We start from the raw sequence: 57,020 nt of genomic DNA, 5'->3' as shown, positions 1-57,020 counted from the left end.
GGGTACGCGCTGGACGGGGACCCGGTGCAGCTGTCGCTGCCCGCGTCGCGGCCGGCGGTGCCGGGGGCCGAGGCGCGGGACTGGCTGAAGCTGATCGTGGCCGACCGGGAGCTGAACACCCGGCCGTTCCAGCTCCCCCCGTGGCACGCGGCCACCGGCCGCCGGATCCTGGGCCCGGTCCTGGGGGCGGCGGGCCGCTGGACGACGGTGACGGTGCCGATGCGGACGCTGGTGCCGTAGGTCTTCCCCGTGCGCTGGTGCCGTAGGCCTCCTCGGCCGGGGGTCACCGGCCGAGGTGGGTGAAGCCGGCCCAGGCGCTGAGGTCGTGCGGGTCGATGCGGCGGGCCCGCTCGGCGAGGAAGTCCGGCATGCCGGGCGGGAGTTCGCGGTCGGGGTTGAGCATCCACAGCTGGGCGCGGCGCAGGGCGCGGGCGGGGGGTTCGGCGTGGGCGCGCAGGAAATGGTGGGTGAGGAACATCAGCACCGAGGTGGCCTCGTCCGGGACCGGCCACAGGGAGCCGACGACCGAGCGGGCACCGGCGGCGAGGAAGGCGGTGGCGAGGCTGTAGGCCTCGTTGTGGCCCCGGCCCGAGACATGGCTGCGGCAGGCGGCGAGCAGCACCAGGCCGAGCCGGTCGCCGCCGGCGCCGGTGATCTCCTCGGCCGCCAACGGCCCGTCGTGCAGCGCGAGATAGGCGCTGCGGCGGGCGTTCTCGGCGACGGAGGCGTGGCAGGCGAGATGCAGTACGGCTCCGTCGTACGGCGTCTCGCGCAGCCAGCGCAGCACCTCGGCCGGGGTGCCGGGGCCGTCGGTGGGACCGGTGGTGCGGCGGCCGAGGTAGCGGGCGTCGGGGTAGAAGGCGCGCTGGACTGCGTCGGCCTCCTCGCCGGCGTGACGCAGGTCGCCGGTGGGGTTGCCGACGATCAGGGCGGCTCCGGTGTGCTCGGCCAAGGGGCGGGCGGCGACCTGGCAGAGCAGGCGGGCGGAGGCGGCGTAGGAGAGCTCGGCGGCCTGCAGCGCGTACTGCCGGCCGCGCGGCCCGCCCGGCTGCCATGCGGCATGCCAGGGCACCAGTCCGAGCTTCCCCATCGGCACCAGCACCAGCCTCGGCAATCGCCCCTCCGGCATCTCGAACGCCTCCAGCAGGGGCCGCATCGCCGCGTACCAGGCCCAGCCGCACAGCCGGTCGAGCTGTTCCCGGAGGGAGGGCGGGGCGGTGGGCCGCAGTCCGGGGACGGGGCCGAGGTCGCGGGGGCCGACGGCCGGGGGCTCCGGCGTGGGGTGGGCGGCGGGGGTCTCGCGGGACAGCCCCTCCCCGGGGCCGTACTCGCGCAGGGGGGCCGCTGATTCCGTCAGGGTGGGCAGGGGGATGGCGTGGACCGTGGCCTTGGAGGTGACGACCAGTGCTGTGCCGGGAGTGTCGTCGGTGGCCGGGAGGAGGTAGACAAGGGCGTCCTTGGTGAGGGCGCGCAGGGCGGTGGCGATCTCCTCGGGGCTGGGAGGGTCGAGAAGGCGCGCCTGGTGGGGAGCCTGGGGGCCGGTGAGGGCGGCCAGGACGCGGCGGCGCAGGGCGCTGGGCACGGTGAGGGGCGTGGTGACGGCGGAGAGGGGGTCGGTGGGTTCCTGCGGTCCGGCGGAACGCCACTCGGCGGCGAGGCCGGTGTGCCCGGTGGCGGTGAGCAGGTCGGGGACGGTCGCGGAGGTGAGGGTGGCGTGCAGGACCAGGCCCCGGCAGGCGTCCAGCGCCTGGAGGGCCTCCTCGGGCCGGTCGTCCTTCAGGCACCAGCCGGCCACCTCCAGCGCGGCCCCGGTGGCCTGCGCGGCGGCGACCGTGGCGTGGTCGGTGCCGGACTGCAGCAGGGCGGCCCACGCGTGGCCGCGCAGCGACTTCAGGCCGAGGGCGCGGGCCGTGGCCCGGTCCCGGCGGTGCAGGTCGTCCCGGGTGCGGTGGGCGCGGGCGAGGGCGAGACCGGTGTCGGCGTAGAGGCGGTGCTCGGGGCCGCCTGCCTCCGCGAAGGCGCCCTCCAGCAGGGCGATGCCCTTGGCCAGCCGCTCCCGCCGGTGCACCCGGTCGATCTCCAGCTCGGACAGGGCGCAGTGGGCGATGCCCAGGCCGTTGGCGTACCGCAGCCGGGCGTCGCTGCCCGGCTCGCACAACTCGTGCGCCTCCCGGAGCAGGCCGATGGCGGCCACGATGCCCTGCCCGTCCTGCTGCTCGACGGCGCGCACGAAGCGGGTCATGCCCATGTCGCCGAGCACCCAGGCCCGGTGGTCGCGCGGCAACCTCCGGGCCTGGCGGCGCAGTTCGGCGGCGCTCGGCCGGCCCGCGAGCGGCGGCAGCGAGGGCACGCCGAGGTGGCGGGCGAGGTTGTCGCGGCCGGCGCGGGCGTTCTCCAGCAGGACCAGGATCTCGATGCGGGAGGGATCCTCGTCGCTGAGCGCGGCGTGCCCCTCGGTGAGCGTGGCGATGTGCCGGTCGGCGTCGGCCAGGTCGCCGCGCCGGACGGCGGAGTGCGCGTCGAAGCCGGCCTGCTGGAGGTCCATCATGCGGCGCAGGTGCGCGGGCATTTTCGGGTCGGAGCGCAACCGGCGCCAGGTCGCGGCGCCGGCGTCCATGTCGTCGCCCGCGCCGCCGGTCTGGCCGCGGTGGGTCTGGGCCAGGAACCGGGCGAGGGCGAGGCTGTAGTCGTGCTGCTCGGTGCCGAGGCCGCCGCCGGCCTCCGCCCGGTCGAAGTGGGCGAGCACCTCGTCGAGTCCGGCGCCGGAGCCGGCGCTCACCTCCTCGTGCAGCCGGGCGATGCCGGTGACGGCGTGTGCCTTGCCCCGCCAGGCCGGGTCCCGTTCGGCCCGCTCGAGCACCGCCTCCATCAGTTCCTTGCGGTGCGCGGCGGTGACGAAGGTGCCCTCCGGGTCCACCACCATGAGGTTGCCCAGCATCAGCGAGGCCAGTTCGGCCCGGCCGGGGCTGCCCGGTTCGAGGGCGCGGAGCTGGGCGAGGGCCTGTTCGAAGCCCTGGACGCGGCGGCGCTGTCCGGTCACGTCGCGGCCCATGCCGCGCAGGAACTCCTCCTCGCCGAAGTCGACGAAGGCGCGGCCCTCGTGGAAGTCCTCCAGGAGGGTCGCCATGGACTGCCGGAGCTGCTCGGTGTCGAGCCCTTCGGGGCGGCCGTCCGTCTCGGGCAGCACGCCGTGGTCGGCGAGGGTGAAGCGGGCCCAGCCGTCGAGCATGCGGGCGGACTGGGCGAGGTCGTGGAGGTCGTGGTCGGCGGCGAGGACCAGCTCGGTGGCGCGCAGGACGTCCTGGGCGCGGGCCGGGTCGGGGTCGTCGTAGTGGCGGGCCTGCTGGAAGATCGCGAGGAACATCGCGGTGGCGGTGACGTCGCCGTCGCGGTCGGTGTCCCACTGGTCGAGGGCGCGGCGCAGCAGGGCGATGCCCCGGTCCCGGCCCGCCGCGTCGTCGCGGGCGGCGGCCCGCTCGTACAGCAGGCGTCCGAACATGTCCAGGTACTGCGGCACCAGCCGGTCCTCGGCGCCGGGCCGCTCCAGCAGGCGGCGCGCCTCGACCTCGGCGGCGAGGCTCTGGCCGAGGTCGTGCCAGGTGGCCCAGATCAGGGCGCGTACGAAGATGGCGTGGGCCTCCGCCTCGAACGCCCAGTCGGGTTCGGGGCCGCCCGCGCGGCGGACCTCGGTGAGGGCGGTGTCGAAGGCGTCCCGGGCGGCCTCCAGCCGCTCCCGGTCGGCGCGGGCGCGGCCGTGCACGAGGGTGGCGAGGCCGAGGGTGAAGTGCAGCTCCGGGCGGTCGGCGGGCGCGGCGGTGGCGAGGAGGGCGCGGTAGTGGCGGGCGGACTCCTCGGCGGCATCGGTGTCGTTGTGCCGCAGGGCGAGTTGGAGGTGCAGATAGCCCGCCCCGGCCCGCAGACCGGTCTCCTCGTCGCTGCCGGGCTCGGCGTGTTCGAGGGCGTCCGCGTGCCGGCGCAGGGCCTCCCGGAGCAGTTCGGCGGAGTCCGGTTCGGCCAGGGAGCGCAGCTTGGCGCACAGGGCGAGGACGTGCCGCCCGAACGCCCGCTCCCACGCGAAGTCGGGGTCGTCGCCGGGCAGGCCGCGCTCGCCGTCGGTCAGTAACTCCCAGGAGTGGTCCAACGCTTGCGGGTCGCCGCCGATCTCGTACTGGACGCCCCGCAGATGGCCGAACCGGATCCGCCAGGACGCCCACAGCGGATCGTCCCCGGGCGTGCGGAAGGCGTGCTCGAACGCCTCGGCGGCGAGGGCGAGTTCGTCGTCCCGGCCGGGGTCGTCGCGCAGCAGGTACAGCCGGTGGCTCAGCTCGCCGGCGTACCCGCACAGTGCGGCGGCCTCCGGGTCGTCGGCGGACAGCTGCGCCAACGCGGCGAGGACGGCGTCCCGTTCGGCGGTCAGCTCGCCGAGGAGGTCGGCGGGCTGCGCGGAGAGGCCGGAGTCGGCGGCGGAGTCTGAGGAGGTCACGTACCCATAGTGCCTACGGATCGTCAGGCGCTCAGCCGAGTACGGCGAGTGCGTCGATCTCGATGAGGTGGCCGGGCGGGAGACCGACGTAGACGGTGGTGCGGGCGGCGGGCGGCTGGGTGAGTCGCTGCTCGCCGAAGTACTGGTTGTAGATCTCGTTCATCTCGGCGAAGTGGTCGACGTCGGTCAGGTAGACGCGGATCATCATCACGTCGTCCCAGGTGGCGTCGCCCTCGTCCAGGACGGCCTTGACGTTGGCGAGGGTCTGCAGGGTCTGCTCGCGCAGGGTGGGTCCGGCGAGGGTGCGCGGCTCGCCCTCCTCGGCGGGCAGGAAGCCGACCTGGCCGGCGACCTGGAGGATGTTGCCCTTCCTGACGCCGTGGGAGAACGCGGCGGGCGGGGCGGTGTGGGTGCTGGGGGTGAGGGCGGTCTTGTCGGTCACTGGCTGCTCCTTTGCGGGGTTCTGCCGGAGTATTCGGCACTGATCGCGTCCGCGGTGCGGCGGACCTGCGGGAGGAGGGTGAGGAGTTCCTCGGCGGTGACGACGACGTTCGGGGCGGAGACCGACAGGGCGGCGACGACCCGGCCGTCGGCGCCGCGTACGGGGGCGGCGACGCAGTTGATGGACTCCTCGTGGCCGCCGAGGTCGGTGGCCCAGCCCTGGGCGCGCACCTGCTCCAGCTCCTCGAGGAAGGCGGTGGCGTTCGGGGTGGAGCGGGAGGTGTACGCCGGGTAGTCCAGCTTCTCGGCGAGGGCGCGGCGCTCGGGTTCGGGCAGGTCGGCCAGGAGGAGCTTGGCGACGGCCGCGACGGTGGGGGCGACGGGTCTGCCGATGCGGGAGTACATGCGGACGGGGTAGCGGCTGTCGACCTTGTCGATGTAGAGCACCTCGTCGTCCTCGTGGACGGCGAGGTGGACGGTGTGGCCGCAGGCCTCGTTGAGGCGGACGAGGTGGGGGTGGGCGATCTCGCGGACGTCGAGGTTCTCCATCGCCTCCTGGGCGAGGGCGAAGAGGCGGGCGCCGAGGCGGTAGCGGTGGTCGGACTGGCGGTACACCAGGCCGTGTTCGTGCAGGGTGCGCAGGAGGCGCAGGGCCGTGGACTTGTGCACGCCGAGGCGGTCGGCGACCTGGCCGAGGTCGGCGGGGCCCTCGGCGAGCAGGGGCAGGATGCTCAGGGCGCGGTCGACGGTCTGGCTCATGGGGTGTCCGCCTCCTCGGGGTGCTGCCCGGCCCGGGTCCAGCCGGGGCCGAGTCGAAGTGTCCCCCATGCCGCGTCGTCCAGGGCGGCCAGCCGGTCGGCGTGGCCGCGGCGGGGCGGGGTGCCGAGGTCGCCGGGAGCGGTGAGGGCGGCTGCCGCCATGAGGTGGCCGTGCCGCAGGCGGTCACGGAGGGGGAGGCCACGAAGGGTCCCGGAGAGAAACCCGGCGGCAAAGGCGTCCCCCGCGCCGACACTCGCCACGACGTCGACGCTCGGGGCGGCGACGAAGGTTCCCTGCGCCCCGGCGGCCGGAGGGCCGGTGACGCATGGTGGCGCCGACGGGTTGCCGTCGGCGGCGAGCGGCGCGTGGGGCTCGGCCGAGGCGGTCGGGGCATCGCGGGAGACACGACTGCCCGCGCCGTCGCCCGGCCGGGGCCGAGGACCGTCGTGCGCGCAGTGGGACTCGTCCCCGGGAGGGGTCGGCACCCCGGCGGCCCCGGTGTGTCCGGTCGGGTGGGCGGGCCGCTCCTGTCCGGGCGTCGTCGCCGCCCGTCCCCCGGCGGGGGCGCTCCCCCCGGCCGAGCGTCGCGCGGTCGTCTCGCCGGGGCCGAAAGCCGTTGCGCCCCGGGCGCCCTGCTTCACCACCAGGAGGCACGGCTCCGGCAGGAGGCGGCGGATGGCCGGCGGGTCGGGGGCGGTGCCCCAGGCGTGGGCCGCCTCGTCCTCGCCCACGAAGACGATGTCGGCGGTGCGGGCCAGGGTGAGGAGGAGGTGCGCGTCGGCGGGGGTGGGCCACAGTTCCGGGCGGTGGTTCACGTCGAAGGAGACGAGGGGACGGTCGGGGCCCGGGGCCATGAGGTGGCGGACCAGGCGCAGGCACTCCGGGGAGAGCGCGGCGGTGATGCCGGTGAGGTGCAGGATGCGGGCCGCGCGCACCGCGTCGAGGTCGACGGTGTCCGGGGACATCGCGGAGGCCGCCGACCCCGCCCGGTAGTACGCCACCTCGTGGGCGTCCGTCCCCCGCTCCCCCGCCGTGCGGAAGTACACGCCCGTCGGCCGCACCGGGTCCCGCCGGACGTGGGCGACGTCGACGCCGTACGCCCCGACCGCCTCGAGGAGATGCTCCCCGAACGCGTCCGCCCCCACCCGGCTCACCCACCGTGCGGAGTGGCCGGAGGACGCCAGCACGCAGGCCACGTTGGACTCGGCCCCGCCGATGGCCCGTTCGAAGGAGGGGACGTCGGCGAGGCGGCCGGGCCGGGTGGGCAGGAAGGTGACCATGGACTCGCCGAGCGCGACGACATCGATGATGGTGGTGGCTCCTCGTCCGTCTCGCGGCCGGCTGCTTCATTGACCCGGTGTCGGCGAGATGTTAGACAGCGGTGGCAGTGCTCGCAATGAGCGTTGCAGAGAATGCAACGCCGGGGCATCACGGAGGGTGGCCATGGTCCAGGACAGCGGTGTCGAAGCGCTCGCCCGTCTCGCCGAGGAGCGGGTCGACCACCGCTTCAAGGGGCTGCCGCCGGACGCCCTGGGCCTGACCGTCGCCGAGCTGGCCGGGCAGCGGCGCAACCTCTTCGACGGTGGTTTCACCACCCCCGTCCTCGCCCTCTCCGCCGAGCGGCTGGAGCACAACCTCGCGCTGATGGAGTCGTACACCACCCGCCACGGCCTCGCGTTCGCGCCGCACGGGAAGACCTCCATGGCACCCCAGCTCTTCCACCGCCAGCTCGCACACGGCGCCTGGGGCATCACGCTCGCCGTGCCGCACCAGGTGTGGGTGGCCCGGGCGTTCGGGATCCCGCGGATCTTCCTGGCCAACGAGCTGGTGGACCCGGCCGCCCTGCGCCGCGTCGCCGCCGACCTGGCGGCCGACCCCGACTTCCGCTTCACCGCCTACGTCGACTCCGTGCGCGGCGTCGAGCTGATGGACGCGGCCCTGCGCGGCGCCTCCCGCCCGGTGGACGTGGTCGTGGAGCTGGCCGCGGGCGAGGGGGCGCGCACCGGTGTGCGGACGGAGGCGGAGGCCCTGGCCGTCGCCGACGCGGTGGCGGCTGCGGCGACGCTGCGGCTCGTCGGCGTGGCGGGCTACGAGGCCCAGGTGCCCGGCGCCTCACCGGAGCGGGTGCGGGCGTGGCTGGAGCGGCTGGTGGCGCTCGCCGTGGAGTTCGACGAGGCGGGGCGGTTCGCGGACGCCGAGGAGATCGTGGTGAGCGCCGGCGGCAGCGAGTGGTTCGACGCGGTCGCCGCCGTCTTCGCCGCTCTCCCGCAGTTCTCCCGCCCGGTTCTGCCGCTGCTGCGCTCCGGGGCGTACGTCTCGCACGACGACGTGCACTACAGCAGGCTGACACCGTTCAACCGGGTGCCCGAGGAGGGCGCGCTGGAGCCCGCGTTCCGGCTGTGGGCACAGGTGCTCTCCCGGCCCACCCGGGCGGAGGCGTTCGTGAACGCCGGCAAGCGCGACGCCGCTTACGACCTCGACGTTCCGGTGGCCCACGTGGTACGCCGGAACGGCACCGAGCACCCGGCGGCCGGCATCGAGGTGAGCGCCCTGTCGGACCAGCACCTGTGGCTGCGCACCGGATCGGACGCGGATGTCGAGGTCGGCGACTGGATCGGCTTCGGCCTGTCCCATCCGTGCACGTCCTTCGACAAGTGGCAGCTGATCCCGGTCGCCGAGGCGGACGGCACGGTCGTCGACTACATCCGTACGTTCTTCTAGGGGGCGCCATGGAGGAGCTGGTCATCCGGGACGCCGACGTCGTCGACGGCAGCGGCGCGGACTCCTACCGCGCCGATGTCGTGGTCGACCGCGGGCGGATCGTCTCCATCGTCAAGGAGGCCGCCGCGGCCGGCTGCCAGCGGCCGCGCGCCGTGCGGGAACTGGACGCGGAGGGGCTGGTCCTGTCCCCCGGCTTCATCGACATGCACGCCCACTCCGACCTCGCCCTGCTGCGCGACCCGGACCACAGCGCGAAGCTGGCGCAGGGGGTCACGCTGGAGGTGATCGGCCAGGACGGGTTGTCGTACGCGCCCGTGGACGACCGCACGCTGGAGGAGGTGCGCCGGGCGATCACCGGGTGGAACGGATACGGCGAGGACGTCGACATGGACTGGCGGACGGTCGGCGAGTACCTGGACCGGCTCGACCGCGGGATCGCCGTGAACGCCGCCTATCTCGTCCCGCAGGGCACCGTCCGCGCGCTCGCCGTGGGCTGGGAGGACCGCCCGGCCACGCCCGCGGAGCTGGACCGGATGCGGCACCTGGTCGCGCAGGGCCTGGAGCAGGGCGCGGTCGGCCTGTCGTCCGGTCTCACCTACACGCCGGGCATGTACGCCGACGACGCCGAACTGACCGAGCTGTGCCGGGTGGTGGCCCGGTACGGCGGCTACTACTGCCCGCACCACCGCTCCTACGGCGCCGGCGCCCTGGAGGCCTACGCCGAGATGGTGGCCCTGGCCCGGGAGGCGGACTGCCCGCTGCACCTGGCCCACGCGACGATGAACTTCGGCGTGAACGAGGGTCGCGCACCGGAGCTGCTGGCCCTCCTGGACAAGGCGCTCGACTCCGGCGCGGACATCACGCTGGACACCTACCCCTACACCCCGGGGTGCACCACTTTGGCGGCGCTGCTGCCGAGCTGGGCGAGCGAGGGCGGCCCGGAGGCGGTCCTGGCCCGGCTCGCCGACCCGGCGGCCGCCGAGCGGATCCGGCACGCACTGGAGGTGACGGGCTCGGACGGCTGCCATGGCGTACCGGTGGAGTGGGAGACGGTCGAGGTGTCGGGAGTGAGCGATCCGGCGCTGGCCGACCATGTGGGCCACAGTGTGCGGGAGCTGGCGGATCTGCGCGGGGAGACGCCCTGGGCGACCGCCCGGCGGCTGCTGCTGCAGGACCGCCTCGGTACGACGGTCCTGCAGCACGTCGGCCACGAGGACGGTGTTCGCGCGATCATGCGGCACCGCGCCCACACCGGCGGCTCCGACGGCATCCTGCGGGGCGCGAAGCCGCACCCGCGCGCGTACGGCACGTTCCCCCGCTATCTGGGCACGTACGTCCGGGAGTTGGGCGTGCTGTCGCTGGAGGAGTGCGTCGCCCATCTCACCGGGCGGCCCGCGGCCCGGCTGAGGTTGCCGGACCGCGGGCTGGTGCGCGAGGGACACCGGGCCGATCTGGTGCTCTTCGACCCGGCCACCATCGCGCCCGGCGCCACCTTCGCCGAGCCCCGAACGCTGCCGACCGGGATCCCGTACGTGCTGGTCGACGGCCGCTTCGCCGTCGAGGACGGCCGCCGCACGGACGTCCTGGCGGGCCGGGCGGTGCGCCGCACACCGCTGTGACCGCCCGGGGCCGGGCAGCCACGGCCACGGCTACGGCTTGGGCAGGGTGCAGCCCGCCGCGCTGAGGTTCAGCTTGTTGCCGGTGGTGAAGCAGGCCGGGATGGTGTAGGTCTCCTCGGCGTAGTTGATGCCCTGACGGACGGTCACGTTGCCGTTCTGGTCGACCTCGCAGGGGTTGTTCTCGGTGCAGCGCTCGCCGTCCTCGTTGCCCGTGTTGTTGACGGCGACGACCTTGCCGGTGGCGGTGTCGATCACGGGCGAGCCCGAGGTGCCCCCGATGGTGTTGCAGGAGGAGGTGTAACGGACCGAGTCCTTCCAGGTCCAGTCGCCCTCCTTCAGGCGGTACACGAAGCCGTCGATGTTGCAGCTGTAGATCCGCTTCCAGTACCCGGAGACGACCTTGATGGCGGTGCCGGCGACCGGGTGGGTGTCCTGCACGGTGAGCGGGCTGATGCCGTAGGTGCTCTTGATGGCCGCGTACGTCGTGGTGGTGCGGTAGATCGTGACGTCCGTGTCCGTCATGGTCGAGTAGACGACCTGGTTGGCGCGGAGCGTGCCCACCCGCGAGCCGGAGGAATTGAGCAGGCCGAAGCTGCGGCTGGAGGACTGGCCGGTGATGACCTCGCCGGGCTCCGGGAAGCCGGTCTCCAGGCAGTGGCCGTTGGTCATCACGAGCGCCGGGTCGGTGTCCGCGGAGCTGGGGAAGCGGATGACGGAGCCGGAGCAGTTGCTGAGCGAGACGGTCCCGGCGAAGTTCACGGTCACCGCCTTGGCCGCCGGGGCGGTGTGCGGCGCGGCGACCGCGGGGGCCGCACCCACCCCGGCGATGGCCAGGGAGGAGAGAGCGGCCAGGAGAGGCTTGTTCATGTGGGGGTCCCCTCTTACGACTTGGGCGACCGGAGATCTTCCGGCCGCCGCGCGTCTTTGTCATGAGCATTGTCATGAGAGGGGCGTGCTGGGGCAAGGAGTTGTCTGCAACGGGCGGGGCGCGCAGGGGCATACGTGCCCTTTGCCGGGCGGCGCACACCAACACGCCCCGGAAACCGGCCGCTTGAGCTACCGGGGCCGCTTCGTCGCCCCGTGCCCGTGGCCCCGGCCGACCGGGGTGCCTGCGCCGGTGGCCGTCGGCGTGGCGGACGTGGGCGCGGGGGCGGAGGTGGCGGACACCGCGGACGTCGGGGAGGCGGACGCGGCGGTGGCGGCCCCCGGACCGCCGCTCCCGGCGGCCCCCGGGCGGCTGGTGGCGGGGGCGGGCACGACGGACGACGATCCGGGGACGCCGGTCGCGGTGGTGGGGGCGGCCGTCGTGGGGGCCTGGGAGCCGGCGGAGGCGCTCGCGGCGCCGGGGGCGCGGGCGGGCCCGTCGGTGGCGGGGCCGGACGGCGAGGCGTCCGGCCAGGCCAGGGCCGCGATCACCGCGACCGCTCCGGCCGCGCCGAGCCCTCCGGCGACGACCGCCGTCCGGCGGCGCGCACCGCGCCTGCGCTCCTCGCGCCGCTGCCTGCGGCCCCGGTCCGGCCCTCCCCCGCCGACCGCCCCGGCGGGCTCGTACGGTGCACCGAGCGCGGGCAGCTCGCGGGTCTCGTCGTAGGCGTTCTGCCAGCCGTGGGCGGCGGCGGGATCGGCGTACTCGTCGTACGACGGGGCCGGGGCCTGCTGCGGGTGGTACACGTTCGGGCGAACCCGCGGCTCGCCGCCTCCACCGTGCGCGTCGTACAACCCCGCCCACTCCTTCGCATCGCCGTCCCCGCGCCGCCCCCTGCGCCACCTGGGACATCAGCACACCCGGCGGAGCGGCACCGCGGCGCATTGTAGGTACGCAAGTGACTCGTGAGACAGCTACCGGCGATAACAAGGCAAACCACGTCGTCTCACGTGGCGAATAACACGAGCCAGGAACCGTTACCGGGCCGTAAGCTCACGGACATGCAGGTGATCCAGTCGACGAAGCTCGCCAACGTCTGTTACGAGATCCGCGGTCCGGTTCTCGAGGAGGCGATGCGCCTCGAGGCGGCGGGTCACCGCATCCTGAAGCTCAACACGGGCAACCCCGCCGCCTTCGGCTTCGAGTGCCCCCCGGAGATCCTCGAGGACATCCTCCGCAACGTCTCCACGGCGCACGGCTACGGCGACGCCAAGGGCCTGCTGGCCGCCCGCCGCGCGGTGGTGATGCACAACCAGACCCTCGGCATCGAGACGGACGTCGAGCACGTCTTCATCGGCAACGGCGTCTCCGAGCTGATCGTGATGGCCATGCAGGGGCTGCTGGACGACGGCGACGAGGTGCTCGTCCCGGCGCCGGACTACCCGCTGTGGACGGCGGCCGTCTCCCTGTCGGGCGGTACGGCGGTGCACTACCGCTGCGACGAGCAGTCCGACTGGATGCCCGACCTCGCCGACGTCGAGCGCAAGGTGACCGACCGCACCAAGGCGATCGTCATCATCAACCCGAACAACCCCACGGGCGCCGTCTACGACGAGGCCGTGCTCAAGGGGCTCACCGACATCGCCCGCCGGCACAACCTGCTGGTCTGCTCGGACGAGATCTACGACAAGATCCTCTACGACGGCGCCACGCACACCCCGACCGCGAAGATCGCCCCCGACCTGCTGACCCTCACCTTCAACGGCATGTCCAAGGCGTACCGGGTGGCCGGCTACCGGGTGGGGTGGATGTCGATCTCCGGTCCGCGCGCCCACGCCGACTCCTACATCGAGGGCCTGACGATCCTGGCCAACATGCGCCTGTGCGCCAACATGCCGGGCCAGCACGGTGTGGTGGCCGCGCTCAGCGGGCGCCAGTCGATCAATGACCTGGTGCTGCCGGGCGGGCGGCTGAAGGAACAGGTCGACACGGCGTACGAGCTGCTCACCCAGATCCCGGGGGTGAGCTGCGTCCGGCCCAAGGGCGCGCTGTATCTCTTCCCGCGGCTCGACCCGCAGGTCTTCAAGATCAGGGACGACCGGCAGATGGTGCTGGACCTGCTGCGCCAGGAGAAGATCATGGTCGTCCAGGGCACCGGGTTCAACTGGCCCGAGCCGGACCACTTCCGGGTGGTGACCCTGCCGACGGTCGGTGACCTGCGGGATGCGATCACCCGGATCGGCACCTTCCTCGACGGCTACGGGCAGCCGTAGCCCGCGGTCGCCCGTCGGGGCGTAGCGGACGGAGACCGGCGGACCGCAGTCCGTGACACGACTCAACTTTAGACGAAATCCAAGCTAGGATGGCTTCCTGTCAGAGCACAGGAGGCCGTCCCCCATGTACGAACCGATCCGCACCAAGTCGGTCCACAGCCCGATGGCCGGCGCTTCCTCCGACTTTCCGCACCGGTCGCGCGAGGAGGAGCTGGACATCCAGCTCTCCGGACACCTCGCCGCACTGCTCGCCGTCACCGACGATCTCCGCGCCCTGACCCCGTCCGAGGACCTGGACACGGCCGCGGAGCGGCTCGCCGGGCAGGTGACCCGGCTGCGCGGCGGACGTGCTCCGCTGCGGGCCGCGCCGGTCGCCTCCGGCGCCTCGGAGCCGCTGCACCGCAGGGCGCACGCCCTCGCCGGCCGCGCCCTGGTGGTCGCCGCCTCCCGGGCGGACACCGCGGCGGCGATCCTCGCGGCCGAGCGGATGGACGCCCACGCCGCCGCGCTCGCCGGTCCGAAGGAACTGAGCGGCACGCACTGACCCCTCCTGGAGGGGCCCCACGATCGGCCCCGGTCCGCGTGCACCCGTAGCGTCGCGCGGACCGGGCGCCCTGCCGCTGCCACGGTCTCCTGCGACCGCGATCGCGCTCCGGCTAGATGAAGACGAAGAACAGAATCAGGATCACCGCGGCCAGGACGAGCCACCAGATCCACGCGTGCCGGTGACCGGTGCGGGGCCGGTCCTCGGGGCCGCCGCCACGGGGGCGGTCCTCGGCCAGCTTCGGATTCTCCGGCCGGTCGCCGGAGTAGAAGTCACCGCCGTCTGCCATGAGCTCATCCCTCCTACACCTGGGACGAGCCGGGTACCCGACGAGGCGTGGCCCCAAGCACGACGAGGGCCCCGCACGCCCTTGTGCGGGGCCCTCGACGCGCTCACCGCGGCCGGTCGTGACGATCGCTGGTCAGGGCACGGCGACCGGCCGCGGAGTCATCGGCGGGCTGTCAGCCCAGGCGCTCCACCAGGCCGTGGTACTGGTCCCACAGCTCCTTCGGGGTGTGGTCGCCGAAGGTGTTGAGGTGCTCGGGGACCAGGGCGGCCTCCTCGCGCCAGACCTCCTTGTCGACGGTGAGCAGGAAGTCCAGGTCCGCGTCGGACAGGTCGAGGCCGTTCGTGTCCAGGGCCTCCTTGGTCGGCAGGATGCCGATCGGGGTCTCGACGCCCTCGGCCTTGCCCTCCAGGCGCTCCACGATCCACTTCAGGACGCGGGAGTTCTCGCCGAAGCCCGGCCAGACGAACTTGCCCTCGTCGTTCTTGCGGAACCAGTTGACGTAGTAGATCTTCGGCAGCTTGGCGGCGTCCTTGTCCTTGCCGACCTCGATCCAGTGGCCCATGTAGTCGCCCATGTTGTAGCCGCAGAACGGCAGCATGGCGAAGGGGTCGCGACGCAGCTCGCCGACCTTGCCCTCGGCGGCGGCGGTCTTCTCCGAGGCGACGTTGGCGCCGAGGAAGACGCCGTGGTTCCAGTCGAAGGACTCCGTCACCAGCGGGACCGCGCTGGCCCGGCGGCCGCCGAAGAGGATCGCCGAGATCGGCACGCCCTTGGGGTCCTCCCACTCCGGCGCGATGATCGGGCACTGCGCGGCGGGGGTGGTGAAGCGGGCGTTGGGGTGCGCGGCCGGGGTCTCGGACGCCGGCGTCCAGTCGTTGCCCTTCCAGTCGGTCAGGTGGGCCGGGGTCTCCTCCGTCATGCCCTCCCACCACACGTCGCCGTCGTCGGTGAGGGCGACGTTGGTGAAGACCGAGTTGCCCCACAGCGTCTTCATCGCGTTGGCGTTGGTGTGCTCACCGGTGCCGGGCGCGACGCCGAAGAACCCGGCCTCGGGGTTGATCGCGTACAGCCGGCCGTCCTCGCCGAAGCGCATCCAGGCGATGTCGTCGCCGATGGTCTCCACGGTCCAGCCGGAGATGGTCGGCTCCAGCATGGCGAGGTTGGTCTTGCCGCAGGCGCTCGGGAAGGCGGCGGCGACGTACTTGGACTCACCGGTGGGCGGGGTGAGCTTGAGGATCAGCATGTGCTCGGCCAGCCAGCCCTCGTCGCGGGCCATGACGGAGGCGATGCGCAGGGCGTAGCACTTCTTGCCGAGCAGGGCGTTGCCGCCGTAGCCGGAGCCGTAGGACCAGATCTCGCGGTCCTCGGGGAAGTGGGAGATGTACTTGGTGGAGTTGCACGGCCACGGCACGTCCTCCTGACCCGGCTCCAGCGGGGCGCCGAGGGAGTGGACGGCCTTGACGAAGAAGCCGCTGTCGCCGAGCTCGTCCAGAACCGGCTGTCCCATGCGGGTCATGGTGCGCATGGAGACGGCGACGTAGGCGGAGTCGGTGATCTCCACGCCGATCGCGGACAGCGGGGAGCCGAGCGGGCCCATGCAGAACGGGACCACGTACATCGTGCGGCCCTTCATGGAGCCGCGGAACAGGCCCTTCTCACCGGAGAAGATCTCCCGCATCTCGGCGGGGGCCTTCCAGTGGTTGGTGGGGCCGGCGTCCTCCTCCTTCTCGGAGCAGATGAACGTCCGGTCCTCGACGCGGGCGACGTCGGACGGGTCCGAGGCCGCGTAGTAGGAGTTGGGGCGCTTGATCGGGTCGAGTTTCCGGAAGGTGCCCTTCTGGACGAGCTCTTCGCACAGCCGCTCGTACTCGGCCTCGGATCCGTCGCACCAGACCACGCTGTCCGGCTGGGTCAGTTCGGCGATCTCGTTGACCCACGAGATCAGTTCCTGGTGGTTGGTGGGAGCCGAGATGTCGCGCGCCACGGTTGCTCCTAAATGAGGGATTTTGTCCTTGCCGCCCCGTGGGGGCTGCGACCCGGATGCTTGCTTGTTGCTCATCCGGTGCCGACCGCACTCATTTGATCCTCCGACGAGAGTGCCCATCTGTCCAGGGGACCTCACAGGTGAGCGACGTGACGAAGGCCACGGTTTTCCAGGACGGTTTACGTTCCGTTTGCATGCATCTTGAGTCCGCCTGGCAGACTCTTTGCATCCGGCCCGGGCAGGGCCGTGAGACGATGGCCACTCTCGGGCCGCCCGTCGCTGTACTGACCCGTAACTTACGCTTCCGTAGGTACCATGCGGGTCATGACTGCGTCCGCCCCCGACGCGCGTACGGACACGCCGGCCGCCGGCCGCGGGCCCGTCGCGCTCTCCCTGCCGCATCCGGTCAAACCCCGGCTCCGCGGCTGGCTGCACCTCGGCATGTTCCCCGCCGTCCTCGTCGCCGGCCTGGTGCTCACCGCCCTGGCCGACTCGACCAGAGGCCGCGTGGCCTGCGGCATCTACGTGCTGACGGCCTGCCTGCTGTTCGGAGTGAGCGCGCTCTACCACCGGGGCAACTGGAGCCCGCGGATGGACGGCGTCCTGCGCCGCCTCGACCACGCCAACATCTTCCTGATCATCGCGGGCACCTACACCCCGCTGACCCTGCTGCTCCTGCCCGGCGCCAAGGGCCAGTGGCTGCTGTGGAGCATCTGGGCGGCGGCCGCGGCGGGCATCGTCTTCCGGGTGTTCTGGGTCGGCGCCCCACGCTGGCTGTACACGCCCTGCTACATCGCCATGGGCTGGGCGGCCGTCTTCTTCCTGCCCGACTTCATGCGCACCGGCGGCATCGCCGTCCTGGTCCTGGTCATCGTCGGCGGCCTGCTCTACAGCGCGGGCGGCGTGGTCTACGGCATCAAGCGCCCGAACCCCTCACCGCGCTGGTTCGGCTTCCACGAGGTGTTCCACACCCTGACCCTCGCCGCGTTCGTCGTCCACTACGTCGGCATCTCCCTGGTGGCGTACCAGCACGCGTGAGGACCTGACATTCCCTTTCCGGCCACGGCTCACGAGCCGTGGCCGTTGCCGGTGGCCGATGGCGGACAATGACGCGCATGACGGCCGCACGATCCCCCTACCCGCCCGCCGACCGGCCCCGGCCCGGGCTGCGGGAGCGCAAGAAGATCAAGACCCGTGAGGCGATCCGCTCCGCGACGTACGCGCTGGTCAAGGAGCAGGGATACGACGCCACGACGATCGAGCAGATCGCCGACCGGGCCGAGGTGTCGCCGTCCACCGTCTTCCGGTACTTCCCGGCCAAGGAGGACATCGTCCTCACCGACGAGCACGACCCGCTCCTGCTGGAGGAGCTGCGCGCCCGGCCCGGGGACGAGACGTGGCTGGACTCCGTCCGGTACGTGCTGGGCAAGGCGCTCGAGGTGAGCGAGCGGCAGGACCCCGAGGTGCTCCGGCTGCGGGCGCACCTGTGTGCGCAGGTGCCCGCCGTCCGCTCGCGGATGTTCGAGAGCATGTCGGAGACCGGGCGCCTGCTCCGCCGGGCCCTCGCGGACCGCACCGGCCGCGACCCGGACGGCCTGGACGTGCGGGTCGCCGCCATGGCCCTCGTCGGCGGCCTGATGGAGGTCACCCTGTACTGGGCGGAGAACGACTTCGCGGGCGACCTGAGGGACCTCATGCACCGGGCGCTGGACGTCATGGAGCACGGCCTCCCCCACGAAAACCGCTGAGGCGCGGGGCACCGTCCGTGCCATCCTGACCGGGTGAACGGTCCCGAGATCCTTGTCGAAGTCGCGCCCGGCCTGCAGGTGTTCGTGCCACCCGCCCGGCGTGCCGGAGCGATTGCCCTGCCCACGGACGGCGTCTCCACGCTCGGCCATGTGATCGAGTCCCTCGGGATCCCGCTCACCGAGGTGGGCACGCTGGTCGTCGACGGCCGTACGGTGTCGCCGTCCCACCTCCCGGCGGCGGGCGAGCATGTCGCGGTGCGGGCGGTCGAACGCCCCCAGCAGGTGCCCGGCGCTCCCCTCCGCTTCCTCCTCGACGTCCACCTCGGCACGCTGGCCCGCCGGCTGCGGCTGCTCGGCGTGGACACGGCGTACGAGTCGACCGACATCGGCGACCCGGCGCTCGCCTCGCGCTCGGCGGCCGAGAAGCGGGTGATGCTGAGCCGCGACCGCGGGCTGCTGCGCCGCCGCGAGCTGTGGGCGGGCGCTTTCATCTACAGCACCCGGCCCGACGACCAGCTCCAGGACGTCCTCGACCGCTTCGCCCCCGACCTCCAGCCCTGGACCCGCTGCACGGCCTGCAACGGCCTGCTCCGCCAAGCCACCAAGGAGGAGGTCGCCGACCAGCTCAAACACGGCACCCAGCGCTCGTACGACGTCTTCGCCCAGTGCACGGCCTGCGGCCGCGCCTACTGGAAGGGCGCGCACCACGACCAGCTCGAGGCCATCGTGAAGCGCGCCCTGACCGGGTACTCCGAGCGCGGCTAGCGCCGGCTCACGTCTCCCTTCCCGCAGGCGGTGCCGTCCCGGTTCGGGTCCAGGCCGAGCGGGTCGTCGGCGCCGTTCACCTTCAGGCGGCCGTAGTGGTTCCGCTTCAGCCAGGTGCAGCGGGCGGCCGTCGTCCTCCTGACCTGCTCCGGGAACGCCGTGGGCACGCACACGTTGATCGATCCGTAGTGGCGGTCGCAGCCGGAGATCGTCGGGCTGACCTTCTGCGCGGCCCGCTTCTTGCCGGGCCCGGAGACCTTGCCCTGCAGGGAGTCGGCGAAAGCGTGCACGTGCGGCGAGGCGGCGGAGGCGCTCAGGGCCGCCGGGCCCGTCAGGTGCACCCACTTGGCCACCGACGGCACCCCGCTCGCATCCACCGCGAACAGCATGTACCAGCCGGGCGGCGCGATGTTCGGGTTGTTCGTCACGTTGAGGTCGACGTTGGTGCCGTCGACGGTCAGCGGAAGATCCACGAACCGCTGGTTGGGGTCCGAGGAGTGGGTGACCGCCGCCGGGCGGATCAGCTCGGCCTTGGCGATCGGCCGGTCCACGGTGATCCGCTGCGTGTCGCCGTACTTCCACTCCTGGCTGATCACCGAGGTGATCGCCGGACGCGTGCCCCGGTACAGGTAGGGCGGGGTGTAGATCGACACGTTGTGGTTCCAGGTGCCGTTGCCCGGGTTGTCGCCGGTGGCCATCACCCGCCCGTCGGGCAGCAGGAACGCCGAGGAGTGGTAGCCGCGGGACTGCGGGTCGGCGGCCACGGGGTCGAAGGTGTTGGTGCCGGGGTCGTAGATCGAGGACTCGTACACCGGGTTGGCCCGGTTGTGCAGGGCGCCACCGGTCTCCAGCACCTTGCCGTCGGGCAGCAGGACGGCGGAGACGTACATCTTGCCCTGGTTGCCGGTCTCCGCGACCTTGCCGCCCCCGAGGTCGACCGTGCCCTGCGGGATCGGCGGCCCGGCGACGTACCCCGGGTTCGCCTGCTTCAGGTCGATCAGGTCGGTCAGGCGGTTGGCGTCCGGGTTGGAGTCGATGTTGCCGCCGCCGATCGTCAGCACCCGCTGGTCCTGCGCCGGGGGCAGCAGCACGCTCGCCGACTGGTCCCGCTCGTCCTTGTTCTGCAGGCCGGGGATCTGCGTGATGGTGTTGGCGCCGTAGTCGTAGATCGCCGAGCCGGTGCCGGGGATGTTGTTGCCGAAGACATGGCTGCCCGTGTAGAAGAGCCGGCCGTCCTGCATCAGGATCATCGCCGGGTACAGACCCCAGTAGGACCAGGTCTGGTTGACCTGCGACAGCGGCAGCCACTTGTTCTGCGCGTAACTGAACTTCTCCGCCGTCACCGACCCGGTGGAGTCCTCGCGCAGCCCGCCGAAGGTGATGACGTCACCGTTGCCCAGCTCGGTCGCCGACGGATACCAGTGGCCGTCGTTCAGGTCGTTGGTCTTGCTGTAGGTCTCGGTCTTCGGGTCGAAGATGTACGAGTCCTTGAACCCCTCGTACCCGTGGCCGCCGGCGACCGGGTACGCCTTGTTGCCGCTCATCACCAGCACCCGCCCGTCCTGCAGCTGAACGTGCCCGGCGCAGAACATGTCCTTGGGTGTGGGGATGACCTTGTAGGTGCCCTTCGCCGGGTCGTACACCGCGGAGGTGAAGGTCCCCGCGTTGAACTGCTCCTCGCTGTTGCCGGACCCGGCGATCAGCAGCACCTTGCCGTTCTTCAGCACGACGGAGTGCATGGAGCGGACCGGGTTCTGCGTCGCCATCACCGACCAACTGCCGTTCGCGCACTGGTCGTTCGTGCCGGTGCACTGGGCGGGCGGGACGGTGTCCGGGACCTGCTCCATGGTGTAGTCGTCGGTGGTCGCCGACCCCGTGCCGTACACGGAGACGCCCCAGGTGATGCGGTCGGTGCCCACCGGGACCTCCGGGGTGCGCACGGTCGCCCGTGTCCACGCCGACGCCATGTCCAGCGTCTTGAGGTCGGTCCAGTACTGCCAGCCGGCGGTGGCGTCGTGCCGGAAGAGGGTGACGTTGGCGTCCGGTGTCGTGGTCTTGTACCAGAGCCCGAGGTCGTACTGCTTGCCGACGCTCACCACCGGCGCGCAGTCGGTGGACTCGGTGATCAGCGCCTTGCGGTCGCCCTCGGTGCGCCGGGTCAGCGTGACCTGCATGGCCTTGGTCCCGGAGTGCGCGTCCGGCACGGTGGCGAAGCTGAAGTCGTTGTCGCCCCAGCCGGACTTCTCCCAGCAGTACGGCATGTCACCGGTGCCCGCGGTCTCGAACCCCGGGTTCTTCACCAGGTTGGCGGCCTGGGCCGGCTCGGGGGCGGTCAGAAGCAGACCGGCGGTCAGGGCCCCGACCCCGACCAGCGCGACCCGTCTGCGGCGTATGTTCACACGGCTCTCCTTGAGGTCGTACGGTTCCCGCGGCGGCGGCGCGGGAGATACACCAGCGCTTCGGTTCCGGCGAAGCGGAGGACGAAGGTCAGGACCAGGGCGAGTGCGGTGGCGGGCAGCGCGCCCATGCCGAACCGGTCCACGAAGAGGGCGATCAGCGGAATGCGCAGCACCAGGTCGGCGTTGGCCAGCACCGCGAACCGGCCCAGGCGGTCCCACCAGCGGCGGTGCGCGCGCCGGTCGCGGAACAGCAGCTGCTCGATGAGCAGGAAGTTCCAGGCGACGCCCACCTGGTTGGCGAGGATCTCGGCGGGCACGTAGTGCATCCCGAGGACCGTGAGGACGTAGAGGCCGAGCAGGTTGGGCACGAAGCCGCTCGCCCCGATCAGCCCGAAGCCGACCATGCGCGCGAGCGGGGAGGCGGTGCGCAGCCCGGCCAGGTGGCGCAGGAAGCGGAAGCCCTCCTGCGCGGTCGACTTGGACTCGCCGGCGAACCGGTCCTGGAAGACGAACGGCACCTCGGCGACCTGCCGGGGACGGCTGCGCACCGCCAGCTCCAGCAGGATCTTGTAGCCCAGGGGTTTCAGGACATCGGCGGTGACGGCGCTGCGCCGAATGGCGAAGAAGCCGCTCATCGGGTCGCTGATGCCGTGCAGGCGGCGCGGGAAGAGGGCCTTGGTGAGCCAGGTCGCGCCGCGTGAGACGGCCACCCGGTAGCTGCCGGCGAGACCGGCCCGGCTGCCGCCCTTGATGTACCGGGAGGCGACGACGAGCCCGGCGTTCGCCCGCTCGCCGGTGGCCACCAGCTCCGGCACCAGGGACGGCGGGTGCTGGCAGTCGCCGTCCATGACGACGACCCACTCCGAGGCCGCCGCCCTCAGCCCCTCCACGACCGCCCCGCCGAGCCCGCCCACCGGCTCCTCGCGGTGCAGCACGGCCACCGGGAACGGGCAGTCCTTGGCGGCCTCGCGGATCACCTCGGGGGTGTCGTCGGTGGAGTCGTCCACGAAGAGGACCTCGCAGGGCAGCCGGGCGGGCACCGACTCGGTGATCCGGTGCAGCAACTGCCGGACGTTCGCCGACTCGTTGAACGTCGGGACGACGATGGTGACGGCCCCGGGTTCCGGGACTTCGACGGCCTCGAGGCCGGGGACGGGAGCGGTGTACTCGGTCACCGGGCGCCTCCCGCGGCACGGACCTGCCGGATCTCGATGCGGTCCGGGCCGCTGCCGAAGGCGGCGACCGGGGTGGAGTGCTGGATGGCGGCCTTCACGGTGGGCAGGTCCTTGGCGTCGCGGCGGACGGTCGGCGAGGCGACGACATAGTCGACGTCACGCCAGCCGTGGGGCAAGGTCTTGCTGACGGCCGGGTCGAGATCCGCCTTGTAGAACCAGATGGCTCCGAGCCCGGGACGGTACCCGGCGTGCACGAGGTCCAGCCACAGGGCGTCGTCCACCAGGACCCGGGTGCGCCCGGGGTCCGCGACCTCGCTGCCGAGCCAGGCCGAGGCCTGCCGGTAGGGCCGGTTGGCGTCGGCGGTGACGGCGGTGCGGTCGCCGTCGTACCAGTGCGGTACGACGTAGGCGCCGGCGGCGAGGGCGAGGACGGCCGCGAGCGCGTACCGTCCGGCGGTGACGTACCGGCGCTCGCTCTGCGTGCGCCACCTGTGCAGGACCGCCCGCGTGACGGAGGCGGCGCCGCCGGCCAGGACCAGGGCGAGGAAGGGCAGTGCCCCGATGACGTACATGGCGGGCAGATAGCCGTTCGGTCGCAGGGCCACGGCGGCCAGGATCGCGACGGTCAGGGCCGGTCCGGCGAGCGCGCGGGCGGTGACCGACCAGCGCCAGGTCAGGAGCAGCAGCAGGGCTCCGGCGAGGCCGCCGAGGGGCAGCACCGTGTCGTAGTAGAGCCAGGAGTGCAGGACGCCGTAGGAGCCGGAGGAGGTGTCCAGGACGAAGCCCGAGCCGGGCCGGGACATCTGGTAGGTGATGCCGTCCCACAGCGAGACGTGCCCGGCGCCGGGGAACAACTCGCCCTTCAGCAGGGCGAACAGCGGGTAGGAGAAGCCGATCAGGGCGCAGGCGGTGACGGCTCCGGTGAGGGCGAACTTGCGGGTGTCGCGGTGGCTGTGCCGCCACATGGTGACGAACAGGGCGGGCAGGACGACGAGCATCGTCTCCTTGGTGAGCACGCCCGCCGCCGCCGCGAGGCCCGCGCCGAAGTGGTGCCACAGGTGCCGGCTCGGGGAGGCGGCCAGGCAGAACGCCAGCAGCAGCCACATCACGGCGATGTTGTCGAGGAAGATCTCCCGGCTGAGGACGACCGCCAGCGGCGAGAGCCCGAACAGGGCCATGCCGAGCCCGGCGGCCCAGCGCGGCAGGGAGAGCCGGCGCCCGAGGACGTAGACGAGGACCGCGCTGACGGCGCCGATTCCCAGCATCACGAGCCGCATGGTGCCCACGGTCATCGACCCGGGGCTGACCGCCGAGGGGATCCAGCTCAGCACGGCTATCTGGAGCCAGCCGAACGGCGGATGGTCGTACCAGTAGGTGTAGTGGGCCAGGCCCCGGCCCTGCTGGACGGCCCAGGCCTGGGCGAGGTAGGTGCCCTCGTCGTCGCTGAGCGTCGGGTAGTCGGCGATGTTCCAGCCCTGGACGGCCAGGATCGCCACCAGCAGGACCCCGCACAGCAGCAGGTCGGGGCGGGACGAGCGGAGCCGCTCCGGGGGCCTCGTGGGGCCGGTCGGACCGGCTTGCGGCACAGGCGGGCGTTGCGCGGGGACCTTCGCTGCGGTCGCCGCGGGAAGGGTCGAGGTCACGCGGGAACGTCCTCTCGGATCGGCTCGGCCGCGGCGAGGTGCGCGCCGACGTGCGTGGTCAGCTCCCAGTCGTTGCGGCCGCGTTGCTCGCGCCACACGGCGCGGATCGCGGCCCCGGCGAGGAGGACCTGGTAGAACGGGCCGCCCACGATGAGTTTGGCGTAGTGGACGAAGCGGACCCGCAGCCCGTACTGCTTGCCGAAGTCGTGCAGTCCGACCACCTCGAAGACGAAGGTGACGGCGGCGGTGACCAGCGGCAGGAAGGTGAGGAAGGCGACCCCCACCGGCACGTCCAGGAACAGCGCGACGGCCGCGTTGAGCGGGATGATCACGCCGGAGAAGGCCTGCAGGAACGGGGTCATCAGCGTGTACCGGGCCAGCAGCCGCTGCCGCAGGGCGGGCAGTTGCCGCCAGTCCTTCTTCCGGTAGACCTGCAGGAATCCCTGGTTCCAGCGGGTGCGCTGCTTCAGCAGCGACATCAGCGAGCCCGGGGTCTCCTCCCGGGTGACCATGTCGGAGTCGTAGGCGACGACGACCTTCTTGCCCACGCTGGACAGGCGCACGCCCAGGTCGCAGTCCTCGGCAAGGCAGTTGGGGTCCCAGCCGCCCGCTTCCCTGAGGACGTCGGTCCGTACGAAGACGGTGTTGCCGCCGAGCGGGATGAACCCCTTCTGCGCGTGCAGGTGCAGCCGCGAGCGGAACCAGAAGAAGTACTCCAGGCAGTTGCGCAGGCTGTACCAGCTCGAGTGGAAGTTGATGAGCTGGACCCCGCCCTGCACGACGTCCGCGTCCGTCGTGCGGAACGCGTGGTCGACGTGGGCGAGCAGCTCGGGATGGACCTGGTCCTCGGCGTCGAAGACTCCGACGACGGCGCCGCGGCAGTGCGGCAGCGCGGTGTTCATGGCCTTCGGCTTGTTCTTCTTCTCGTGGGTGTCGACGACGACCCGCACCCGCCGGTCCCGTTCGGCGGCCCGCTCGGCCACCGCCGTGGTCTCCGGGTCGTCGTGCCCGACGATCACGATGATCTCGAAGTCGGTGTGCGTGGACTCCAGCAGCCGCTGGATGGTGTGGTCGAGCACGGCCTGCTCGTGCCGGGCCGGCAACAGCAGTGAGAACGAGACGTGTTCGTCGCCGTCCGGTCTGCTGAACCTGGTGGAGGCCAGCACCTCGGGCGTGCGCCAGGCGTGCATCTGCCACCACAGGGTGAAAGCCGCCATCCAGAACAGGGCCAGTGAAACGGCAGCGATGAAGACAGACGTCAGCAAAAAGATCCCCCCAGATCCCCATTACCCCCTGTGCGCGCGACGGTGTGTCACCGTGGCGCGCCGCTGTGCAGAGACTAGGGGGGATCTGTGAAGTACGAGACCTGTTCTTATAAATAGCTTGTTTCGGAACGGGGTGCGGGTAACGGGATCAAACCGAACAGCTGCTCATATTTGCCCTCTTCGGGACTCCGTTCTCCCGCCTGTTCACGCTGCTCAGCGGGCCTGGACCGCCGCGCCCAGCCGTTCCGGATCCGTCGTCGGCGCGTCACAGGTGAAGTTGCGGCAGACGTACGCCGCCGCATCGCCGCCGACGAGCGGGCGGTCTGCGAGGAGCGGGAACTCGTCACTGTCCGGAGTCCCCACGGCGACGACCGCGCCGGGGGCGGTGCCCAGAAGTGCCGTACGGTGCAGGGCGGTTGTCCGCTCCTCACCGAGGGACGGCCCGACGACCGCGACCTCCTTGGGCCCGTCGAGCAGCGCCTCGGCGACCGCCAGCCCCCAGCCGATGAACCGGGGCACGCGCGGCCCGAGCGCCTTGACCACGCCCAACGCCCGCTCGGCGGCGCTCCGGTGGACCTCGGAGCCGGTGTGCGCGGCGTAGCCCAGCAGCGCGCCGGCCGCCGCCGTCCAGCCGGAGGGGGTGGCGTTGTCGGTGGGGTCCTGGGGGCGCCGGATGAGCTGCTCGGCGTCGGCGGCGGTGTCGTACAGGGCGCCGGTGGCGGGGTCGGTGAAGCGGGTCAGCACGTGGTCGAGCAGCAGCCCGGCGAAGTCCAGCCACACGCCCTCGCCGGTGACGGACGCGAGCGCGAGGAAGCCCTCGGCGACGTCGGCGTAGTCCTCCAGCACGCCCGCGTTGGGCCCGACCCGGCCGTCCCGGCTGGTCCGGGCGAGTCGGGCGTGCTCGTCGAGGTGCACCCGTACGAGCAGGTCGGCGGCGCCGACGGCGGCCTCGACCAGGTCCGGGCGGCCGAAGTAGGCGCCGGTTTCGGCGAGTGCTGCGATCACGAGCCCGTTCCAGGCGGCGACGACCTTGTCGTCCCGCCCGGGCGCGGCCCGCCGCGCCCGCCTCTCGAACAGCCGGGCCTTGACGGACGCGATCCGTTCGGCGTCGAACACCTCGTCCTGCTGGGGCAGTTGCAACACCGACCGGCCGTGCTCGAAGGTGCCCTCCTCGGTCACGCCGAAGTACTGGGCGGCGAGGGCGGCGTCCTGCTCCCCGAGGGTCTCGCGGAGCTGCTCGGGGCTCCACACGTAGTACGCCCCCTCGACGTGCCGGCCCGCCCCGTCGTCACTGTCGGCGTCGAGCGCGGAGGCGAACCCGCCCTCGGCGGTCCGCAGTTCCCGCACCATGAAGTCGGCGGTCTCCAGCGCGACCCGGCGCGCGAGGTCCGACCCGGTGGCCCGCCACAGGTGGGCGTACACCCGGCACAGCAGGGCGTTGTCGTACAGCATCTTCTCGAAGTGCGGCACGACCCAGTCCCGGTCGACGGAGTACCGGGCGAACCCGCCGCCGAGCTGGTCGTAGATGCCGCCCCGGGCCATCCGCTCGCACGTGTCCCGGGCCATCTGCAGGGCGCCCTCGGCGCCGGTGCGGGCGTGGTGGCGCAGCAGGAACTCCAGCGCCATGGACGGCGGGAACTTGGGGGCACCGCCGAATCCGCCGCGCTGCGCGTCGTATTCCCGGGTGAGGCCGAGCAGCGCCTGCGCGAGCTCCTGCTCCCCCGGGCTCTGGGCGCCGTGGTAGCCGATCTCCCGCTGGGCGAGGTCCCGGACGATCTTCCCGGCGACCTCCCCGACCTCGTCCCGCCGGTCCGCCCAGGCGTGCCGGACCCCCTCCAGCACCTGCCGGAAGGAGGGCATGCCGTGCCGGGGACGCGGCGGGAAGTACGTCCCGAAGTAGAAGGGCTCCGCGTCCGGGGTCAGGAACACGGTCATGGGCCAGCCGCCCTGCCCGGTGGCCGCCTGCACGGCCTCCATGTAGACGGCGTCGACGTCGGGGCGCTCCTCGCGGTCGACCTTGATGCTGACGAAGTGCTCGTTGAGGTAGTCGGCGGTGGCCTGGTCCTCGAAGGATTCGGAAGCCATGACGTGGCACCAGTGACAGCTCGAATATCCGACGCTCAGCAGTACGGGCTTGTCCGCCGCGCGGGCCCGGTCGAAGGCCTCGGCCGACCACGGCCACCAGTCGACGGGGTTCTCGGCGTGCTGGAGGAGGTACGGGGACGTCTCATGGGCCAGTCGGTTCACCGTTCCACTCTCCCACGGGCTCCGGCACCGCGTAGAAACGCAGCGACACCGGGCGTGCCCCCTCGGGGGCCTCGTCGCGGGCGTGGCCGTAGCGGTCGAGCAGGGCGTGGTACTCCCGCAGGAAGGCGAGGAGTTCCTCCCTGGTCATCCAGGTTCCGTGGCGCTGGACCTGGGCCCAGCCCTCGGGGCCGCGGTACTCCTGGTGGGCGCGGCGGAAGAGGGCGGTGTCGACCTCGATCTTGAGGTGGGCGAGCCGGGCGGCGGCCGCGTACTCCTCGGGGGACATGCCGGCCGGGTCGGGGGTGGTGTGGCTGAAGGGCAGGGCGCGCCACCAGCGCTCCCGGCCGCCCGACTTCTCGGGGATCTCCTCGATGAGCCGCTGCTCGGCGAGTTTGCGCAGGTGGTAGCTGGTGGTGCCGGAGCTCTCGCCGAGCTCGCGGGCGAGGACGGTGGAGTTCGCCTCGCCGTGCCGGCCGAGGTAGTCGAGGATCCGGCGGCGCAGGGGGTTGCCGAGGGACTTGTAGAGGGCGGTGCGCTCAAGGCTGGTCATCTCGGACATGCCGTCGGTCATGCCGTCACGGTAACCCTGGCGACCCCGAGACGTCCCCGAGGTTCGCCGAATTTTCTTTGCAGACGTTTCTCTGCAGTCTAGGGTGGTAGCCGTACAGCCGATGACCGAACGGGACCGTGGACGGACCGAGGGGGCCTGGGTGATGGAACGCCGGACGCGCTGGAGTCGCTGGACCCGCTGGACGCTCATCGTGCTCGGCACCGCTTCCGTGCTGCTCGTGCCCTGGATGATCGTGCTGGCCCGGACCCTCCCGGGCAGTACGGAGGTGCGGCACTGGTCGCTGGCCTGGATCGGCCTCGACGTCCTCATGGCCACGGGCTGCGCCGCCACCGCCCTACTGGGCCTGCGCGGCGATCCCCGAGCCCGCCTCACGGCGTCGGCGACGGCGTCCGTGGCCGTGCTGGACGCCTGGTTCGACATAACGACCGCGCCGTCCGGCGCCCAACTCGCCGAGGCCGTGGGCTGCGCGGTGGCGGAGGGCGCTCTCGCGGGAGCGTGCGTGTTCCTCGCCCTGTCCCGGCGCATCGCCGCCGGCCGCTGATCGACACCCTCTCGCCAACCCGGCTCCCCCCAAGGACACTCATGGGCAAAGGAGTTGTTGCCGGAGGGGGACGGGACATGCGGGACGGCCATCGGGCGGAGGCCGAGCGGCTGCTGGTGCGGGCCGTGGAGGAGGAGGTACGGCGCTCCGGCGGGCGGACCGACGGACAGGTGCTGCTGACGCGGGCGCGGGACGCGCTGGACACCATGGCGCGCACGGCCGCCGAGGAGTACGAGGCCTACACGCGCGCGCTCGACGAGACCGAGGCCGGCCGCCTCACCTTCGGCCAGCGCTACGCCCGGGAGGGTGCCGGTACGGCGCTCCTGGTGGCCGCGGTCGCCGCGGTGGCCGCCGCCGTGGCCGACCTGTCCCTCGGGACCGGCACCGGCACGGCCGTCGGCGCGGGTGTCGCCGTGGGCGTGGTGGGTGCCGCCGCGACGGTGGTGAAGGTGGCCGGCGCCCATCTGCCCGCCGCCCACCACCGCGCCGGTGCAGCCGGCCAGCCCGGCGGCCCTGAGCAGCTGCGGCTGCAGTGGCTGACCGCGCTGGAGGTGCGCGGCATCCGCCCCTTCCTCGACCAGCAGCGGGTCATCAGCGCCTCCACGGGCCCGAAGAAGGCCGCCGGCCCGGTTCTGCGCGGCGCGGACAAGAGCGCGGCGGCCCGCCGGCGCACGGTGCTGGAGCAGTCCTTCGGCCAGCTCCCCGAGCCGGCCGGCCCGTTCGCGGGGCGCCGCCAGGAGCTGGCGCGGATCAGACAGTGGGCGCAGGCGGCCCGGGCGGCCACGGAGACCCGGCCGACGGTGGTCGTGCTGCACGGCGAGCCCGGCTCGGGCCGCTCGACGCTCGCGGTCCGCGCGGCGCACGACCTGCGGGACCACTTCCGCGGAGCGGTGGTCGTGGATCTGCGCGGCGGCAGCCGGGAGGAGCCGCCGCTGCCCACCCGGGATGCCCTGCTGCACCTGCTCAACCGGCTCGGCGCACCCCGCGAGCAGCTGCTGTTCCGCGAGCGCTCCTCCCCCGACCAACAGGTCAAGCGGCTCGGCGAGCTGTACCACCGGCATCTGACCGGTCTGCCGGTCACGATCGTGCTGGACGACGCCTCGGACCCCGAGCAGGTGCGCGCCCTGGTGCCGGAGCACTCCGACAGCCTGGTCCTGGTCACCGTCCGTACCGCCCTGGAGCTGCCCGCGGACCTCGCGGCCTGGGTGCACCACCTCCCCGTCCGGGCCCTCGACGCGGCGGGCGCCGAGGAGCTGCTGGGCGCGGCCGCGGAGGACGCCGCGGGGCCGTACGACGCCGAGTCCGCCGACCGGGTCCGGGAGCTGTGCGGCGGGCTGCCGCTGGCGCTGCGCGTCGCGGGCTCCGCGCTCGGCCCGCGCTCACCCCGGCAGCTGGCCACGGAGCTCGCCGCCTACGGCCCGGTGGAGCCGGTGGAGCGCGCGCTGTGGCTGCGCTACACCGACCAGCCGGAGACCACCCGCCGGCTGCTGCGCCGGCTCGCGCTGGCCGGCCGGGCGTCGCTGGGCGCGGCGGCGGCCGCCGCCCTGCTGGCCACGGACGAGGCGGAGGCGACACGCCGGCTGACCGCCCTCGCCCGGGCCGGGCTGCTCGACCATGTGCGCGGCAACCGCTACCGGCTGCACGACGTGGTGCGCGCCTTCGCCCAGGCCCGGCTGCTGGACGAGGAGGACCCGGCCGAGCGCACCGCCGCGCAGGAACGGCTGATCGTGAACTACGCGGAGCTGGCCGACTCGGTGCTGCGGCTGGTCGACGGCAACATGTCGACGCGCTCGGACCGGTTCGGCTCGCACGGCTTCACCTCGCTGGACGAGGCGCTGCGCTGGCTGGACGACGAGTCCAGCTTCATCACGGCCGCCCTGCGCCACGCCGAGGGCGTGAACCAGGCGGCCGTGCTGAACCTGCTCGGCGCGCTGTGCGACTACTGCCTGCTGCGCGGCGACCTCTACCGTCTCGGCGAGATCAGCGAGCTGGCCCATTCCGTGGACCAGGGACTGCTGGTGCGCTCGGTGCAGTGGCGCACCGGTATCGCGGCCCGCCAGCTGGGCGAGCTGGACAAGGCGCGCGCCACCCTCGCCTCCGTCGTCGACCTCTACCGGGAGGCCCATCACGACGCCGGTGCCGCCCGCGCCCTGACCTCCCTCGGGATCACCCTGCACCACCAGGGCAACCTCACCGAGGCCGCCGCCCGGCTCCAGGAGTCACTGGACCTGCAGGCCGCCCCGGAGCTGGCCACCGACCGCGCCTGGACCATGCACGCGCTGGCGGCGGTGCAGCGCGACCGGGCCCGCCTGGCGGAGGCGCTGGACCTGCTCACCCGCTCCCTGGTGCTGCACCGCGAGGGCGGCTCGGTGCACGGCGAGGCGTGGGCGCACTTCCACCTCGGCCAGCTTGCGCTGCGCATGGGGGACGTACCGCGCGCGGAGACGGAGCTGCGGGCCGCCCTGGAGCGGTACGGCCGGACGCACGACGCCCGCGGGGAGGCCTGGGCACTGACCCAGCTGGCCCGGGCGCGGCTGGTCGACGGCGACCCCTCGCCGGCGGTGGAGGGCCTGCGCCGGGCGGCGGCCCGGCACCGGGAGAACGAGGACGCGCGCGGCGAGGCGTGGACGCTGTACTACCTCGGGCAGGCGCTGGAGGAGACCGGCGAGCTGGACCGGGCGGTGCGGGAGCTGGAGCGCTCACGGCAGATGTTCTCCCGGATGCGGGACGTCTACGGCCTCGCCTGCGCCCGGCACCACTCGGCGCGGGTCACCCGTGACCAGCGGGCCGCGCAGACCGGGTCGCTGCGCAACTCCGGCTTCGCCCGTCAGCTGCTGGTCGACGCCCGTGCCGACTTCCAGCGCATCGGCGTCGCCCACGGCGAGGCCTGGACCTGCCTGGAGCTGGCGGTCGTGGACGCGGGCAACGCCCGGCTCCCGCAGGCCCTCGCCCTGTGCGACGAGGCGCTCGCCCTGTTCACGTCCTACGGCGACCGCCGCGGCGAGGACTGGGCCCGCTTCCTGCGCTGCACCCTGCTGCCGTACGCGGCGCCGGGCGGCGTCGAGGTCGGCACCGCGGTCGCCCAGGAGGAACTGGCCCAGCTGTCCCGGACCGGCCATCCCCTGCGCGACGAGAAACTGGACGACTGCCTCTCGGCCTACGCCCTGCTCCTGGAACGCGGCATCCAGCTGGAAACGGGCTGGCAGGCCTGGCCTCTGCGCATGACCCCGGACCGCCACGCCCGCGAGGTGATGGGGGTGGCGGTACCGGCGCACGACTAGACGGCCCGCCGGGGGCGCCGGGTCCGGGGGCGGACTGCCCCCGGGGCAGCCCCTGGTTCAGCCCTGCTGGGACTCGACGTGGCCGGAGGTCTTGCCGTTGCCGGATCCCTCGGCGGCGTCCTCCCCGGAGGGCGCCTCCTTGAAGTCGACCTTCTGCATGTGCTTGCTCATCGACTTCATCAGGCCCCACACGGCCAGAGCCATCACCGCGAACACGATGAAGCCGAGGACGCCGGGGGTGACCTTGTTCTCGTCGACCTCCTTGGCGAGGGGGACGAGGTGTGTCACTGCCAGGCTCACGCTTGCGCTCATATCAGGCATTGTCCCGGATGCCCGCGAAGAGGTCGTCCTCGGGGAGGGAGGTGTCGACGAGGGACTTCGCCAGCTCGTACTCCTCCGTCGGCCAGACCTCCTTCTGGAGGTCCATCGGCACCCTGAACCAGCCGCCGTCGGGGTCGATCTGCGTGGCGTGCGCGATCAGCGCCTTGTCCCGGATCTCGAAGAAGTCGGCGCACGGGACATGCGTGGTCAGCGTCCGCTCCTTGCGCTCGAACTCCTTCCACCGCTTGAGCCAGTCGCCGTAGGGCGACTCCAGGCCGCGGGCGAGCATCGCCTGGTGCAGCGCCTCGGTGCGGGGGCGGTTGAAGCCCTGGTTGTAGTACAGCTTCAGCGGCTGGTACGCGGGCCCGAACTCCGCCTCCGGGTACTTCTCGGCGTCCGCCGCGCCGTCGAACGCCACCATCGAGATCTTGTGGGTCATGATGTGGTCGGGGTGCGGGTAGCCGCCGTTCTCGTCGTAGGTGGTGATCACCTGCGGGCGGAACGCGCGGATTTGCCGCACCAGCTCGCCGGCCGCCTTGTCGACGTCCTCCAGGGCGAAGCAGCCCTCGGGCAGCGGGGGCAGCGGGTCGCCCTCGGGCAGGCCGGAGTCGACGAAGCCGAGCCACTCCTGCCGGACGCCGAGGATCTCCCGGGCCTCGTCCATCTCCTTCTTGCGCACCTCGTGGATGTGCTCCTCGATGTACGCGTCGCCCTGGAGCTTGGGGTTGAGGATGGAACCGCGCTCTCCGCCGGTGCAGGTCACCACCAGCACGTCCACCCCTTCGGACACGTACTTCGCCATGGTGGCCGCGCCTTTGCTCGACTCGTCGTCGGGGTGCGCGTGGACGGCCATCAGTCGCAGCTGGTCAGTCAAGACTCAATCCTCGTAAGTCGGCGCCCCGTGTCTTCGGGTGCAATCCAAAGGTGCCGTCCCGCAGGGACGTCGTTGAGGGGCGGTGGTCGGGTGGCGGGCGGGAGGCTTCTATAGTGACGGAATCGGGGGGCGAATAATTCCGCGGAGAGGACGATCATGAGTACGGCGAGCACGCGGCTGCCCGAGGGCCGCTACGGCCGTTCCTCGGACGAGCGTGCCGACCGGAAGCTCAAGATCGCCGGATCGGTGCTGGGCGCGCTGCTGCTCGCGCTGGTCGGCTACTTCGCCTACCACTACGTGGTGCAGAACGAGATCAGCGCCCAGGTGATCACCTTCCAGGCGTCCGACGACGCGGTGAAGGTGCATCTGGAGGTCAACAAGGACGCCGGCGCCTCCGGCTACTGCACGCTGCGCTCGCAGGCGGCGGACGGCACAGAGGTGGGCCGGGCGGACTTCCGCTTCACCGGTCCGGCCTCGAGCATCGACAAGGTCGTCACGCTGCGCACGACGGCCAGGGGCACCACGGCAGAGCTGCTCGGCTGTCACGCCGACTGATCGTTCACCCGCAATCCGTCCGGCGTGACCTGCGTCGATGTGATTCTGGTGGCTTATGTCCTCCCCTTGCGGCCATTGAATTGTTAGGCTCGTGGTTTCGCCCATCCAAGGAGGAACATTCTTCTGGGTAGGGCGATGCTTTTGTATTCCCAGTACCGACGAGGAGCACCCTGTGACCCAGACCAGCGAGAACGTCACCTGGCTGACCCAGGAGGCGTACAACAAGCTCAAGGACGAGCTTGAGTACCTTACTGGTCCTGCGCGCACGGAGATCGCCGCCAAGATCGCGGCCGCGCGCGAGGAGGGCGACCTGCGTGAGAACGGCGGGTACCACGCGGCCAAGGAGGAGCAGGGCAAGCAGGAGCTGCGTGTGCGCCAGCTCACCCAGCTCCTGGAGAACGCCAAGGTGGGCGAGGCCCCGGCCTCCGCAGACGGTGCCGTCGCGCCGGGCATGGTCGTCACGATCGCCTTCGACGGCGACGAGGACGACACCCTGACCTTCCTGCTCGCCTCCCGCGAGTACGCGAGCGCCGACGTCGAGACCTACTCGCCGCAGTCCCCGCTCGGCGCCGGCGTCATCGGCCACAAGGTCGGCGAGGACGCGGAGTACGAGCTGCCGAACGGCAAGAAGGCCTCGGTGCGGATCCTGAAGGCCGAGCCGTACTCGGGCTGATCCCGCCGCCCCGGATCGACCTCGGGCCCCCGGCGTCCGCACCAGCGTGACGCCGGGGGCTTCCTCATGCCCTCACGCGGTCGCCGAGCGGTACTTGCGCACCGCCAGCGTGCGGAACATGACGATGATCAGCAGCGAGTAGAGCAGCGAGGCCAGGGCCGGGTGCTGCATGGGCCAGGCCTGTGAGGTGGACTGGCCCGGGTTGCCGAACAGCACGCGGGCGGCCTGGACGGTGGCGCTGAACGGGTTCCACTCCGCGATGTGGCGCAGCCAGGGCGTCATGTTGCTGGTGTCCACGAACGCGTTGGAGATGAACGTCACCGGGAAGAGCCAGATCAGCCCGCCCGAGGTGGCCGCCTCGGGAGTGCGCACGGAGAGGCCGATCAGGGCGCCGATCCAGGTGAACGCGTACCCGAGCAGGAGCAGCAGGCCGAACGCGGCGAGGACCTTGCCGGCGTTGGTGTCCTCGTAGGTCCCCACCCGCCAGCCGACCAGCAGCGCGACGACGGCGAGGACGAGCAGGGTGAGGGCCGTCTGGACCAGGTCGGCGAGGGTCCGCCCGGTCAGCACCGCGCCGCGCGCCATGGGCAGCGAGCGGAAGCGGTCGATGAGGCCCTTGTGCATGTCGTCGGCGATGCCGGCGCCGGAGCTGGCGGTGGCGAAGGTGACGGTCTGCGCGAAGATGCCGGCCATCAGGAAGTTCTTGTAGTCGACCGCGCTGGTGCTGCCGCCGATCTTCATGGAGCCGCCGAAGACGTAGGTGAACAGCACCACGAACATGATGGGCTGGATGAGCCCGAAGATCACCATCTCGGGGATCCGGGTCATTCTGATCAAGTTGCGTTTGGCGACGATCATCGAGTCCCGGATGGACCGGCCGACGGGGTTGCCGGGCGCCGCGATGCGGGCGGTGTCGGTTGCGGCGCTCATTTCGCGGTCTCCTTGGGGTTCTGCTCGCCGGTCTCCGCCTCGGCCACGTGACCGGTCAGGGACAGGAAGACGTCGTCGAGGGTGGGGCGGCGCAGTCCGATGTCGTCCATCTCGATGCCTCGGGTGTCCAGCTCGCGGATGACCTCGGCGAGCAGCTTGGCGCCACCGGTGACGGGGACGGTGAGCTTGCGGGTGTGCTCCTCGACCGTGGTCTCGCCCTTGCCGAAGCCGCGCAGGACCTCGGCGGCGGTGGCGATGTGCTCGCGCTCGTGCACCACGACCTCGACGCGCTCGCCGCCGGTGCGGGCCTTGAGCTGGTCGGAGGTGCCCTTGGCGATGACGCGGCCGTGGTCGACGACCGCTATGTCGTGGGCGAGGTGGTCGGCCTCCTCCAGATACTGCGTGGTGAGCAGGAGGGTGGTGCCGCCGGAGACGAGCTGCTTGATGACCTCCCACAGCTGCTGGCGGTTGCGGGGGTCGAGGCCGGTGGTCGGTTCGTCCATGAACATCACGGGTGGGGAGACCACGAGGGCGGCGGCGAGGTCGAGGCGGCGGCGCATGCCGCCGGAGTAGGTCTTGGCGGGGCGGTCGGCGGCGTCCGCGAGGTGGAACTGCTCGAGCAGCTCGGTCGCGCGCTGCCGGGCCGCCTTGGCCCTCATCTGGTAGAGCCGGCCGACCATCTGCAGGTTCTCCCGGCCGGTCAGGTATTCGTCGACCGCCGCGAACTGGCCGGACAGGCCGATGGAGCGGCGCACGGTGTCGGGGTGCTTGAGCACGTCGACGCCCGCGACGACCGCCCGGCCGCTGTCGGGCTGGAGCAGGGTGGTCAGGCAGCGGACCGTCGTCGTCTTGCCGGCGCCGTTCGGCCCCAGGAGGCCGAGGACCGTGCCCTCGGGGACATCGAGGTCTACGCCGTCCAATGCCCTTACGTCGCCGAAGGTCTTCACCAGGCCTTCGGCATAGATGGCGCCTGGCATGCGGGTCTCCACGTCGTCGGGAATTCGTCGGAAGGGTAAAGGCTAGGTATGGGCGCCCGGATCCGCCCGCTGTTTTTCGCGTGCGCCTGTCACGTGCGGTTTTCGGCGTACGGGTCGGCGGGCCGGCAGCCACGTGACACACCATAACGCGATGTATCGCGTGTCTCAATGGGTTTCCCCGAAGGAGTGACACGGAGCGTTCCCGGCCGGGGCCGGCCTCAGTCGATGACCGTGTAGCCCGCCTCGCGCAGGGCCTGGCCGACCTCGACGCAGTGCGCCGGGCCCTTCGTCTCGAGGTGCAGCTCCACTTCCGCCTCCGTGAGCCCGAGCCGGGGGTCGGTCCGTACGTGGCTCACGTCGAGGACGTTGGCGTCGACCACGGACAGCACCCCGAGGAGTGTGGCGAGGGCGCCCGGCCGGTCGGTCAGCCGCAGACGCACGGCCAGATAGCGGCCCTGCGCGGCCATGCCGTGCCGCAGCACCCGCTGCAGCAGCACGGGGTCGACGTTGCCGCCGGACAGCACCGCGACGACCGGCCCCGGGAGGGCACCGGGGTCGCCGAGCAGGGCGGCGACCGGACTGGCACCGGCCGGTTCCACCACCAGCTTGGCCCGCTCCAGGCACAGCAGCAGCGCGGCCGAGAGCTGGTCCTCGCTGACCGTGCGCACCTCGTCCACCAGGTCGGCGACGATCTCGAACGGCACCAGGCCCGGCCGCCCCACCTTGATGCCGTCGGCCATGGTCGCCGGGTGCTCCACCGTCACCGGATGCCCGGCCGCGAGCGAGGGCGGATAGGCCGCCGCGCCCGCCGCCTGCACGCCGACGATCCGGACGTCCGGCCGCAGCGCCTTCACCGCCACCGCGATCCCGGCCGCGAGCCCGCCGCCGCCGATGCCGACGACGATCGTGCGCACCTGCGGGCACTGCTCCAGGATCTCCAGGCCGACCGTGCCCTGGCCGGCGATGACGTCCGGGTGGTCGAAGGGGTGGATGAACACCGCTCCGGTCTGGGCCGCGTACTCCTGGGCGGCGGCCAGCGTCTCGTCGACGACCTGGCCGTGCAGGCGCACCTCGGCGCCGTAGTCCCGGGTGGCGCTGATCTTGGGCAGCGGTGCGCCCTTCGGCATGAAGACCGTCGCGTGCACGCCCAGCAGGGAGGAGGCCAGCGCCACGCCCTGGGCGTGGTTGCCGGCGCTCGCGGCCACCACGCCGGCGGCCCGCTCCTCGGGCAGCAGCCCGGCGATCCGGACGTAGGCGCCGCGCAGCTTGAACGAGCCGGTGCGCTGCAGGTTCTCGCACTTGAGGTGGACCGGCGCGCCGACCAGCTGGGACAGGTGCCGGCTACCCTCCATCGCGGTCACGCGGGCCACACCGGAGAGCATCTTCTGGGCTCCGCGCACATCGTCGAGGGTGACGGAGCGCAGGGAACCGGCCGTGCGGTAGCTCATGACGCAAGTCTCGCAGTTCACGGTCGCACACGGCGGGTGTGACCAAGCTCCGGGACGGGTTTGCGCAGCGCCGGTACGGGCCGCCCCCGGGCCGCGTACCCTGTCCCCCAACCCAGCAGCCCTTCATGAAGCGAGCCTCCGGCCATGCCCACAACACCTGAAATGTCGATGGACATGACGACCGTCGGTGACACCGGTCTCCTCGACGTCCTCCAGCACGAGGTGGCGGTGTTCGCCCGCCGTGCCGAACAGACCCGGCTCGGCGGCGTGGGGCAGGTGCGCAACTCCATGGACCGTGCCGCCTACCTGCTGCTGAACCGCCTGGACAAGGAAGGCCCGATGGGCGTCAAGGCGCTCGCCGCGAGCATGGGGATCGACTCCTCCACGGTGACCCGGCAGGTGGCGCCCCTGGTCGACACCGGGCTGGTCAAGCGCACCTCGCACCCGGAGGACGGGCGGGCCGTGGTGCTGCAGCTGTCGCCGCGCGGTGCTTCGCGGCTGGAGGAAGTGCGTTCCTCGCGGCGTCAGTTGATGGCCGAGCTGACCCACGACTGGGCGCCGGAGGAGCGCGAGCAGTTCTGCGCGCTCCTGACGCGCTTCAACACCGCACTGTCGGCGCGGATGTCCGTCCAGGGGGTGCCGGCCGCGGAGCAGCCGCCCGCCTCCTGACCGTCCGCGCCGCACGCGTGGGGTCACGGGTCTTGACCCCGGGCCGCCGCTGGCCTCATATGAGACCGGGTCCTGCGTGGTGCGCGACGCGGCCGTCGCGTACCGGACAGGGCCGCCGCAAGGGGGAGGTGCGGTGCGTGATCGGCAGGCATCCCGAGATGCCCGCCGGGCCCGGGAGTTCGAGGCGTTCGTCGCGGGCGCGGCAGGGCGGCTGCTGCATGCCGCCACACTGCTCACCGCGGAGGCCCCGGACGACAATCCGCGCGCGCGGCGCCTGCTGACACCGGCGCTCGCCCACACGTACGCCCGCTGGGACCGGCTGCACGGCGAGGACCCCTACGACTGCGCCCGCCAGTACCTGGCGATCCGCTTCGCGCGCGGGGCCTGGCACCAGTACGGCGCCTTCGGCCGCGCCCGCCCGCACCCGCGCAGCCCGCTGTGCGCGCTGGCCCCGCAGGAGCGGCTGATCCTGGTGCTGCGGATGTACGAGGGCGTCGCCGAGGAGCAGACGGCGGCCCTGCTCGGGCTGCCCGTGGAGCGGGTGCACAGCATCTGCGACCGGGCGACGGCCACCGTGCTGCATCCGGGCCGGACGCCACTCCCGCGCGCGGCCGGTGCGAAGGTGGCCCCGTCGTGAGGCGGCGGCCGGGCGGGAGGTCCGGGTGAACCGTCCCCAGCGGGAGGCCGCCGTACGGCGGATCCTGGAGCAGGCGCCGGGGCCGGTGCCGCCCGAGCTGTACGGCGAGGCCCTGCGCCGCGGCGAGCGTCTGCTGCGCCGCCGGCGGCTGGTGCGGCGCGTGCTGTGGCTGCTGCTGTTCACGGCCGTCGTGGCGTTCAGCGTGTGGGCGGCCGACGCCCACCCGTGGGTGGAGCCGCCGTCGCAGACGACTCCACCGGTCGTGGGCTGGTGACGGCGGCTACTTGCCGTCCAGGGCCTGCTGCAGGTCCTCCAGCAGGTCGTCCACGTTCTCGATGCCGACGGACAGGCGCACCAGGTCGGCGGGCACCTCCAGGGCGGAGCCGGCCGCGGAGGCGTGCGTCATCCGGCCGGGGTGCTCGATGAGGGACTCGACCCCGCCGAGGGACTCGCCGAGGGTGAACACCCGGGCCCGGTTGCACACCTCGACGGCGGCCTCCTCGCCGCCCTCGACGCGGAAGGACACCATGCCGCCGAACGCCCTCATCTGCTTGGCGGCGACCTCGTGGCCCGGGTGGTCGGGCAGGCCCGGGTAGAGAACGCTGGTCACGCGCGCGTGCCGGCCGAGCATGTCGGCGATCTTCGTGGCGTTCTCGCTGTGCCGGTCCATGCGCACGGCGAGGGTCTTGGTGCCGCGCAGCACCAGCCAGGAGTCGAAGGGGCCGGCGACGGCGCCCATCGCGTTCTGGTGGTAGGCCAGCTCCTCGCCCAGCTCCTGGTCGGAGACGATCAGCGCGCCGCCGACCACGTCGGAGTGGCCGCCCATGTACTTGGTCAGGGAGTGCACGACGACGTCCGCCCCGAGCGAGAGCGGCTGCTGGAGGTAGGGGGTGGCGAAGGTGTTGTCGACGACGAGCCGGGCGCCGGCGTCGTGGGCGACCTGGGCGACGGCGGCGATGTCGGTGATGCCGAGCAGCGGGTTGGAGGGGGTCTCCACCCACACGGCCTTGGTCTTCGGGGTGAGTGCGGCCCGTACGGCGGCCGGGTCGCTGGTGTCGGCGACGGACCACTCCACGCCCCACCGGGTGGCGACCTTGGCGAAGAGACGGAAGGTGCCGCCGTAGGCGTCGTTGGGGATCACCACGTGGTCGCCGGGGGTGAGCAGCGTACGCAGCAGGGTGTCCTCGGCCGCGAGGCCGGACGCGAAGGCGAGGCCGCGGCGGCCGCCCTCCAGCGCGGCGAGGTTCTCCTCCAGGGCGGTCCGGGTCGGGTTGGCGCTGCGGCTGTACTCGTATCCGCCGCGCAGGCCGCCCACGCCGTCCTGCTTGTAGGTCGAGACCTGGTAGATCGGCGGGACGACCGCGCCGGTGAGGGGATCCGCGGTGTTGCCCGCGTGGATCGCGAGGGTCTCGAAGTGCTGACTGATGTGCCTGTCGCTCATGTGCACCGAGCGTAGTGCGCCCGCGGCCCGGGCGGCGCCAGACGGGCTCGGGGACCGCTCCCGGCACGCCGCGGCGGAAGTTCTCCACAGGCCGGGCGGGCGGGGTTGGCCAAGTGTCGGCGGCGTCTGGTTCGCTTGAGGCATGGCGATTCTCTGGCTGCTCATGGCGCTGCTCATGCTGAGCTTGGTGCTGCTTCCGGTCCTGCGGCGCAGGCGGGCGGCGGTCGGGCTGGTCCCGCCGGGGCACCCGGACGCGGCGGACCCGGCGGCGTACGGATTCGTGCGCCAGGAGGAGCTGGACGTGCGCATGCCCGGCCCGGACCAGGACCTGCTGGACGTCCTGGACCTGGTGCAGCGCACCCAGGACTACCGGGCGGCGGCCCAGCTGCTGGCCGGCACCGAGGCGGAGGGCGAGACGCGCTGGCAGCGTGTGCAGGCCTTCGCCGGGGCTGCGGCGCTGGAGCTGCAGCAGCGGCCGGGCGGGGTGCACGAGACGCCGGGCGGGCAGTGGCTGAGGGTGTGGCGGGCCGAGCAGCCCAAGGACGCGGGCGGTGCGGCCGTGCACGCCGAGTTCCTGGTCCAGCAGGCGTGGCGTACGTCGACGCCGGGCACGGACGAGTTCCGGATCATCATGGAGGAGGCCCGGCGGGCCTGCGGCGAGGCGGCGCTGCTGGCCCCCGGCGACCCGGTGCCGTACATCGTGGAGCTGTCGATCGGGCGCGGCCTTGCCTATCCGCAGCCGGAGTTCGAGAAGCTGTGGATGAGCGTGCTGGATCGGGCGCCCCACCACATGGGCGCCCATCTGGCGGCGCTGCACTACTGGTGCGAGAAGTGGCACGGCTCGCGCGAGCAGGCGTACGCCTTCGCGGAGGCCGCCGCGGCCCGCGCCCCCGAGGGGTCGCTGCTCGCCGCGCTGCCGCTGTTCGCGGTGTTCGAGCACCTGCCGGAGGTGAACCTGGTCCGGAGTTTCTACCGGAGCGAGGTCGTCACCCGGGCGATGCACGGCGCGCTGCACGCGGTGCACGCGGCCGACCCGGACGACCCGGTGCTCGCGCACGTCCGTCACATGCTGGTCTTCTTCCTGGTCCGCGCCGAGCGCTGGGCCGAGGCCATGGACCAGCTCATACACGTCGACGGCCACGTCGGGGCCCTGCCCTGGACGCTCTCCGACGACCCGGCCGCCGGCTTCGCGATCTACCGCGCCCTGGCGGTGGCGGGCTACGAGGCCAACGGCGGCAGCCCGGCGAGCCTGCCGGGCTGAGCAACTCCCGGTCCGCGGCACCCGGGCACCCGGTAATTCCGGCGACGCCGCCCGTCCCTTCCCCGTACATTCACCCCTCGCATCAGCGCACCAGGGAGGGGATGGAAGCCGGATGAGCAGTCGTACGTTTCTCATCGGGGGCGGATGGGACGCGCCGGAGGTGTACGAGCCGTTCCTGCGGGCGGCGGGCGCAGGGAGCGGGGGCGGGCCGCGGGTCGGATGCGTGGTCCTCGACGAGGGGGACGGGCCGGCGCAGTTCGAGCGGTATGCGGCGGCGCTGCGGAAGACGGGTGTGGAGTGCGCGCCCGTGCCGTTGCTGGTGCCGCTGGGCGGTCGGTTCGAGCCCGAGGGAGCGCTGGAGGGGCTGGACGGGCTACTGGTGTGCGGCGGGCTGACGCCGGCGTACCAGGAGGCGTTCACCGGCTGCGCCGGCCGGCTGCCGGGACTGCTGGAGGAGCGCGCGATGCCGTACGCGGGCTTCTCCGCGGGGGCCGCCGTCGCCGCGCGGCGGGCGGTGGTCGGCGGGTGGCTGGCGGACGGGGTGCCCGTGTGCCCCGAGGAGACCGGGGAGGACCTGGCGGAGATCGAGGTGCGGCCGGGTCTGGGCCTCGTGCCGTTCACCGTGGACGTGCACGCCGCCCAGTGGGGCACGCTGCCGCGCCTGGTCGCCACCGTGGAGCGGGGCGAGGCACCCTGGGGCGTCGCCGTCGACGAGAACACCGTGGTGGACGTCGGCGACGGCGCGTGCCGGGTGGCCGGGACGGGACGGGTGCACGTCGTACGGCCCGGTGAGGGCGAGGGCGTGACCGTGCGGTCGTACCGCTCCGGGGAGCAGTTCGCCCTGGCGTGACCGACCCGCCCCAGCCGGCCCCCCGGCGGCTGCCCGCCGGGGGCCCGGGGCGGGCGGTCAGATAGTGGCTGTGTCGATCACGAAGCGGTAGCGGACGTCGCTCGCGAGGACGCGGTCGTACGCCTCGTTGATCCGGTCGGCGCCGATGACCTCGATCTCCGCGCCCAGCCCGTGCTCGGCGCAGAAGTCCAGCATCTCCTGGGTCTCGGCGATGCCGCCGATGCCGGAGCTGCTCAGGCTGCGGCGGTTGCCGAACAGCGACTGCAGGACGATCTGCACCGGCTCCTCGGGGAGGCCGACGTTCACCATGGTGCCGTCCGTGCGCAGCAGGGACAGGTACGCGGCGAAGTCGAGCGGCGCGGAGACGGTGTTGAGGATGAGGTCGAAGGTGCCCGCCAGCTTCTCGAAGGTCTCCGGGTCGCCGGTGGCGTAGTAGTGGTCGGCGCCGAGCCGGAGACCGTCGTCCTTCTTGCGCAGGGACTGGGACAGCACGGTGACCTCGGCGCCCAGCGCGTGCGCGATCTTCACGCCCATGTGGCCGAGACCGCCGAGGCCGACGACGGCGACCTTCTTGCCGGGGCCGGCGTTCCAGTGCCGCAGCGGCGAGTACGTGGTGATACCGGCGCACAGCAGCGGCGCGGCCACGTCCAGGGCCAGCCCGTCGGGGATGCGGACGACGTAGTTCTCGTCGACGACGATCTTCTCGGAGTAGCCGCCGTAGGTGGGCTCGCCGTCCTTGCCGACGGAGTTGTACGTCCAGACGGTGCCGCCCGTGGAGCAGTACTGCTCCAGGCCGGCCTTGCAGTTGTCGCACTCGCGGCAGGAGTCGACCATGCAGCCGACACCCACGCGGTCGCCGACGGCGTACTTCGTGACACCCGAACCGACCTCGGAGACGACGCCCGCGATCTCGTGGCCGGGGACCATCGGGAAGATGCCGGGGCGCCAGCCGTCCTTGGCCTGGTGGATGTCGGAGTGGCAGATACCGGCGAACTTGATGTCGATCAGGACGTCGAATTCGCCGACCGCGCGCCGCTCCACGGTGGTCCGCTCCAGCGGAGCCTTGGGGGCGGGCGCGGCGTACGCAGCAACAGTGGTCATGCCGAGGGTTCTCCTAGCAGGTCTGGTGTGCCCGGCGGCCTTGCGGCCGGGTACGTCTTCCAGGCTGCCGCATGCCCCGCCCGCCACCCAGTGCACGCCGTTGCGTACGACCGCCGTGCGTACCACTGGCGGGGTCAGGCTTGCGTGCGTACGACCAGGCGCCGATCACGGATACTGGGCCCATGGACGAACAGCCGGATTCCGCGGCTGCCGCCGGCCGGCCCCTGGACCGGCGGGCCGAGCTGAGCGAGTTCCTGCGCAGCCGGCGGGCCCGGCTGAAGCCGGAGGACGTGGGCCTGCCCGACTTCGGGCGGCACCGCCGGGTGCCGGGACTGCGCCGGGAGGAACTGGCCCAGCTCGCCGGGGTGTCGGTGGCGTACTACACGCGGCTGGAGCAGGGCAACGGGCGCAACGTCTCGGCGGAGGTGCTGGACTCGATCGCCCGCGCGCTCCGGCTGACCGACGCGGAGCACGCGCACCTCACGCACCTGGCCAGACCGAAGACGCACAAGAAGAAGCCCGCCGCCCGGCAGCAGCAGGTGCGGGCGACGCTGCGGCAGCTCCTGGACTCGATGGACGGTGTGCCGGCGTACGTCGTGGGCCGGCGCTCGGAGATCCTCGCCTGGAACCGGATGGCGGCCGCGGTCTTCGGTGACTGGTCGCAACTGCCGCCGGCCGAGCGGAACTGGGCGCGGCTGGTCTTCCTGCGCCCGGAGTACCGGGATCTGTTCGTGGACTGGGAGCAGAAGGCGATCGACATCGTCTGCGCGCTGCGCATGGACGCGGGCTGCTATCCGGACGATCCGCGGCTGTCCGCGCTCGTCGGTGAACTCTCCGTCAAGAGCGAGGAGTTCCGGCGGCTGTGGGCGACGCACGACGTCAAGGAGAAGAGCCATGGCGTCAAGCGGCTGCACCATCCGCTGGCCGGCGATCTCTCGCTGAACTTCGAGAGTTTCCGCGTCACGGACGACACCGACCAGGCCCTGGTGACCTACCACGCCGAACCGGGCTCCACGTCGGCCGAGTCCCTGCGCCTGCTGGCGAGCTGGGGCACGGACGCGGCCCGCCCCGTGCCGTCCGCCTAGTCCCGCTGCCGCCCAGCCCCCTGGTCTCCCTGGTCCCGCTGGTCCTCGATCCCGAGGTCGGAGCGCATCAGGCGGCGCATGGCGGTCAGCAGGGGCTCGGCGTCCTTGAGCTGGATCAGGGCGCTCTCGGCGGACTCGCCCTCGCGGGCCAGATCGCGGTCGAGGCGTTTGACGGCGGCGTCGATGCCGGCGAGCACGGTGTTGACGGCGCGGGAGGCGTCCAGGATCTTCTCGGGCACGACCATCTGCGCCTGCGCGTACCGGTCCCGGTACTCGCGTCGCGCCTCCTCCAGTTGCTCGCGGTCCTGTTCGGTGTAGACGCCGTCGCGCAGCCGGTGCAGGGCGTCCTTGAGCAGGGTGTGGAACTGCCGGGAGGCCCGGTTCATCGCGGTGTAGGCCTCCCGCCGCTCCTCGAACAGCCGCCTGCGCTCCGCCCGCCGCTCCTCCTCGGCGCGCCGCCGGTCGGCCTGCCGCTGGCTGAGCACCGGGGCGAGGAGGGTACCGAGCACGCCGACGACGGCGGTGATCATGGCGGTGATGGCAGCGGTCACGCACGGACTGTACGTCGGCCCGCTCGCACGCACACGGGCCCGGGCGCACGAAGGGCACCCGGAGACGGTGCTCCGGGTGCCCTCGGCCGTGACTACGTGCGGCTACCGGCTCACTTGCCGAAGTAGGCGTCGTAGATCGTGATCGTCGACGTGTTGCCCTTCTTGTCGGTGATCTTGGCGCGGAACGAGAGGGACTTGTTCTTCGCCGGGTTCTTCACGGTGATCTTGCCGCCGTGGACGGTGACCTTCGTGAAGGTCTTGCCGTCGTAGGAGACGTACACCGCCAGCGACTTCAGGTTGCGGCCCGCCGCCGCGCCCTCGACGGTGACCGGGAAGGTCATCTTCTTGCCCGCCTCCACTCGGCTGTCCAGGCCGGTCGTGGCGCCGAAGTGCAGGGCCGAGACGGGGAGCTTGGCAGAGCCGCCCGACGGCTTCTTGGAGCGGAACGTCCAGGCCGCGTCGATCCGCGAGGACGCCTCGGAGACCGTGGCCGAGCGCCGCACCGAGGTGGTCAGCTTGTACGCGGCGTCGCCGGCCGGGACCTTGAAGGTCTCGTCGCCGAACAGCGGGTCGTTGTTGGAGCCGACCTTGGTGCCGTTGCGGTACAGGGTCGTGGTCACCTTGGAGAACAGCGACGAGCCGGAGTGCTTGGCGCCGTCGGCGAACAGCGGCACCATGCCGTAGATCTCGTTGCCGTCACGGAAGACGCCGAGGTCGGCGTTGAGGTGCGGGCCGAAGACCGCGGTGTTGAAGGTCTTCGTGTACGACTTGCCGGCCTTGAAGGTCTGGTTGCCGAGCCCGTAGCCCGCCTCGGCGATCGGGAAGCCGTCCTGGTCGACGCCGCCGTCCTGCTCGAATTCCAGCTCCCACTTCACGCCGCCGGTGGCGGACAGGTGCAGGGTGCGGGTGCCGGGGATCTTCTGCGGGATGCCGATGGAGGAGGCGCCGGAGCTGTCGGGCAGCCAGCCGACCGCGCTGACGGAGCCCTTCTTGCCGCTCGCGGCGGCACCGAGCCGGGCCTTGACCGTGGCCAGGTCGGCCGCCTTGTAGTGCTTGGTGTAGCCGGTGGCGAGCTGCTTGACCGGACCGCCCGAGGTGACGTCGTACTCCTCGGTCGCGCCCTTGGTCCAGTGGCCGTCCCACTGCTGACGCAGGGTGCCCGAGGGCAGCGCCGCGCCGAGGTGGGCGGTGCGGAAGTTCTTGTACGAGTCCAGGAACCAGCCGTAGCCGTACTCGCCGTCGGCGGTCGTGACGTCGTACTCCGGGGAGGCGAACTGGGACTTGACGCCCGTGGCCGGGACGGTGATGTCCACCGGCTTGGCCTTGCGCGCGTCGACCGTGATCGTCTGCTTCTTGGAGACGGTCAGCTTCGGCTGGGCGATCCAGTCGATGCCCTTGGTGGCGTCGTCCGGGTTCACCCAGATCGAGCTGTTGAGGATGTACGTGCCCTTCGGCGCGCGCACCTTCACCGTGCCCGACTTGTCGTACGGGTTCAGCCACTGGCCGTTGGCGAGACCCCCGACCCCGGTCAGGTCGGCGTCGTAGGCCGGGGCGGGCTTGCCGTCACGGCCGATGAACTTGAGCGTGACGTCGTACGACTCCACCTCGCGCTGCACCGCGGCGGCCGTGCGGATGCTCTGGCCGTCGCCGGTCGCGGTCACGTAGGAGGAGTAGGCGCCGTCGAGGGTGCCGCCCAGCTTGGTGTTGACCGTGAAGTCGACGGTGGCCGTGCCGTGCGCCGGGACGGTCACCTTGGTCGCGCCGAGCTTGAAGAAGCCGGCCGGAGCCGCCTGGCCCTTGGGGTTGGTGGCGGTGCTGGACAGGGTGAGCGTGACGTCCTTGTCACCGAGGTTGCGGTACGTCAGCTTCTTGGTGACCGGCTTGTCGTCGGTGTGCGGCCACTGCTGGGTGCCGAAGCTGACCGAGACCGGGTCGGCGATCACGGACTGCTTGATGGCCTTGTCGACCGCGATACGGCCCGAACCCTGCTGGAACGGCGTGTACTTGCCGCCCTTGGCGGAGCCGGTGAGCGCGCCCTTCAGCTCGGCGTAGCCCCAGTCGGGGTGCTCCTGCTTCAGGATCGCGGCGGCGCCCGCGACGTGCGGGGTGGCCATCGAGGTGCCGGAGATGGTCAGGTAGCCCTCGGGCTTCTCACCGACCTCCTGGTCGATGACGCTGCCCTTGGCCGCGGCGGCGGTGATGTCCACGCCGGGCGCGGTGACGTCCGGCTTGATGGCGCCGTCGCCGACACGCGGGCCGGTGGACGAGAAGTCCGCCAGCTTGTCCTTCTTGTCGACGGCGCCGACAGTGAGCGCCGCGTCCGCGCTGCCCGGCGAACCGATCGACTGGGGGCCCTCGTTGCCCGCGGCGATCGCGAACAGGACGCCCTTCTCGGCGGAGAGCTTGTTGACCTCGGCCTCGAGCGGGTCGATCTCGGGCGTGTCGTAGCCGCCCAGGCTCAGGTTGATGACGGAGGCGCCCTGCGCGGCCGCCCACTCCATGCCGGCGAGGATGCCGGAGTCGTCACCGGAGCCGGTGTCGTCGAGCACCTTGCCGTTGAGGATCTTGGCGTCCGGTGCGACACCCTTGTACTTGCCACCCGACTTGGCGCCGGTGCCCGCCACGATGGAGGCGACGTGCGTGCCGTGGCCGAAGTGGTCGGTGGCGTCGGCTGCGGCGGTGAAGTTCTTGGACGCGATCACCTGGTCCTTCAGGTCCGGGTGGGTGGTGTCCACGCCGGTGTCCAGGACGGCGACCTTCACGCCCTTGCCGGTGTAGCCGGCGGCCCAGGCGACCGGGGCGCCGATCTGCGGCACGGACTTGTCGAGCGACGCCTTGCGGACGCCGTCGAGCCAGACGTGCGCGATGCCGGAGGCGGTGCTGTCGCCGTTGGTGACGGCGTCCCACAGCTCGGCGGTGTCCTTGACCGGGGTCTGCACGGCGTCCGCGTTCAGCGCCTTGAGGCTGTGGCGCAGCCGGCCCGCGTCCCGCACCTCGGCCTTCGTCGCCGCGGCGGAGCCGCTGTAGCCGACGATGACCTTCAGGCCGTTCTTCTGGGCCCGGCGGGTGGCCGCCTTGTTCAGCTCGGTGACGTCGAACAGCCGCTGGTCCAGCTTGCCGGTGGCGACCAGGCGGGCCGCGTCGGCCGGGACGACCAGGGTGTGTCCGCCGGCCTTGCGGACCTGGAACGGTATGTGCTCCCGCCCCTTGGCGCGCTGCAGGCCGACGACGCGGCCCTTGGCGTCGAGGGCGACACGGTCGCCGGTGATCAGGGTGACGTGGTGCTTGGCGGTGAGCGATGAGGCAGCGGCCGAGACACGCTGCTCGGGCTTCGCCGACGCGGGGCTGGTCATACCCGCTGCGAGGGCGACGGCTGCGGCGGTGGCCACCGTGGCCGCAGCTGCTCTTTTCACTTGTCTGCGCAAGTTCTCCCCCTGGAGATGAAGTGCCGGGCGAATCCCCATTCACCCGGCCGGGGGGAGTCTCGTACACCTGCACGTCAACCCCCCGGACCACGCAGTATGCCGGGGGGTGATCAGCGGCTCAATAGAGGAGAGGAGGGTGAGAAAGCGCTAGCCGGAACTGTTACGCGCCGGGCGGGACACTGTTACAGAATCGGGAAACTCCGTGCGTGTGCGCCGCCTTGCACACCGTCAGGCGCCTGCGTTCTCCGTCACGGTGATCCTTCCCTTGCGGATGGTGGCCAGCCGCGGGGCCTTCTTCGCGATCGCCGAGTCGTGGGTGACCATGATGAAGGTCAGCCCGTGCTCCTTCCACAGGCGTTCGAGTACGTCCATGATCTCGTCGCGCATGTCCTCGTCCAGGTTGCCGGTCGGCTCGTCGGCGAGGAGCACCTTCGGCCGTTTGACGAGGGCCCGGGCGATGGCCACCCGCTGCTGCTGGCCGCCCGACATCTCGGAGGGCAGGTGGGCGAGACGTTCGCCGAGGCCGACGGACTGCAGGGCCTGCGCCGCGAGTTCGCGGCGTTCCTTCACCTTGACGCCCAGGGGGACGAGGGCCGTCTCCACGTTCTCCTGCGCGGTGAGGGTCGGGATGAGGTTGAAGGACTGGAAGACGAAGCCGATGTTCTCGCTGCGGACCCTGGTCAGCCGGGCCTCACTGAGCTTGGACAGGTCGGTGCCGTCGAGGGTCACTTGACCGGAGGTGGGGCGGTCGAGGCCGCCGAGCATCTGCAGGAGGGTGGACTTGCCGCCGCCGGTGGGGCCCTGGATGACGAGGCGGTCGCCGTCGGGGATGGTGAGGTCGACTCCGTCGAGGGCGTGGACCGAGTCCTTGCCTCGGGTGTAGTGCTTGGTGACGTTCTTCAGTTCGTACATGTGCGTGGCTCCTACGGAGGGTTCGGGGGCGGTGCGCGTCGTTCCTCGCTGCGGGTCCGTGGGGCTGGTCGCGCAGTTCCTCGCGCCCCCGGGTGGGGGCGATCCCCCTGCCCTTGCGCGCCGTTACTCCACGCGCCGCAGTGCGTCCGCCGGGCGGAGGCGGGATGCTCGCCAGCCGCCGAAGGCTCCCGCTGTCAGGCCGCCCGCCACCGCCAGGGCGACGGCCAGGGCGATGGTCGTCACGCTGACCGGTGCCGTGAGGGCCACCTCGAGGGTCTTGGCCGTGGGCCGACCGGAGCCGCCGAAGCCACCGCCGCCGGGGCCGCCGCCGAAGCCGCCGCCGCCTCCGCCTCCGCCGAGTTGGGCCTGGAGGCTGGGACTGACGGCCGTGACGGCGTACGCGCCCGCCAGGCCGAGGGCGATGCCGAGGGCGCCGCCGACCAGGCCGTTGACGACCGCCTCGCCGACCACCTGCCGGGTCACCCGCCCGGACTTCCAGCCCAGGGCCTTCAGCGTGCCGAACTCGCGCACCCGGCGGGAGACCGCGGAGGAGGTGAGCAGGCCGGCGACCAGGAACGCGGCCACGAGCACCGCGATGGACAGCCACCTGCCGACCTTGGTGGCGAGAGAGGAAGCGGTGGACAGGGAGCCCGAGACGGTCTTGGCGAGGTCGGCGGAGGTGGTGACCGTCGTACCCGAGACGTTCTTCTGGATGGCGCTCTTGACGGTGCCGATCTGCTGGGAGTCGGCCGCCTTGACGTAGATCGTGGTGACCTTGTTCTTCTGGTCCGCGAGGGTCTGGGCCCGCTTCAGCGGGATGTAGAGGTTGGCCGCGGAGTCGCCGCTGCCGGCGGTGGCGATGCCGATCACCTTGAACTTGGTGCCCTTGACGGTGACGGTCGAGCCGACCTTGTACTTCTTCGTCTTGGCGTAGGCGGAGTCGGCGACGGCCACCTCGGCGTTCGTCTCGGTGCTCTTGAAGCCGCGGCCGCTGGTGATCTTCGAGGAGGTCAGCGGGCCGACGCCGGCCTTGGTGACGTCGGTGCCGAAGACGGTGTACTGGTTGATGTCGAAGTCGGCGCCGCCGCCCTTGACTTCACCCTGCGGGCGGCCGTTGCCGCCGCCGCGCGAGAAGCCGCCGCCCCCGTTCTGCTGGAACTGGCCGCGGGTGAACTGGCCGCTGACCTTGATCACGCTGAGGCTGAGCCCGCCGGCGGCCGAGGAGACGCCCTTCTGGTGGGCGACCTCGGTGACGGTCGAGGAGGCCAGGGTGGTGAAGCCCTGGACGACCACGCGGTCGCTGCTCTGCTGGGAGTCGTCGTCGTTGCCCCGCGCGTCGAACCGGAAGCGCGGGCGCTGGGAGCCACTGGCGCTCGGCGTCGACGCCTTCGTGACCGTCATGTCCGTACCCAGGCCGTACAGCGACTGCAACACCTTGTCCTGGGCCTTCCCCATGCCGCTGGACACGGAGTTGACCACGATGACCAGGGCGATGCCCAGCGCGAGGCCTGAGGCGACGACGAGGGCCGCCTTTCTGCGGCGGCGCAGTTCGCGCCTCAGGTAGGTGAAGAACATGCGCCGCAAGCTAGGGACGGCACGTGATGGCTCGCTGAGGCCGGCTTAAGAGACGGATGAGAAGACTGTGTCCGCCCCGGAAACACCGGTGCCGCCCCTCGGGGCGGCACCGGTGGAGCTGTGAGCGGGCTGTCAGACGGCCGAACCGGCCTTCCACTGCGCCCAGTCCATGTTCCAGCCGTTGAGGCCGTTGTCGGGCGCGACGGTCTTGTCGCCGGTGTTCTGGACGACCACGACGTCACCGATCAGCGAGTGGGCGTAGAACCACGCGGCCGGGGTGCTCGGGTCGTTCGCGCCCTTCTTGTCCTGCAGGCCCACGCAGCCGTGGCTGGTGTTGACGTTGCCGAAGACGGACGGAGCGCCCCAGTAGTTGCCGTGGATGAAGGTGCCGGAGGTGGTCAGGCGCATGGCGTGCGGCACGTCCTTGATGTCGTACTCGCCCTTGCCGTCGGAGTCCTTGAAGCCGACCGTCGCGCCGTTCATGCGGGTCTGCTTGAACTTCTCCGAGATGACCATCTGGCCCTCGTACGTGGTGTGGTCGGGGGCGCCGGCGGATATCGGGATGGTCTTGACGACCTTGCCGTCCTGCGTGACCTTCATCTGCTTGGTCTTGGCGTCGACGTAGGAGACCTGGTTGCGGCCGATGTGGAAGGTGACCGTCTTCTGCTGCACGCCGGTGACGCCGGGCGCGCCCTCGACGCCGTCGAGCGCCAGCTTCAGGGTGACGGTGGAGCCTTCCTTCCAGTACTGCTCCGGGCGGCAGTCCATGCGGTTGGCGTTGAACCAGTGGCAGGCGACTTCCTGGCCGGTGCTGGAGGTGACCGTGATGCCCTTCTGCACGGCCGCCTTGTTGGTGATCGCCTTGTCGAAGTTGATCGACACCGGCATGCCGACGCCGACGGTGGTGCCGTTGTCGGGGGTGTAGGTGCCTATGAAGCTGTTGGCCGGGGAGACCGTGGTGAAGGAGGCGTTCTCGTTGGCCGTGCGGCCCTGGGAGTCCTTGGCCTCGGCGGCGACCTTGTAGGTGGTGGACCGGGCCAGCTGGACGCTGGGCTTCCAGCTCTTTTTGTCGGCGGAGAGCTGACCGGGGACGGCCTTGCCGTCCTCGGTCGTCATGGTGACGCCGGTGAGGGTGCCCTTGGCGACCTTGACGGTGGCGGAGTTGTTGATCGAGGCGTTGTTGCTGCCGTCCTTGGGCGTGATCGTGATCTGCGCCTCGGAGGACTTCTTCGCCGCCGCCTCGTCGACCTTGGCCTGCGAGCTGTCTCCGTTGTCCGTGGCCTTGCCGTCGCCGCCGCCGGAACATCCGGTGAGGGCCAGTACCCCGCCGAGCAGTGCGGACGCGACCGTCAGGCCCTTGCGCCGCTTACTGTCCGTCATCACACGCTTCTCCATCACTGCCGAAATCGCGAACCCCGAGAGTCCCCTCGAACCATCAACGCTACGAACGATCCATCCCGTTCCACATGGCCCGCATGTGTTAGGCGCACCACGTCCGCCCGAGGCAGGTGGTGCGGGAGTCGGTCCGTGCGCCCCCCTGAGACGACGAAACCCCGGACGGCGGTTGCCGTCCGGGGTCGTTGGGTGCCCCGGGACGCTCAGCCGATGCCGTCCTCTTCTTCGCCGTCGTCCGCCCCATCATCCTCGTCGAGATCCCAGTCGGGCGAGTCGGGGTCGTACTCGATCCGCTCGGTGGACCAGGAGGCCTGCTGGAGCTCCACCCCGGGCACCTCGCTGACCAGGTCGAACGGGTCGACGAGATAGGCAAGGGCCTCCGCGGTGTCTTCCGTCACAGCGCTCTCGGCGTGGGTCCGCTCCTCCTGCGGCAGCTCCGGATCGGCGGCGAGCCGGCGCAGTGCGGCCTTGGTCACCTCGTCGTCGTCCTGAACTTCGAGCACCACCTCCACCCGAAGCCGTACAAACCGTGATGTCTCTTCTTCGCTCATGGCGCGAGAGTACGACTGAAACCTCCCGTGACTTTCCTGTGACCCGCGACTTTCACTAACATCGCCCCACACGGCCAATTCGCCAGCGTCACAAGGGGATCGATATTCCGTGTCATCCGCTCGCCGTCCGCTGCTGACCGCCACCGCCGCGGGGACGCTGCTGTGCGCCCTGTGGTTCGTCCCGTCCGCCAACGCGTCGCAGGACAGCCCGGCGAGAGCGACGGCGCAGACGGCCGCGGTCACCTCGACCACGCAGGTCACCCAGCAGGCCAAGGCGGTGACCGAGGCGACGACGAGCGAAGTCCCGGACACCACGCGGCTCGCCGACACCGGCAGCTTCGACACCACGCCGTACGTCATCGCGGGCAGCGCGTTCCTCGCGATCGGTGCCGGATTCGTGGTGTATTCGGTGCGCCGGGAACGCCTCGGCCTTTAATCGCGCTTGACGATCCTTTGACGGTACACGCATAGTCCGTCCATGAAGAGATCACCGGGCGTGCGACTGTGCGCCACTGCCGCCGTCGGCGCACTGTCACTCGCCCTCATCACGGGCTGTTCCGACAACGGGTCGAAGGGCTCCGGGGACGGCAAGGGGGCGGACGCGGCGAAGCCGGCCGCGAAGGCGCTGAGCGCCGCCGAGCTGAAGAACCTGATCCTCGCCAAGGGCGAGGTGTCCGGGTACAAGGTCGAGGCCGTCGAGGGCGGTACGCCCGCCAAGAGCAAGGTCAAGGCGGCCGACGCGCAGTGCGACCCGCTGCTGCGCGTCATGACGGGCATCGCGCCGGGCGCCCCGGCGGCGGAGACCAACCGCATGGTCCAGGAGGCCAAGAAGGACCCCACGGACGACGCCACCTCCATGGACGACCTGGCCGACGGCAAGTTCGAGGACGCGCTCAAGGACTCGATGGACCTCGACACCACGGTGGTCATCCTGTCCTCGTACGACGGGGACGGCGCCGAGAAGGCCCTGCAGTCGGTGTCCGACGCGGTGAAGGCCTGCGCGGGCGGCTTCACGGGCGACCAGGCCGGTGACAAGGCGAAATTCACCAAGGTCGCCGAGGAGAAGTCCTCGGGCACCGGCGACGAGTCGGTGGCCTTCGCCGCGACCAGCGACATGGAGGACGGGGACACGGCCCCGGTCCACGTGCAGGTGGTCCGGCACGGCAACAACGTCGCGTCGTACACCACCATCAACATCGGCGCCATGATGGCCAAGAAGGCCTACGCGGTGCCGGCCGCGGTCGTCAAGGCCCAGGCGGCCAAGCTGAAGTGACCCGCTGACAGCGCAGAGAGGGGCCCTGTGGCCGCACAGGGCCCCTTGGCACAACCGTTACTGCAGCGGCCCGGTGACCGTCTCCGCCGCGGCGACGAGCGAGCCGCTGCGGACGAAGGCGTCGGCGGCGGCCAGGTCCGGCGCGAGGAACCGGTCCGGCCCCGGCCCCTGCACGCCGGCGGCGCGCACGGCGTCGATCACGGCCTGCGAGGCGGGCGCCGGGGCGAGGCCCTCGCGCAGCTCGATGGCGCGGGTGGCGGCGTACAGCTCGATGGCGACGATCCGGGTGAGGTTGTCGACGGCGGTACGCAGCTTGCGCGCGGCCGACCAGCCCATGGACACATGGTCCTCCTGCATGGCGGAGGACGGGATGGAGTCCGCGGAGGCGGGTACGGCCAGCCGCTTCATCTCGCTCACCAGCGCGGCCTGCGTGTACTGGGCGATCATCAGCCCCGAGTCGACGCCGGCGTCGTCGGCGAGGAACGGCGGCAGTCCGTGGCTGCGGTTCTTGTCCAGAAGCCGGTCGGTGCGGCGCTCGGCGATGGAGCCGAGGTCTGCGGCGGCGATGGCGAGGAAGTCCAGGACGTAGGCGACGGGGGCGCCGTGGAAGTTGCCGTTGGACTCCACGCGGCCGTCGGGCAGGACGACCGGGTTGTCGACGGCGGAGGCCAGCTCCCGCTCGGCGACGAGCCGGGCGTGCGCGAGGGTGTCCCGTCCGGCGCCGGCGACCTGCGGGGCGCAGCGCACCGAGTAGGCGTCCTGGACGCGGGGCGCGTCGTCCTGGTGGTGCCCGGTGAGCTGAGAGCCCTTGAGGACGGCGAGCATGTTGGCGGCGGAGGCGCCCTGCCCCGGATGCGGGCGGATGGCGTGCAGTTCCGGCGCGAGCACCTTGTCGGTCCCGAGCAGCGCCTCGAGGCTGAGGGCGGCGGTGACGTCGGCGGACTTGTACAGGGTGTCCAGGTCGGCGAGGGCCATGATCAACATGCCGAGCATGCCGTCGGTGCCGTTGAGCAGGGCCAGGCCCTCCTTCTCGCGCAGCTCGACGGGCTGGATCCCGTGCGCGGCCAGCAGCTCACCGGCGGGGCGGACCTGCCCGTCGGGCCCTTCCGCCTCCCCCTCCCCCATGAGGGCGAGGGCGCAGTGGGACAGCGGGGCCAGGTCTCCGGAGCAGCCGAGCGAGCCGTACTCGTGGACGACCGGGGTGATCCCGGCGTTGAGCACGTCGGCCATGGTCTGCGCGACCTCGGGCCGCACGCCGGTGTGGCCCGAGCAGACGGTCTTGAGCCGCAGGAACATCAGGGCCCGCACGACCTCCCGCTCCACCCGCGGTCCCATGCCGGCGGCGTGCGAGCGGACGATGTTGCGCTGCAGCTGGGCGCGCAGTTCCTGGCTGATGTGCCGGGTCGCCAGGGCTCCGAAGCCGGTGGAGACGCCGTAGACCGGGTCCGGCTTGGCCGCCAGGGCGTCCACGATCTCCCGGGCCGCCGTCAGGGCCGACACCGCCTCGGCCGACAGCTCGATGCGGGCACCGCCGCGCGCAACGGCGAGAACGTCGGACGCGGTGACCCCGGACGTCCCCACCACCACAGTGTGCATATCCATATTCAGGAGCGTACGCATTGAATGCCTTAATGTCACTAGTGGAGACCGGGAGCGCCCCTTACCCCGGTCGCGCTCCGGCTCACGGCTGCCGCCCGCGGAACCGGCGCCGCTCTCCCCGCGCGGGCGACGCCTCGTCCGCCAACCGTACGACCGGATCGTCCGGCCCCTCACGGCCGGCCACCACCGGCCGGTTGGCGCGCAGAGCCTTGGCCCGGTACTGCGCGGCGTCGGCGAGCCGGAACAGCCGCCGCGCCGACCGCACCGGCCCGATCGGATCCCCGGTCGAGGCGACCCCGCAGGCCACGCCCTCACCCAGCTCCAACTCTGCGGCCCGCCGGCACAGTTCGTCGGCCGCCTTCACCACGTCGTCGGCCGGCTGCCCCACGGCGAGCAGACAGAACTCGTCGCCGCCGAGCCGCGCCACGAGCGCCCCGGGCACCATCGCCCCGCACAGCGACAGCACGGAGCCGAATCGTTCCAGCAGCCGGTCGCCGACGGCGTGCCCGAGGGTGTCGTTGACCCGCTTGAGCCCGTTCAGATCACAGACGACGAGGCTGACGACCACACCCTCGGCCCGGTGCCGCTCGACGGCCTCCTCCAGCCGTACGTCGACGGCGCGCCGGTTGGCGAGGCCGGTGAGGGCGTCGGTGTACGCGAGCCGGCGGGCCTCCTCGAGCCGTTCGGTCTGGGCGATCCCGGCGGCGACGACGGCGGCCAGCACGGTCGCGAAGTCGGCGTCCCCCCGCCCGAACACCGGCACGCCCGCCGCCCGGGCCACATACAGCTCGCCCCAGGCCCGGCCGTGCAGCACCACCGGGGCGACGACACAGCACCCCCGGCCGCGCCGGCGCAGCGCGGCGACCCGCTGATGGAAGTACCCCGGGGTTCCCGCGGCCGGCCCCTGCGCGGTCTCCACCCACGCGTTGGGCCCGCCGCCGCCCGCCCAGCGCTCGTGCAGAAACTCGGTGATCTCCGGGAACTGGTGCACCGGGTACGCCTCGGCCTCCGGGAACTCCTCCTCGTCCGGGGCCCGCTCCCCCACGTTCACGAGCACCCGCAGCCGCCCCCGCTCCCGCTCCCACACCGACAGTGCCGCGAAACTCCCGTCCAACGCCCGACACGCCCCGAGCGCGGCAGCCCGCCACGACTCCCGAGGGGTGTGCGCCGCCGCCATCCCCTGAGCCAGCGCCACCACATCGGCGAGCCGCTTGTCCTCACCCATTACTCCAGGTTAGGGACGAATACGGGTAAGGGGGACATTTACGGGGCGATCAAGTGAACGGCGTGAGGTGTGCCGCCGG

49 protein-coding genes (1 of these 49 cut by a window edge) are annotated in these 57,020 nt (G+C 72.0%); 20 read left to right on the top strand and 29 right to left on the bottom strand.

The features are described from left to right. Positions 1–240: the 3' end of a hypothetical protein gene (locus tag ACZ404_RS22755; RefSeq protein WP_468442629.1), read on the top strand. The gene continues 741 nt to the left of window position 1, outside the view; 240 of the gene's 981 nt are visible here — the last part of the coding sequence; the start codon falls outside the window, past its left edge; its stop codon occupies positions 238–240. 43 nt (positions 241–283) lie between these two features. On the opposite strand, the gene ACZ404_RS22750 is transcribed toward ACZ404_RS22755, so the two are convergent. From ACZ404_RS22750 to ACZ404_RS22735, 4 genes are read right to left on the bottom strand one after another with little or no spacing between them, the layout of a single operon-like run. After that, on the bottom strand, positions 284–4,483 hold the full coding sequence (locus tag ACZ404_RS22750; RefSeq protein WP_468442627.1) for a CHAT domain-containing protein: 4,200 nt from the start codon (positions 4,481–4,483) through the stop codon (positions 284–286). Between the two features lie 31 nt (positions 4,484–4,514). After that, on the bottom strand, positions 4,515–4,925 hold the full coding sequence (locus ACZ404_RS22745) for a RidA family protein (RefSeq protein ID WP_468442625.1): 411 nt from the start codon (positions 4,923–4,925) through the stop codon (positions 4,515–4,517). Beyond that, the gene (locus ACZ404_RS22740) at positions 4,922–5,683 is read right to left on the bottom strand and encodes an IclR family transcriptional regulator (RefSeq protein WP_468442623.1); all 762 of its coding nucleotides are present in this window, start codon (positions 5,681–5,683) and stop codon (positions 4,922–4,924) included. Before ACZ404_RS22740 ends, ACZ404_RS22745 begins: the two co-directional genes overlap by 4 nt. Next, complete coding sequence (locus tag ACZ404_RS22735; RefSeq protein ID WP_468442661.1) at positions 5,680–6,990, bottom strand: sugar kinase; 1,311 nt, start codon at positions 6,988–6,990, stop codon at positions 5,680–5,682. Before ACZ404_RS22735 ends, ACZ404_RS22740 begins: the two co-directional genes overlap by 4 nt. A gap of 136 nt (positions 6,991–7,126) precedes the next feature. On the opposite strand from ACZ404_RS22735, the gene ACZ404_RS22730 reads away from it, so the two are divergent. After that, the gene (locus ACZ404_RS22730; RefSeq protein ID WP_468442621.1) at positions 7,127–8,404 is read left to right on the top strand and encodes an alanine racemase; all 1,278 of its coding nucleotides are present in this window, start codon (positions 7,127–7,129) and stop codon (positions 8,402–8,404) included. 8 nt (positions 8,405–8,412) lie between these two features. Beyond that, positions 8,413–10,023, top strand: coding sequence for an N-acyl-D-amino-acid deacylase family protein (locus ACZ404_RS22725; RefSeq protein WP_468442619.1), 1,611 nt, complete (start codon positions 8,413–8,415; stop codon positions 10,021–10,023). Between the two features lie 30 nt (positions 10,024–10,053). Here the strand turns inward: ACZ404_RS22725 and ACZ404_RS22720 are convergent, their stop codons facing one another. Both ACZ404_RS22720 and ACZ404_RS22715 read right to left on the bottom strand, forming a co-directional pair. Continuing rightward, a complete protein-coding gene (locus ACZ404_RS22720) occupies positions 10,054–10,890 on the bottom strand; it encodes a S1 family peptidase (protein WP_468442617.1) in 837 nt (278 codons plus the stop codon). Positions 10,891–11,079: 189 nt separating this feature from the next. Beyond that, positions 11,080–11,742 (bottom strand): hypothetical protein, encoded by a 663-nt coding sequence (locus tag ACZ404_RS22715; RefSeq protein ID WP_468442615.1) that lies wholly within the window; start codon positions 11,740–11,742, stop codon positions 11,080–11,082. 207 nt (positions 11,743–11,949) lie between these two features. Here ACZ404_RS22715 and ACZ404_RS22710 point away from each other — a divergent pair, with 207 nt between their 5' ends. Further along, positions 11,950–13,161, top strand: a complete 1,212-nt coding sequence (locus ACZ404_RS22710; protein ID WP_468442613.1) for a pyridoxal phosphate-dependent aminotransferase — start codon at positions 11,950–11,952, stop codon at positions 13,159–13,161. Between the two features lie 124 nt (positions 13,162–13,285). Then, positions 13,286–13,705, top strand: coding sequence for an SCO4983 family protein (locus tag ACZ404_RS22705; protein WP_468442611.1), 420 nt, complete (start codon positions 13,286–13,288; stop codon positions 13,703–13,705). Between the two features lie 112 nt (positions 13,706–13,817). Here ACZ404_RS22705 and ACZ404_RS22700 read toward each other — a convergent pair whose 3' ends face one another. Next, on the bottom strand, positions 13,818–13,994 hold the full coding sequence (locus ACZ404_RS22700) for a hypothetical protein (protein ID WP_468442609.1): 177 nt from the start codon (positions 13,992–13,994) through the stop codon (positions 13,818–13,820). A gap of 172 nt (positions 13,995–14,166) precedes the next feature. Continuing rightward, positions 14,167–15,978 carry a phosphoenolpyruvate carboxykinase (GTP) gene (locus ACZ404_RS22695; protein WP_468442606.1) on the bottom strand — a complete coding sequence of 604 codons (1,812 nt, stop codon included), beginning with the start codon at positions 15,976–15,978 and terminating at the stop codon, positions 14,167–14,169. A gap of 324 nt (positions 15,979–16,302) precedes the next feature. Here ACZ404_RS22695 and trhA point away from each other — a divergent pair, with 324 nt between their 5' ends. The 3 genes from trhA to ACZ404_RS22680 all read left to right on the top strand — a co-directional run bounded on the left by trhA (position 16,303) and on the right by ACZ404_RS22680 (position 18,491). Beyond that, positions 16,303–17,016, top strand: a complete 714-nt coding sequence (gene trhA / locus ACZ404_RS22690; protein ID WP_468442604.1) for a PAQR family membrane homeostasis protein TrhA — start codon at positions 16,303–16,305, stop codon at positions 17,014–17,016. Positions 17,017–17,093: 77 nt separating this feature from the next. Next, positions 17,094–17,726: a TetR/AcrR family transcriptional regulator gene (locus tag ACZ404_RS22685; RefSeq protein ID WP_468442602.1), complete on the top strand. Its 633-nt coding sequence runs from the start codon at positions 17,094–17,096 to the stop codon at positions 17,724–17,726. A gap of 33 nt (positions 17,727–17,759) precedes the next feature. Beyond that, complete coding sequence (locus ACZ404_RS22680; RefSeq protein WP_468442600.1) at positions 17,760–18,491, top strand: Mut7-C RNAse domain-containing protein; 732 nt, start codon at positions 17,760–17,762, stop codon at positions 18,489–18,491. Here ACZ404_RS22680 and ACZ404_RS22675 read toward each other — a convergent pair. The 6 genes from ACZ404_RS22675 to ACZ404_RS22650 form a co-directional block, all read right to left on the bottom strand. Further along, on the bottom strand, positions 18,488–20,890 hold the full coding sequence (locus tag ACZ404_RS22675; protein ID WP_468442598.1) for a galactose oxidase-like domain-containing protein: 2,403 nt from the start codon (positions 20,888–20,890) through the stop codon (positions 18,488–18,490). The genes ACZ404_RS22680 and ACZ404_RS22675 overlap by 4 nt on opposite strands. After that, the gene (locus ACZ404_RS22670; protein WP_468442596.1) at positions 20,887–22,065 is read right to left on the bottom strand and encodes a glycosyltransferase; all 1,179 of its coding nucleotides are present in this window, start codon (positions 22,063–22,065) and stop codon (positions 20,887–20,889) included. Before ACZ404_RS22670 ends, ACZ404_RS22675 begins: the two co-directional genes overlap by 4 nt. Then, complete coding sequence (locus ACZ404_RS22665) at positions 22,062–23,708, bottom strand: ArnT family glycosyltransferase (protein ID WP_468442594.1); 1,647 nt, start codon at positions 23,706–23,708, stop codon at positions 22,062–22,064. The genes ACZ404_RS22670 and ACZ404_RS22665 overlap by 4 nt, the downstream gene beginning before the upstream one ends. Then, positions 23,705–24,973 (bottom strand): glycosyltransferase, encoded by a 1,269-nt coding sequence (locus ACZ404_RS22660; protein WP_468442592.1) that lies wholly within the window; start codon positions 24,971–24,973, stop codon positions 23,705–23,707. Before ACZ404_RS22660 ends, ACZ404_RS22665 begins: the two co-directional genes overlap by 4 nt. Positions 24,974–25,186: 213 nt before the next feature. Continuing rightward, positions 25,187–27,220 carry a thioredoxin domain-containing protein gene (locus ACZ404_RS22655; RefSeq protein WP_468442590.1) on the bottom strand — a complete coding sequence of 678 codons (2,034 nt, stop codon included), beginning with the start codon at positions 27,218–27,220 and terminating at the stop codon, positions 25,187–25,189. Continuing rightward, on the bottom strand, positions 27,201–27,791 hold the full coding sequence (locus tag ACZ404_RS22650) for an ArsR/SmtB family transcription factor (protein ID WP_468442588.1): 591 nt from the start codon (positions 27,789–27,791) through the stop codon (positions 27,201–27,203). The genes ACZ404_RS22655 and ACZ404_RS22650 overlap by 20 nt, the downstream gene beginning before the upstream one ends. A gap of 142 nt (positions 27,792–27,933) precedes the next feature. On the opposite strand from ACZ404_RS22650, the gene ACZ404_RS22645 reads away from it, so the two are divergent. Both ACZ404_RS22645 and ACZ404_RS22640 read left to right on the top strand, forming a co-directional pair. Further along, positions 27,934–28,332: a hypothetical protein gene (locus ACZ404_RS22645; RefSeq protein WP_468442586.1), complete on the top strand. Its 399-nt coding sequence runs from the start codon at positions 27,934–27,936 to the stop codon at positions 28,330–28,332. A gap of 77 nt (positions 28,333–28,409) precedes the next feature. Beyond that, a complete protein-coding gene (locus ACZ404_RS22640) occupies positions 28,410–31,613 on the top strand; it encodes a tetratricopeptide repeat protein (protein ID WP_468442584.1) in 3,204 nt (1,067 codons plus the stop codon). Between the two features lie 57 nt (positions 31,614–31,670). Here ACZ404_RS22640 and ACZ404_RS22635 read toward each other — a convergent pair whose 3' ends face one another. Both ACZ404_RS22635 and mca read right to left on the bottom strand, forming a co-directional pair. Further along, entirely contained in the window at positions 31,671–31,934 is a 264-nt protein-coding gene (locus ACZ404_RS22635) for a hypothetical protein (protein WP_468442582.1), read from the bottom strand. Next, a complete protein-coding gene (mca, locus tag ACZ404_RS22630) occupies positions 31,927–32,808 on the bottom strand; it encodes a mycothiol conjugate amidase Mca (RefSeq protein WP_468442580.1) in 882 nt (293 codons plus the stop codon). Before mca ends, ACZ404_RS22635 begins: the two co-directional genes overlap by 8 nt. A 156-nt stretch (positions 32,809–32,964) precedes the next feature. Here mca and ACZ404_RS22625 point away from each other — a divergent pair, with 156 nt between their 5' ends. Beyond that, positions 32,965–33,363: a DUF4307 domain-containing protein gene (locus ACZ404_RS22625; protein WP_468442578.1), complete on the top strand. Its 399-nt coding sequence runs from the start codon at positions 32,965–32,967 to the stop codon at positions 33,361–33,363. Between the two features lie 172 nt (positions 33,364–33,535). Next, complete coding sequence (gene greA, locus ACZ404_RS22620; RefSeq protein WP_453173543.1) at positions 33,536–34,036, top strand: transcription elongation factor GreA; 501 nt, start codon at positions 33,536–33,538, stop codon at positions 34,034–34,036. A gap of 72 nt (positions 34,037–34,108) precedes the next feature. On the opposite strand, the gene ACZ404_RS22615 is transcribed toward greA, so the two are convergent. The 3 genes from ACZ404_RS22615 to ilvA form a co-directional block, all read right to left on the bottom strand. Continuing rightward, positions 34,109–34,966 carry an ABC transporter permease gene (locus ACZ404_RS22615; protein ID WP_468442575.1) on the bottom strand — a complete coding sequence of 286 codons (858 nt, stop codon included), beginning with the start codon at positions 34,964–34,966 and terminating at the stop codon, positions 34,109–34,111. Continuing rightward, the gene (locus ACZ404_RS22610) at positions 34,963–35,943 is read right to left on the bottom strand and encodes an ATP-binding cassette domain-containing protein (protein ID WP_468442573.1); all 981 of its coding nucleotides are present in this window, start codon (positions 35,941–35,943) and stop codon (positions 34,963–34,965) included. The genes ACZ404_RS22615 and ACZ404_RS22610 overlap by 4 nt, the downstream gene beginning before the upstream one ends. 218 nt (positions 35,944–36,161) lie before the next feature. Further along, entirely contained in the window at positions 36,162–37,391 is a 1,230-nt protein-coding gene (gene ilvA, locus ACZ404_RS22605) for a threonine ammonia-lyase (protein WP_468442571.1), read from the bottom strand. A 162-nt stretch (positions 37,392–37,553) separates the two neighbouring features. On the opposite strand from ilvA, the gene ACZ404_RS22600 reads away from it, so the two are divergent. The 3 genes from ACZ404_RS22600 to ACZ404_RS22590 all read left to right on the top strand — a co-directional run bounded on the left by ACZ404_RS22600 (position 37,554) and on the right by ACZ404_RS22590 (position 38,971). After that, positions 37,554–38,060 carry a MarR family winged helix-turn-helix transcriptional regulator gene (locus ACZ404_RS22600; protein WP_468442659.1) on the top strand — a complete coding sequence of 169 codons (507 nt, stop codon included), beginning with the start codon at positions 37,554–37,556 and terminating at the stop codon, positions 38,058–38,060. Positions 38,061–38,193: 133 nt separating this feature from the next. Continuing rightward, positions 38,194–38,697, top strand: a complete 504-nt coding sequence (locus ACZ404_RS22595) for a sigma factor-like helix-turn-helix DNA-binding protein (protein ID WP_468442569.1) — start codon at positions 38,194–38,196, stop codon at positions 38,695–38,697. A gap of 25 nt (positions 38,698–38,722) precedes the next feature. Continuing rightward, complete coding sequence (locus tag ACZ404_RS22590) at positions 38,723–38,971, top strand: hypothetical protein (protein WP_468442567.1); 249 nt, start codon at positions 38,723–38,725, stop codon at positions 38,969–38,971. A 6-nt stretch (positions 38,972–38,977) separates the two neighbouring features. Here ACZ404_RS22590 and ACZ404_RS22585 read toward each other — a convergent pair whose 3' ends face one another. Further along, a complete protein-coding gene (locus ACZ404_RS22585; protein ID WP_468442565.1) occupies positions 38,978–40,138 on the bottom strand; it encodes a cystathionine gamma-synthase in 1,161 nt (386 codons plus the stop codon). 142 nt (positions 40,139–40,280) lie between these two features. Here ACZ404_RS22585 and ACZ404_RS22580 point away from each other — a divergent pair, with 142 nt between their 5' ends. Then, positions 40,281–41,399, top strand: coding sequence for a hypothetical protein (locus ACZ404_RS22580; RefSeq protein WP_468442563.1), 1,119 nt, complete (start codon positions 40,281–40,283; stop codon positions 41,397–41,399). Positions 41,400–41,511: 112 nt separating this feature from the next. Further along, positions 41,512–42,249, top strand: coding sequence for a type 1 glutamine amidotransferase family protein (locus tag ACZ404_RS22575; RefSeq protein ID WP_468442561.1), 738 nt, complete (start codon positions 41,512–41,514; stop codon positions 42,247–42,249). Between the two features lie 57 nt (positions 42,250–42,306). On the opposite strand, the gene ACZ404_RS22570 is transcribed toward ACZ404_RS22575, so the two are convergent. Beyond that, entirely contained in the window at positions 42,307–43,350 is a 1,044-nt protein-coding gene (locus ACZ404_RS22570; RefSeq protein WP_468442559.1) for an NAD(P)-dependent alcohol dehydrogenase, read from the bottom strand. Positions 43,351–43,532: 182 nt separating this feature from the next. Here ACZ404_RS22570 and ACZ404_RS22565 point away from each other — a divergent pair, with 182 nt between their 5' ends. Continuing rightward, a complete protein-coding gene (locus ACZ404_RS22565; RefSeq protein WP_468442557.1) occupies positions 43,533–44,435 on the top strand; it encodes a helix-turn-helix domain-containing protein in 903 nt (300 codons plus the stop codon). Here ACZ404_RS22565 and ACZ404_RS22560 read toward each other — a convergent pair. The 6 genes from ACZ404_RS22560 to ACZ404_RS22535 all read right to left on the bottom strand — a co-directional run bounded on the left by ACZ404_RS22560 (position 44,432) and on the right by ACZ404_RS22535 (position 52,844). Continuing rightward, positions 44,432–44,986: a hypothetical protein gene (locus ACZ404_RS22560; RefSeq protein WP_468442555.1), complete on the bottom strand. Its 555-nt coding sequence runs from the start codon at positions 44,984–44,986 to the stop codon at positions 44,432–44,434. The genes ACZ404_RS22565 and ACZ404_RS22560 overlap by 4 nt on opposite strands. A 110-nt stretch (positions 44,987–45,096) precedes the next feature. After that, positions 45,097–48,399, bottom strand: coding sequence for a S8 family peptidase (locus tag ACZ404_RS22555; RefSeq protein WP_468442553.1), 3,303 nt, complete (start codon positions 48,397–48,399; stop codon positions 45,097–45,099). A 240-nt stretch (positions 48,400–48,639) separates the two neighbouring features. Continuing rightward, on the bottom strand, positions 48,640–49,323 hold the full coding sequence (locus ACZ404_RS22550; protein ID WP_468442551.1) for an ABC transporter ATP-binding protein: 684 nt from the start codon (positions 49,321–49,323) through the stop codon (positions 48,640–48,642). 123 nt (positions 49,324–49,446) lie between these two features. Beyond that, the gene (locus ACZ404_RS22545) at positions 49,447–50,898 is read right to left on the bottom strand and encodes an ABC transporter permease (protein ID WP_468442549.1); all 1,452 of its coding nucleotides are present in this window, start codon (positions 50,896–50,898) and stop codon (positions 49,447–49,449) included. A 132-nt stretch (positions 50,899–51,030) separates the two neighbouring features. Continuing rightward, on the bottom strand, positions 51,031–52,278 hold the full coding sequence (locus ACZ404_RS22540) for a L,D-transpeptidase (RefSeq protein WP_468442547.1): 1,248 nt from the start codon (positions 52,276–52,278) through the stop codon (positions 51,031–51,033). A 218-nt stretch (positions 52,279–52,496) separates the two neighbouring features. Next, complete coding sequence (locus tag ACZ404_RS22535; protein ID WP_468442545.1) at positions 52,497–52,844, bottom strand: hypothetical protein; 348 nt, start codon at positions 52,842–52,844, stop codon at positions 52,497–52,499. A gap of 109 nt (positions 52,845–52,953) precedes the next feature. Between ACZ404_RS22535 and ACZ404_RS22530 the strand changes: the two genes are divergently transcribed. Together ACZ404_RS22530 and ACZ404_RS22525 are read left to right on the top strand one after the other, a co-directional pair. Next, entirely contained in the window at positions 52,954–53,280 is a 327-nt protein-coding gene (locus ACZ404_RS22530; RefSeq protein WP_468442543.1) for an LPXTG cell wall anchor domain-containing protein, read from the top strand. Positions 53,281–53,322: 42 nt separating this feature from the next. Further along, positions 53,323–54,117, top strand: coding sequence for a hypothetical protein (locus tag ACZ404_RS22525; protein ID WP_468442542.1), 795 nt, complete (start codon positions 53,323–53,325; stop codon positions 54,115–54,117). A 57-nt stretch (positions 54,118–54,174) separates the two neighbouring features. On the opposite strand, the gene hutH is transcribed toward ACZ404_RS22525, so the two are convergent. Beyond that, complete coding sequence (gene hutH / locus ACZ404_RS22520) at positions 54,175–55,713, bottom strand: histidine ammonia-lyase (RefSeq protein ID WP_468442657.1); 1,539 nt, start codon at positions 55,711–55,713, stop codon at positions 54,175–54,177. An 85-nt stretch (positions 55,714–55,798) separates the two neighbouring features. Continuing rightward, entirely contained in the window at positions 55,799–56,941 is a 1,143-nt protein-coding gene (locus tag ACZ404_RS22515) for a GGDEF domain-containing protein (protein WP_468442540.1), read from the bottom strand. Positions 56,942–57,020: the final 79 nt, after the last annotated feature.

The sequence above is a fragment of the Streptomyces sp. NPDC030798 genome, from assembly GCF_055572275.1.
The sequence above is the reverse complement of the archived record's forward strand: the minus strand, read 5'-3'. Positions and strand labels throughout refer to the sequence as shown.

Bases quoted from the DNA above. Each gene is read 5' to 3' on its own strand.
- ACZ404_RS22720 (WP_468442617.1), bottom strand. From the start codon at position 10,890: ATGAACAAGCCTCTCCTGGCCGCTCTCTCCTCCCTGGCCATCGCCGGG.
- ACZ404_RS22515 (WP_468442540.1), bottom strand. From the start codon at position 56,941: ATGGGTGAGGACAAGCGGCTCGCCGATGTGGTGGCGCTGGCTCAGGGG.
- ACZ404_RS22705 (WP_468442611.1), top strand. From the start codon at position 13,286: ATGTACGAACCGATCCGCACCAAGTCGGTCCACAGCCCGATGGCCGGC.
- ACZ404_RS22535 (WP_468442545.1), bottom strand. From the start codon at position 52,844: ATGAGCGAAGAAGAGACATCACGGTTTGTACGGCTTCGGGTGGAGGTG.
- ACZ404_RS22570 (WP_468442559.1), bottom strand. From the start codon at position 43,350: ATGACCACTGTTGCTGCGTACGCCGCGCCCGCCCCCAAGGCTCCGCTG.
- ilvA (WP_468442571.1), bottom strand. From the start codon at position 37,391: ATGAGCTACCGCACGGCCGGTTCCCTGCGCTCCGTCACCCTCGACGAT.
- ACZ404_RS22625 (WP_468442578.1), top strand. From the start codon at position 32,965: ATGAGTACGGCGAGCACGCGGCTGCCCGAGGGCCGCTACGGCCGTTCC.
- ACZ404_RS22685 (WP_468442602.1), top strand. From the start codon at position 17,094: ATGACGGCCGCACGATCCCCCTACCCGCCCGCCGACCGGCCCCGGCCC.
- ACZ404_RS22725 (WP_468442619.1), top strand. From the start codon at position 8,413: ATGGAGGAGCTGGTCATCCGGGACGCCGACGTCGTCGACGGCAGCGGC.
- hutH (WP_468442657.1), bottom strand. From the start codon at position 55,713: ATGCACACTGTGGTGGTGGGGACGTCCGGGGTCACCGCGTCCGACGTT.
- ACZ404_RS22710 (WP_468442613.1), top strand. From the start codon at position 11,950: ATGCAGGTGATCCAGTCGACGAAGCTCGCCAACGTCTGTTACGAGATC.
- ACZ404_RS22740 (WP_468442623.1), bottom strand. From the start codon at position 5,683: ATGAGCCAGACCGTCGACCGCGCCCTGAGCATCCTGCCCCTGCTCGCC.
- ACZ404_RS22700 (WP_468442609.1), bottom strand. From the start codon at position 13,994: ATGGCAGACGGCGGTGACTTCTACTCCGGCGACCGGCCGGAGAATCCG.
- trhA (WP_468442604.1), top strand. From the start codon at position 16,303: ATGACTGCGTCCGCCCCCGACGCGCGTACGGACACGCCGGCCGCCGGC.
- ACZ404_RS22600 (WP_468442659.1), top strand. From the start codon at position 37,554: ATGTCGATGGACATGACGACCGTCGGTGACACCGGTCTCCTCGACGTC.
- ACZ404_RS22585 (WP_468442565.1), bottom strand. From the start codon at position 40,138: ATGAGCGACAGGCACATCAGTCAGCACTTCGAGACCCTCGCGATCCAC.
- ACZ404_RS22615 (WP_468442575.1), bottom strand. From the start codon at position 34,966: ATGAGCGCCGCAACCGACACCGCCCGCATCGCGGCGCCCGGCAACCCC.
- ACZ404_RS22575 (WP_468442561.1), top strand. From the start codon at position 41,512: ATGAGCAGTCGTACGTTTCTCATCGGGGGCGGATGGGACGCGCCGGAG.
- ACZ404_RS22580 (WP_468442563.1), top strand. From the start codon at position 40,281: ATGGCGATTCTCTGGCTGCTCATGGCGCTGCTCATGCTGAGCTTGGTG.
- ACZ404_RS22635 (WP_468442582.1), bottom strand. From the start codon at position 31,934: ATGCCTGATATGAGCGCAAGCGTGAGCCTGGCAGTGACACACCTCGTC.
- ACZ404_RS22550 (WP_468442551.1), bottom strand. From the start codon at position 49,323: ATGTACGAACTGAAGAACGTCACCAAGCACTACACCCGAGGCAAGGAC.
- ACZ404_RS22525 (WP_468442542.1), top strand. From the start codon at position 53,323: ATGAAGAGATCACCGGGCGTGCGACTGTGCGCCACTGCCGCCGTCGGC.
- ACZ404_RS22645 (WP_468442586.1), top strand. From the start codon at position 27,934: ATGGAACGCCGGACGCGCTGGAGTCGCTGGACCCGCTGGACGCTCATC.
- ACZ404_RS22640 (WP_468442584.1), top strand. From the start codon at position 28,410: ATGCGGGACGGCCATCGGGCGGAGGCCGAGCGGCTGCTGGTGCGGGCC.
- ACZ404_RS22565 (WP_468442557.1), top strand. From the start codon at position 43,533: ATGGACGAACAGCCGGATTCCGCGGCTGCCGCCGGCCGGCCCCTGGAC.
- ACZ404_RS22730 (WP_468442621.1), top strand. From the start codon at position 7,127: ATGGTCCAGGACAGCGGTGTCGAAGCGCTCGCCCGTCTCGCCGAGGAG.
- ACZ404_RS22540 (WP_468442547.1), bottom strand. From the start codon at position 52,278: ATGACGGACAGTAAGCGGCGCAAGGGCCTGACGGTCGCGTCCGCACTG.
- ACZ404_RS22650 (WP_468442588.1), bottom strand. From the start codon at position 27,791: ATGACCGACGGCATGTCCGAGATGACCAGCCTTGAGCGCACCGCCCTC.
- ACZ404_RS22545 (WP_468442549.1), bottom strand. From the start codon at position 50,898: ATGTTCTTCACCTACCTGAGGCGCGAACTGCGCCGCCGCAGAAAGGCG.
- ACZ404_RS22610 (WP_468442573.1), bottom strand. From the start codon at position 35,943: ATGCCAGGCGCCATCTATGCCGAAGGCCTGGTGAAGACCTTCGGCGAC.